General features: G+C 63.5%; 54 protein-coding genes and 1 tRNA gene (1 of these 55 cut by a window edge). 28 read left to right on the top strand and 27 right to left on the bottom strand.

The annotated features are described in order from the left end of the window. Window positions 1-901 carry the 5' portion of a YihY/virulence factor BrkB family protein gene (locus tag QMA15_RS25180; RefSeq protein WP_279164308.1) on the bottom strand. Its footprint begins 347 nt before the window's first position, so the window shows 901 of its 1248 coding nt (coding positions 1-901); its start codon is at window positions 899-901; the stop codon falls past the left edge of the window. A 256-nt stretch (window positions 902-1157) separates the two neighbouring features. On the opposite strand from QMA15_RS25180, the gene QMA15_RS25175 reads away from it, so the two are divergent. Beyond that, a complete protein-coding gene (locus QMA15_RS25175) occupies window positions 1158-2936 on the top strand; it encodes a DEAD/DEAH box helicase (RefSeq protein ID WP_020907558.1) in 1779 nt (592 codons plus the stop codon). 133 nt (window positions 2937-3069) lie between these two features. Here QMA15_RS25175 and QMA15_RS25170 read toward each other — a convergent pair whose 3' ends face one another. Further along, window positions 3070-3261 (bottom strand): hypothetical protein, encoded by a 192-nt coding sequence (locus tag QMA15_RS25170; protein ID WP_003942643.1) that lies wholly within the window; start codon window positions 3259-3261, stop codon window positions 3070-3072. A gap of 234 nt (window positions 3262-3495) precedes the next feature. Here QMA15_RS25170 and QMA15_RS25165 point away from each other — a divergent pair, with 234 nt between their 5' ends. The 4 genes from QMA15_RS25165 to QMA15_RS25150 all read left to right on the top strand — a co-directional run bounded on the left by QMA15_RS25165 (window position 3496) and on the right by QMA15_RS25150 (window position 6453). Continuing rightward, entirely contained in the window at window positions 3496-3873 is a 378-nt protein-coding gene (locus tag QMA15_RS25165) for a DUF952 domain-containing protein (protein ID WP_019748242.1), read from the top strand. Window positions 3874-3959: 86 nt separating this feature from the next. Next, window positions 3960-4442, top strand: a complete 483-nt coding sequence (locus QMA15_RS25160) for a cation:proton antiporter regulatory subunit (protein WP_021344116.1) — start codon at window positions 3960-3962, stop codon at window positions 4440-4442. A gap of 7 nt (window positions 4443-4449) precedes the next feature. Continuing rightward, entirely contained in the window at window positions 4450-5622 is a 1173-nt protein-coding gene (locus QMA15_RS25155; RefSeq protein WP_003943778.1) for a cation:proton antiporter, read from the top strand. A 21-nt stretch (window positions 5623-5643) separates the two neighbouring features. Next, complete coding sequence (locus tag QMA15_RS25150) at window positions 5644-6453, top strand: tyrosine-protein phosphatase (RefSeq protein ID WP_047888402.1); 810 nt, start codon at window positions 5644-5646, stop codon at window positions 6451-6453. A 69-nt stretch (window positions 6454-6522) separates the two neighbouring features. Here the strand turns inward: QMA15_RS25150 and QMA15_RS25145 are convergent, their stop codons facing one another. Further along, window positions 6523-7881: an RNA polymerase sigma factor gene (locus QMA15_RS25145; protein ID WP_019748245.1), complete on the bottom strand. Its 1359-nt coding sequence runs from the start codon at window positions 7879-7881 to the stop codon at window positions 6523-6525. Between the two features lie 178 nt (window positions 7882-8059). Continuing rightward, window positions 8060-8827: a polyphosphate--glucose phosphotransferase gene (gene ppgK / locus QMA15_RS25140; protein WP_037120333.1), complete on the bottom strand. Its 768-nt coding sequence runs from the start codon at window positions 8825-8827 to the stop codon at window positions 8060-8062. Window positions 8828-8983: 156 nt separating this feature from the next. Here ppgK and QMA15_RS25135 point away from each other — a divergent pair, with 156 nt between their 5' ends. Further along, complete coding sequence (locus QMA15_RS25135) at window positions 8984-9862, top strand: inositol monophosphatase family protein (RefSeq protein ID WP_279164309.1); 879 nt, start codon at window positions 8984-8986, stop codon at window positions 9860-9862. 16 nt (window positions 9863-9878) lie between these two features. On the opposite strand, the gene cei is transcribed toward QMA15_RS25135, so the two are convergent. Then, window positions 9879-10562, bottom strand: a complete 684-nt coding sequence (cei, locus tag QMA15_RS25130; protein WP_003942618.1) for an envelope integrity protein Cei — start codon at window positions 10560-10562, stop codon at window positions 9879-9881. 533 nt (window positions 10563-11095) lie between these two features. Between cei and QMA15_RS25125 the strand changes: the two genes are divergently transcribed. Continuing rightward, window positions 11096-11398 (top strand): DUF4193 domain-containing protein, encoded by a 303-nt coding sequence (locus QMA15_RS25125; RefSeq protein ID WP_003942593.1) that lies wholly within the window; start codon window positions 11096-11098, stop codon window positions 11396-11398. An 80-nt stretch (window positions 11399-11478) separates the two neighbouring features. On the opposite strand, the gene QMA15_RS25120 is transcribed toward QMA15_RS25125, so the two are convergent. Then, window positions 11479-11976, bottom strand: coding sequence for a DUF3093 domain-containing protein (locus QMA15_RS25120; RefSeq protein ID WP_019748248.1), 498 nt, complete (start codon window positions 11974-11976; stop codon window positions 11479-11481). Window positions 11977-12017: 41 nt separating this feature from the next. Here QMA15_RS25120 and dut point away from each other — a divergent pair, with 41 nt between their 5' ends. Together dut and QMA15_RS25110 are read left to right on the top strand one after the other, a co-directional pair. After that, the gene (dut, locus tag QMA15_RS25115; protein WP_003942635.1) at window positions 12018-12512 is read left to right on the top strand and encodes a dUTP diphosphatase; all 495 of its coding nucleotides are present in this window, start codon (window positions 12018-12020) and stop codon (window positions 12510-12512) included. Between the two features lie 3 nt (window positions 12513-12515). After that, a complete protein-coding gene (locus QMA15_RS25110) occupies window positions 12516-13355 on the top strand; it encodes a DUF3710 domain-containing protein (protein ID WP_070385148.1) in 840 nt (279 codons plus the stop codon). A gap of 11 nt (window positions 13356-13366) precedes the next feature. Here the strand turns inward: QMA15_RS25110 and QMA15_RS25105 are convergent, their stop codons facing one another. Continuing rightward, entirely contained in the window at window positions 13367-14092 is a 726-nt protein-coding gene (locus tag QMA15_RS25105; protein WP_279164311.1) for an alpha/beta hydrolase, read from the bottom strand. A 138-nt stretch (window positions 14093-14230) separates the two neighbouring features. Between QMA15_RS25105 and QMA15_RS25100 the strand changes: the two genes are divergently transcribed. Both QMA15_RS25100 and QMA15_RS25095 read left to right on the top strand, forming a co-directional pair. Then, window positions 14231-14605: an OB-fold nucleic acid binding domain-containing protein gene (locus QMA15_RS25100; protein ID WP_003942613.1), complete on the top strand. Its 375-nt coding sequence runs from the start codon at window positions 14231-14233 to the stop codon at window positions 14603-14605. A 52-nt stretch (window positions 14606-14657) separates the two neighbouring features. Next, window positions 14658-15371 carry a DUF3159 domain-containing protein gene (locus QMA15_RS25095; RefSeq protein WP_019748252.1) on the top strand — a complete coding sequence of 238 codons (714 nt, stop codon included), beginning with the start codon at window positions 14658-14660 and terminating at the stop codon, window positions 15369-15371. Here QMA15_RS25095 and QMA15_RS25090 read toward each other — a convergent pair. The 3 genes from QMA15_RS25090 to QMA15_RS25080 all read right to left on the bottom strand — a co-directional run bounded on the left by QMA15_RS25090 (window position 15364) and on the right by QMA15_RS25080 (window position 17105). Further along, window positions 15364-15657, bottom strand: coding sequence for a GNAT family N-acetyltransferase (locus QMA15_RS25090; protein ID WP_019748253.1), 294 nt, complete (start codon window positions 15655-15657; stop codon window positions 15364-15366). The two genes, QMA15_RS25095 and QMA15_RS25090, sit on opposite strands and share 8 nt — an antisense overlap. A 33-nt stretch (window positions 15658-15690) precedes the next feature. Then, the gene (locus QMA15_RS25085; RefSeq protein WP_003942632.1) at window positions 15691-16353 is read right to left on the bottom strand and encodes a TrkA family potassium uptake protein; all 663 of its coding nucleotides are present in this window, start codon (window positions 16351-16353) and stop codon (window positions 15691-15693) included. Window positions 16354-16439: 86 nt separating this feature from the next. After that, complete coding sequence (locus QMA15_RS25080) at window positions 16440-17105, bottom strand: TrkA family potassium uptake protein (protein WP_019748254.1); 666 nt, start codon at window positions 17103-17105, stop codon at window positions 16440-16442. A gap of 171 nt (window positions 17106-17276) precedes the next feature. Here QMA15_RS25080 and QMA15_RS25075 point away from each other — a divergent pair, with 171 nt between their 5' ends. The 4 genes from QMA15_RS25075 to QMA15_RS25060 all read left to right on the top strand — a co-directional run bounded on the left by QMA15_RS25075 (window position 17277) and on the right by QMA15_RS25060 (window position 22883). Then, complete coding sequence (locus tag QMA15_RS25075; protein WP_007732857.1) at window positions 17277-19271, top strand: APC family permease; 1995 nt, start codon at window positions 17277-17279, stop codon at window positions 19269-19271. Window positions 19272-19319: 48 nt separating this feature from the next. Next, window positions 19320-20588: a TRAM domain-containing protein gene (locus QMA15_RS25070; RefSeq protein WP_069147242.1), complete on the top strand. Its 1269-nt coding sequence runs from the start codon at window positions 19320-19322 to the stop codon at window positions 20586-20588. 154 nt (window positions 20589-20742) lie between these two features. Further along, window positions 20743-21231 (top strand): MarR family winged helix-turn-helix transcriptional regulator, encoded by a 489-nt coding sequence (locus QMA15_RS25065; protein ID WP_003942624.1) that lies wholly within the window; start codon window positions 20743-20745, stop codon window positions 21229-21231. Between the two features lie 5 nt (window positions 21232-21236). Beyond that, the gene (locus QMA15_RS25060; RefSeq protein ID WP_019748256.1) at window positions 21237-22883 is read left to right on the top strand and encodes an MDR family MFS transporter; all 1647 of its coding nucleotides are present in this window, start codon (window positions 21237-21239) and stop codon (window positions 22881-22883) included. Between the two features lie 50 nt (window positions 22884-22933). Here QMA15_RS25060 and QMA15_RS25055 read toward each other — a convergent pair whose 3' ends face one another. Further along, window positions 22934-23599, bottom strand: coding sequence for an SIMPL domain-containing protein (locus tag QMA15_RS25055; protein WP_042951788.1), 666 nt, complete (start codon window positions 23597-23599; stop codon window positions 22934-22936). A 9-nt stretch (window positions 23600-23608) separates the two neighbouring features. Continuing rightward, window positions 23609-25435: a glutaminase A gene (glsA, locus tag QMA15_RS25050; protein WP_092765569.1), complete on the bottom strand. Its 1827-nt coding sequence runs from the start codon at window positions 25433-25435 to the stop codon at window positions 23609-23611. 252 nt (window positions 25436-25687) lie between these two features. Here glsA and dxs point away from each other — a divergent pair, with 252 nt between their 5' ends. After that, window positions 25688-27634, top strand: a complete 1947-nt coding sequence (gene dxs, locus QMA15_RS25045; protein ID WP_097387405.1) for a 1-deoxy-D-xylulose-5-phosphate synthase — start codon at window positions 25688-25690, stop codon at window positions 27632-27634. An 88-nt stretch (window positions 27635-27722) separates the two neighbouring features. On the opposite strand, the gene QMA15_RS25040 is transcribed toward dxs, so the two are convergent. From QMA15_RS25040 to QMA15_RS25030, 3 genes are all read right to left on the bottom strand, one after another. Continuing rightward, a complete protein-coding gene (locus QMA15_RS25040; protein ID WP_020907569.1) occupies window positions 27723-29165 on the bottom strand; it encodes a sugar porter family MFS transporter in 1443 nt (480 codons plus the stop codon). Window positions 29166-29378: 213 nt separating this feature from the next. Next, complete coding sequence (locus tag QMA15_RS25035; protein ID WP_020969504.1) at window positions 29379-29588, bottom strand: hypothetical protein; 210 nt, start codon at window positions 29586-29588, stop codon at window positions 29379-29381. Window positions 29589-29630: 42 nt separating this feature from the next. Continuing rightward, window positions 29631-30647, bottom strand: coding sequence for an iron-siderophore ABC transporter substrate-binding protein (locus tag QMA15_RS25030; protein ID WP_084325999.1), 1017 nt, complete (start codon window positions 30645-30647; stop codon window positions 29631-29633). A gap of 124 nt (window positions 30648-30771) precedes the next feature. On the opposite strand from QMA15_RS25030, the gene QMA15_RS25025 reads away from it, so the two are divergent. Both QMA15_RS25025 and QMA15_RS25020 read left to right on the top strand, forming a co-directional pair. Further along, on the top strand, window positions 30772-31323 hold the full coding sequence (locus QMA15_RS25025) for a TetR/AcrR family transcriptional regulator (protein ID WP_279164315.1): 552 nt from the start codon (window positions 30772-30774) through the stop codon (window positions 31321-31323). Between the two features lie 102 nt (window positions 31324-31425). Next, complete coding sequence (locus QMA15_RS25020) at window positions 31426-32997, top strand: GMC oxidoreductase (protein WP_082920696.1); 1572 nt, start codon at window positions 31426-31428, stop codon at window positions 32995-32997. Between the two features lie 66 nt (window positions 32998-33063). Here the strand turns inward: QMA15_RS25020 and QMA15_RS25015 are convergent, their stop codons facing one another. The 5 genes from QMA15_RS25015 to QMA15_RS24995 form a co-directional block, all read right to left on the bottom strand. Then, on the bottom strand, window positions 33064-35169 hold the full coding sequence (locus tag QMA15_RS25015) for a 3-hydroxyacyl-CoA dehydrogenase NAD-binding domain-containing protein (protein ID WP_290287066.1): 2106 nt from the start codon (window positions 35167-35169) through the stop codon (window positions 33064-33066). Continuing rightward, on the bottom strand, window positions 35170-36390 hold the full coding sequence (locus QMA15_RS25010) for a thiolase family protein (protein ID WP_003942598.1): 1221 nt from the start codon (window positions 36388-36390) through the stop codon (window positions 35170-35172). Between the two features lie 161 nt (window positions 36391-36551). Then, complete coding sequence (locus QMA15_RS25005) at window positions 36552-37841, bottom strand: ribonuclease D (RefSeq protein ID WP_070796890.1); 1290 nt, start codon at window positions 37839-37841, stop codon at window positions 36552-36554. A gap of 11 nt (window positions 37842-37852) precedes the next feature. Further along, the gene (locus QMA15_RS25000; RefSeq protein ID WP_279164317.1) at window positions 37853-39259 is read right to left on the bottom strand and encodes a wax ester/triacylglycerol synthase family O-acyltransferase; all 1407 of its coding nucleotides are present in this window, start codon (window positions 39257-39259) and stop codon (window positions 37853-37855) included. A gap of 60 nt (window positions 39260-39319) precedes the next feature. Further along, window positions 39320-39910: a DUF3000 domain-containing protein gene (locus QMA15_RS24995; RefSeq protein WP_019748266.1), complete on the bottom strand. Its 591-nt coding sequence runs from the start codon at window positions 39908-39910 to the stop codon at window positions 39320-39322. A gap of 198 nt (window positions 39911-40108) precedes the next feature. On the opposite strand from QMA15_RS24995, the gene hemE reads away from it, so the two are divergent. From hemE to QMA15_RS24960, 7 genes are all read left to right on the top strand, one after another. Further along, window positions 40109-41176, top strand: coding sequence for a uroporphyrinogen decarboxylase (gene hemE / locus QMA15_RS24990; RefSeq protein ID WP_020907577.1), 1068 nt, complete (start codon window positions 40109-40111; stop codon window positions 41174-41176). Next, window positions 41173-42534 carry a protoporphyrinogen oxidase gene (locus tag QMA15_RS24985; RefSeq protein ID WP_279164318.1) on the top strand — a complete coding sequence of 454 codons (1362 nt, stop codon included), beginning with the start codon at window positions 41173-41175 and terminating at the stop codon, window positions 42532-42534. The genes hemE and QMA15_RS24985 overlap by 4 nt, the downstream gene beginning before the upstream one ends. Before the next feature lie 4 nt (window positions 42535-42538). After that, on the top strand, window positions 42539-43234 hold the full coding sequence (gene hemQ / locus QMA15_RS24980; RefSeq protein WP_019748269.1) for a hydrogen peroxide-dependent heme synthase: 696 nt from the start codon (window positions 42539-42541) through the stop codon (window positions 43232-43234). Window positions 43235-43288: 54 nt separating this feature from the next. Further along, window positions 43289-45565: a molybdopterin guanine dinucleotide-containing S/N-oxide reductase gene (locus tag QMA15_RS24975; RefSeq protein ID WP_279164321.1), complete on the top strand. Its 2277-nt coding sequence runs from the start codon at window positions 43289-43291 to the stop codon at window positions 45563-45565. Between the two features lie 106 nt (window positions 45566-45671). Continuing rightward, window positions 45672-46121: a YbaB/EbfC family nucleoid-associated protein gene (locus QMA15_RS24970; RefSeq protein ID WP_290287064.1), complete on the top strand. Its 450-nt coding sequence runs from the start codon at window positions 45672-45674 to the stop codon at window positions 46119-46121. Then, window positions 46114-46425 carry a hypothetical protein gene (locus QMA15_RS24965; RefSeq protein ID WP_019748272.1) on the top strand — a complete coding sequence of 104 codons (312 nt, stop codon included), beginning with the start codon at window positions 46114-46116 and terminating at the stop codon, window positions 46423-46425. The genes QMA15_RS24970 and QMA15_RS24965 overlap by 8 nt, the downstream gene beginning before the upstream one ends. Then, window positions 46425-47345: a hypothetical protein gene (locus QMA15_RS24960; protein WP_019748273.1), complete on the top strand. Its 921-nt coding sequence runs from the start codon at window positions 46425-46427 to the stop codon at window positions 47343-47345. The genes QMA15_RS24965 and QMA15_RS24960 overlap by 1 nt, the downstream gene beginning before the upstream one ends. A gap of 53 nt (window positions 47346-47398) precedes the next feature. On the opposite strand, the gene msrB is transcribed toward QMA15_RS24960, so the two are convergent. Genes msrB through QMA15_RS24940 form a run of 4 tightly spaced genes read right to left on the bottom strand, consistent with a single transcriptional unit; the run spans window position 47399 to window position 51506 of the window. Beyond that, window positions 47399-47830, bottom strand: coding sequence for a peptide-methionine (R)-S-oxide reductase MsrB (gene msrB, locus QMA15_RS24955; protein WP_003942631.1), 432 nt, complete (start codon window positions 47828-47830; stop codon window positions 47399-47401). 9 nt (window positions 47831-47839) lie between these two features. Beyond that, window positions 47840-49123: a glycosyltransferase family 87 protein gene (locus QMA15_RS24950; protein ID WP_211916788.1), complete on the bottom strand. Its 1284-nt coding sequence runs from the start codon at window positions 49121-49123 to the stop codon at window positions 47840-47842. 60 nt (window positions 49124-49183) lie between these two features. Continuing rightward, window positions 49184-50737, bottom strand: a complete 1554-nt coding sequence (locus QMA15_RS24945) for an alpha/beta hydrolase (RefSeq protein ID WP_019748275.1) — start codon at window positions 50735-50737, stop codon at window positions 49184-49186. 19 nt (window positions 50738-50756) lie between these two features. Further along, a complete protein-coding gene (locus QMA15_RS24940) occupies window positions 50757-51506 on the bottom strand; it encodes a pyrimidine reductase family protein (protein ID WP_279164319.1) in 750 nt (249 codons plus the stop codon). A 43-nt stretch (window positions 51507-51549) separates the two neighbouring features. Between QMA15_RS24940 and zapE the strand changes: the two genes are divergently transcribed. Further along, window positions 51550-52566 carry a cell division protein ZapE gene (zapE, locus tag QMA15_RS24935; protein WP_019748277.1) on the top strand — a complete coding sequence of 339 codons (1017 nt, stop codon included), beginning with the start codon at window positions 51550-51552 and terminating at the stop codon, window positions 52564-52566. A 12-nt stretch (window positions 52567-52578) separates the two neighbouring features. Here the strand turns inward: zapE and QMA15_RS24930 are convergent, their stop codons facing one another. Together QMA15_RS24930 and QMA15_RS24925 are read right to left on the bottom strand one after the other, a co-directional pair. Continuing rightward, a complete protein-coding gene (locus tag QMA15_RS24930; RefSeq protein ID WP_060938507.1) occupies window positions 52579-53112 on the bottom strand; it encodes a GNAT family N-acetyltransferase in 534 nt (177 codons plus the stop codon). Between the two features lie 67 nt (window positions 53113-53179). After that, on the bottom strand, window positions 53180-54376 hold the full coding sequence (locus tag QMA15_RS24925) for an MFS transporter (RefSeq protein WP_019748279.1): 1197 nt from the start codon (window positions 54374-54376) through the stop codon (window positions 53180-53182). Between the two features lie 116 nt (window positions 54377-54492). Here QMA15_RS24925 and QMA15_RS24920 point away from each other — a divergent pair, with 116 nt between their 5' ends. Next, a complete protein-coding gene (locus QMA15_RS24920; protein ID WP_279163836.1) occupies window positions 54493-55878 on the top strand; it encodes a GH1 family beta-glucosidase in 1386 nt (461 codons plus the stop codon). 174 nt (window positions 55879-56052) lie between these two features. Continuing rightward, the gene (locus tag QMA15_RS24915; RefSeq protein WP_020907588.1) at window positions 56053-56550 is read left to right on the top strand and encodes an alpha-isopropylmalate synthase regulatory domain-containing protein; all 498 of its coding nucleotides are present in this window, start codon (window positions 56053-56055) and stop codon (window positions 56548-56550) included. Window positions 56551-56696: 146 nt separating this feature from the next. On the opposite strand, the gene QMA15_RS24910 is transcribed toward QMA15_RS24915, so the two are convergent. After that, window positions 56697-56771: transfer RNA gene (locus QMA15_RS24910), tRNA-Val, on the bottom strand. Window positions 56772-56845 lie beyond the last annotated feature (74 nt).

Here is a 56845-nt window from a genome sequence, read left to right as displayed (position 1 = left end):
GCCAGAACTCCTGAACCGTCGCGTTGAACTCGGCGCCGAGGACGACGGCGAAACCGAGGAAGAACGTGAAGAGCAGAAATGCGATCGGCGTTGCCAGTGCGCCGTACGTGTAGCCGGTGCTGGTGACAAATCCCAGATACCAGCGCAATCCGGTACTGGCGGCCATGAAGAACACACCGGCGACCAGCGCGCCCGCGAGCAGCCGATGCCACGGCAGCGACTTCGGTAGAGCGACTTTGTAGAGCGTCGTGAGGCCGATGATCACCAGCAGACCGACAGCGGGGTAGTAGAACGTGTCGACCAGATTCGAGCCGACCACGTACCAGGAGGCCGGCAGTGCTCGCCCGACGAGCGTCGGCCCTAGAGCTACCAGCGGCAGAATGAACACAGCCATCACCAGGAACATCACGTAGAGCAGCAGGGCGAAGATGCGCTGCCAGATGGGATTGCGTGCATCCTGCTGACCGTGTGCTTCCACGATCGAGTCGACGAACGTACTGATCGCCGACGATCCCGCCCACAGGGAGAGCAGGAAGCCCACCGAGATGATCTCCGGTCGTCCGCGCTGAAGGACGTCCGTCACCGTCGGGCGGATGATCTGGTCGACGACGCTTTCGCTGAAGATCGTTCCGCTGAACGTGACGATCTTGGATTCGATTATCTCGACGGTGTTGGGTCCGAACCACCCACCGATGTAGCCGATCATTCCGAGAAGGCCCAGCAGCAGGGGAGCCAGTGACAGCGTTTGCCAGAACGCGGCCGTAGCCGCCTTTCCGAAGATGGAATCGTCCCAGGCCTTGCTCAGTGTGCGACCGATCAACTGCCCGGTGCGGCGTAGCGGATGCCATCTGCGGTGGTGCAGATCACTTCCGCTCGACTTCTCGCCTCGCGCTTCACTCATGATGTCTCCAGCATCCCTGACGACACACCCGGTTGCCCAACCATGGCGCCGACGTGTCGCACATTTCTGAGACAATTCGCGTGCAGGTCGGCAGGATGCGAGAACAGCGAAACCTCGCCGGCCGGAGTGAGAACGGCCATGAGTACGCGCTTCGAGTGCGGCTGTCGTCGGTGGCGGCGGCTAGGCTCGTCGCCGGACATTGATGAAAATTCGAGGAGCGCGAGACAACAGTGCGATTCCAGTGGAGGCGCGGCCTATGACGTCTGAGACCGTGGCAGCCGAGTTCGGCAATTCGCCCGAACCCGCCGGAGCTCAATCCGCGGGAACCCAACCTGGCGCCCCTACCGGTTCCCTTCGTGCATGGCAGCGCCGTGCACTGACCAAGTACCTTTCCAGCAGTCCGCGTGACTTTCTGGCGGTCGCAACGCCGGGAGCAGGTAAGACCACCTTCGCTCTGCGGGTAGCTTCGGAATTGCTCCGTGACCGGACGGTCGACCAGATAACCGTCGTGGCGCCGACCGAGCACCTCAAGCACCAGTGGGCGGAGTCCGCTCAGCGATCCGGCCTGGCATTGGACTCGCGGTTCTCCAACTCGACCGGCCAGACCTCGAGTGACTATCACGGCGTCGTGCTGACCTACGCCCAGGTTGCCTCGCACCCGTCGAAGCACCGTGTGCGCACCGAGGGCCGCAAGACGCTGGTCATCCTCGACGAGATCCACCACGGCGGCGACGCCAAGAGCTGGGGCGACGCCATTCGTGAGGCGTTCGGCGACGCGACCAGGCGTCTCGCACTGACCGGAACTCCGTTCCGCAGTGACGACAGTGCCATTCCTTTTGTCGAGTACGAGCCGGACAAGGAAGGTCTGCTCCGCTCGAAAGCCGATCACTCCTACGGATATTCGGATGCCCTCAAGGACGGCGTGGTTCGCCCCGTCGTGTTTCTCGCCTACTCGGGCGAGGCGCGGTGGCGAAACAACGCCGGCGAGGAATTCACCGCTCGGCTCGGCGAGCCGCTGAGCGCCGAGCAGACGACTCGGGCATGGCGTACGGCCTTGGACCCTGCCGGCGACTGGATTCCTGCCGTGCTGCAAGCAGCAGACACCCGTTTGGCGCAGCTGCGCAGTACGGGTATGCCCGATGCGGGCGGACTTGTCATCGCGACGGATCAGACAGTGGCCCGCGAGTACGCGAAGGCGTTGACAGCGATCACCGGCGAACAGCCGGCCGTCGTGCTGTCCGACGACCCCACCGCGTCCAAGCGAATCGCCGAATTCGGTGCGAGCGACCAGAAATGGATGGTCGCGGTGCGCATGGTGTCCGAGGGCGTCGACGTTCCCCGTCTGGCGGTCGGTGTGTACGCGACCAGCGCGTCGACCCCGCTGTACTTCGCTCAGGCGATCGGGCGCTTCGTGCGTTCGCGTCGTAAGGGCGAAACTGCCAGCGTCTTCCTGCCGTCGGTGCCGGTGCTTCTCGACCTTGCTGCACAGCTCGAGGCTCAGCGTGACCACGTACTCGGCAAGCCGCATCGTGAGAAGGACGGCCTCGAAGACGACCTGCTCGCCGATGCGAACAAGCAGAAGGACGAGCTGGGCGAGGAGGAGAAGGCGTTCACGTCCCTGGGCGCCGATGCCGAACTCGACCAGGTGATCTACGACGGATCGTCCTTCGGTACCGCGACATTCGCCGGAAGTGACGAGGAAGCCGACTACCTCGGTCTGCCAGGCCTACTCGACGCCGATCAGATGCGGGCATTGCTGCGTCAACGCCAGCAGACACAGGTCGAGGCCAACTCGGCCAAGGCCGCCGCACCGCAACCCACGGCGGCAGTGGTATCCGATCGAGCGGCCACGGCAGATCAGCTCGGAGCGCTCCGCAAGGAGCTGAACGGGTTGGTGGCGATGAACGTTCACCGCACCGGCAAACCACACGGCATCATTCACGCGGAACTTCGCCGAGTGTGCGGAGGCCCGCCGACGGCCATCGCGACTGTCGATCAGCTGACCGAGCGCATCGCGATCCTACGCAGCTGGTAGCAGCCGATACCGGTCCCGCACGCTTCGCGTGCTTGCGGCCCCGGAACGGCAGAACGGGCGATCACAGTGAATGTGATCGCCCGTTCTGGCGTTCATGGCGCGCCTCGTGAAGAGGCCACCCCCGGCTGACAGGTCAGATTGCGGGTTCGCTTTCGGAGACGACGGCATTCATCTCGCGAAGTCGATCCGCGTGTTCGGTTGCGTGGTGTCCGCAGAAGAGAAGCTCGCCGCCGGTGGGAAGCACGGCGCGTACGCGTGCTCCGGCACCGCACCGGTCGCACCGGTCGGCAGCGGTCAACTGTGGGCTGGTCAGTGTTCCGGGCATGACTCCTCCGTACTGGCTTTGCGGCATTCGGGCCGCGTGCCTGGGGCCTGGTCCGCCGCGTCGGAATGGCGCGGTAGATCCACTCTTACAGACGTTTGGGGTTTACGGGTTGTTCCCGAAGGCGTTTCTTAGTGTTGTGTCTCACTGGAAATGCGCTGGACAGGCATTCTCGGGTGAAGATTGTTCGCTGACAGCTGATTCGAATCGCCGACCTCAGCCCGATATTCTGGGCGGATGAACCCGGGACGCGAACCACTTGTCGACGAGAGCGTCGAGTTGCTCCACATGTGCACGCGCGAGGAATGGGCGCGGGCACAACAGCACGGCGAACGTATCCCCGACGGATTCGAGGCGGAGGGATTTGTTCACATGTCGACTCCGGCGCAAGTTCATCTCCCGGCGAATCGGATCTTCGCCGGCCGCGAAGACATAGTCCTTCTCGCCATCGATCCGGCCCTGCTCGGTGGTCAGGTCAAGTACGAACCGGGCGTCCCTTCTGACCCGGAATCGATGCGATTCCCGCATCTGTACGCCCCGATTCCGGTCGCAGCCGTCACCGCTGTCGTCGAGTATCTTCCGGACGAGAACGGCGTGTTTTCGCCGGTTCGGTAGGTCGCCGGTTCGCTCGCCGCGAAGTGCTCCCGGCGGATTGTGGCCCTCACGCGATGCAGGTCGCCGATCGGCGCTACCGTTGGTATATGAACGTAGAAGTCACCCCACTACCGGGGATCGGGACGCGCAAGGATTTTGTTCTGTCTTCCGGTCGTCGCGTGGGTGTCGTCACCCATCGGGACGGTCATACCGACCTCATCGTGTCCAAGGCAGACGACCCTGACGCGTGTGCTGCCTCGCTGCCTCTGACCACAGAGGAAGCAGCAGCGCTCAGCAATCTCCTGGGTGCCCCACAGCTCGTTGCGCAGCTCGAAGAAGAGCACCGTGACCTTCCGGGCATTCGAACCAAACAGCTCTACATCAAGGACGGTTCGCGCTACGACGGGCAGACCCTCGGGGACACAGGCATGCGCACGCGTACCGGAGTCTCCATCGTCGCCGTCATGCGTGCCGGACAGGTCAGCCCGTCCCCGAACCCCGACTTCACCTTCACCGGGGGAGATCTTCTCGTAGCAGTCGGAACGCCGGACGGTTTGGCCGCAGCGGCAAAAATCTTGGCCAACGGCTGACTGGCGCGTGGACACAACCACCCTCGCACTGATCGAACTCGGCGCGGTCTTCTTCGCGCTTGGACTGCTCGGACGACTCGCTGCTCGCGTGGGGATGTCGCCGATCCCGTTCTACCTGATCGGCGGCCTGTGCTTCGGACAGGGCGGTTTCATCCAACTCGGAGACATTGGCGAGTTCTCCCATCTGGCAAGTGAGATCGGGATCGTCCTGCTCTTGTTGCTGTTGGGGCTCGAATACACCGCGGCCGAGCTCGTGACCGGTCTCAAACGCTCACGCGTAGCGGGCATCGTCGACATCGTCCTCAACGCGACTCCCGGCGCGGTGGTCGGCTTGATTCTCGGCTGGGGCGTCGTGGGGGCGACGGTCATGGCCGGCGTCACCTACATCTCGTCTTCGGGAATCATCGCCAAGGTGCTCAGCGACCTGGGGCGCCTCGGTAACCGCGAAACACCGGTCGTGCTGTCGATTCTGGTGTTCGAAGACCTGGCGATGGCGCTGTATCTGCCGATTCTGACCGCGATGCTTGCGGGCGTCAGCTTCATGGGCGGGCTCGAAGCGGTCGGGATCTCGTTGTTGGTCATCACCGTGGTTCTTGTTGTGGCCCTGCGATACGGGCGGTACGTCTCCGCGCTCCTCGACAGTCCCGACAGCGAGACGCTCCTGCTCAAGCTGCTCGGTGCCGCACTGTTGGTTGCCGGCATCAGTTCGGCGATGCAGGTGTCGGCGGCTGTGGGCGCGTTCCTCCTCGGGATCGCGATCTCGGGGTCGACGGCGCACAATGCCAGTCGCGTGCTCGAGCCCCTTCGAGATCTGTTCGCTGCAATGTTCTTCGTGGTCTTCGGTCTCAACACCGATCCCAGTTCCATTCCGCCCGTCCTCGGGTGGGCTGCGATCCTGGCCGTCGTCACCGCGATCACGAAGCTGATCACCGGCGCCTGGGCGGCCAGACGTCAGGGTGTCGCGCGAATGGGTCAAGCGCGCGCCGGTGCCGCCCTGATCGCCCGCGGTGAGTTCTCCATCATCATCGCCGGGCTGGCGGTGTCCGCGGGTGCGGTCGACGCCGAACTGGCGGCATTGGCAACGGCTTACGTGCTCCTGATGGCGGTCATCGGTCCAGTGGCGGCAAGAGTTATCGAACCGGTTGCCTCGTTGTACATCAAGGTTCGTACGAAGTCCTGATTGCGGCCCTATTCTGTCCGGATGTCGAACAGAATCGCCCGTCCCGCCGCGACAGTCCTGTGCGCGGTGATCCTCTCGTGCGGTCCGGTGCCGGCGCTCGCCGGGGGAATACCCGCGCTCGAACAAGCCGGACCTGCAGCTGCGCAGGTTGCCGCAGACCGATCGCTGCATCTCGAGGGTGCGTCGAACGCGCGTGACATCGGCGGTTACGTCACCGAGGAGGGGCGGACCGTTCGGTGGGGGAAGGTGTTTCGCTCGAATGCCCTCGACAAGCTGACGCCGTCGGATCTCGCGTCGTTGAGCGAACGCGGAGTGGAATCGGTGGACGACTTCCGCACGGTCGTCGAACGGACGCTCTCGCAGGACCGCATTCCGAACGGGGCACGAACCAACTGGTTCGACGTCATCGGAACCAACCCCGCCAACCTCCCGGCTCTGGTGGACATGCCCACGATGTACGCGTTGATGGCGACCGATCCGGGGGCGAGCCGCGCATTCCACGATGCTCTGGTGAACGTCGCGAACACCGAGGGTGCAGTCCTCTACCACTGCTCGGCGGGCAAGGACCGTACCGGCTGGATGACTGCGGTTCTTCTGACCCTCCTCGGCGTGAGCCGCGCCGACGTGAACGCCGACTACATGCTCAGCAACCAGTACCTCACCGGACCTCGCACCGGGAGTGCGTTCATCGACGGCGTCGAACAGTCGTGGCTGGACACGTCTTTCGCCACGGTGGATCGGGTGTACGGCAACTTCGACAACTACGTCCGGGACGGCCTGCAGTTGAGCGACGGGGACATCGCACAACTCCGGGACACACTCTTGGCCTGAGGCGGCAAACGAAGAAGAGCCGCTCTCCGGAAATCCGGAGAGCGGCTCTTCTTCGTATAGCTGGTGTGACTAGTCGAGGTAGTCGCGCAGAACCTGCGAACGCGACGGGTGGCGCAGCTTCGACATCGTCTTCGATTCGATCTGACGGATACGCTCACGCGTGACGCCGTAGACCTGTCCGATTTCGTCTAAAGTCCTCGGCTGGCCGTCGGTGAGGCCGAAGCGGAGGCGAACCACGCCGGCTTCGCGCTCGGACAGCGTCTCGAGTACCGACTGCAGCTGATCCTGCAGCAAAGTGAACGAGACGGCGTCGACTGCGACAACAGCTTCGGAGTCCTCGATGAAGTCACCGAGTTGGCTGTCGCCCTCGTCGCCGATGGTCTGGTCGAGAGAGATCGGCTCACGCGCGTACTGCTGGATTTCCAGCACCTTCTCCGGCGTGATGTCCATTTCCTTGGCAAGCTCTTCCGGCGTGGGCTCACGGCCCAGGTCCTGGAGCAGCTCACGCTGGATACGGCCGAGCTTGTTGATGACCTCGACCATGTGCACCGGGATGCGGATGGTGCGAGCCTGGTCGGCCATTGCGCGGGTGATGGCCTGACGGATCCACCACGTGGCGTAGGTCGAGAACTTGTAACCCTTGGTGTAGTCGAACTTCTCGACTGCACGGATCAGACCGAGGTTGCCTTCCTGGATGAGGTCCAGGAACGCCATGCCGCGGCCCGTGTAGCGCTTGGCCAGCGAGACGACCAGGCGAAGGTTGGCCTCGAGGAGGTGGTTCTTGGCGCGGTTGCCGTCGCGGCAGATCCAGCTCATGTCGCGTCGCTGAGCTGCAGGCAACTTCTCGCCCTTGTCAGCAAGATCCTGCATGATCTGCACGGCGTAGAGGCCGGCCTCGATGCGCTTGGCCAGTTCGACTTCCTCTTCGGCGTTGAGGAGTGCGACCTTGCCGATCTGCTTGAGGTAAGCGCGAACCGAGTCGGCGGACGCCGTCAGTTCGGCGTCCTTGCGTGCCTGGCGAAGAGCCTCGGACTCTTCCTCGTCCCAGACGAAGTCGCCGGAAGCCTTGTCCTTTTCGGACGGCTCTGCAGCGGTCTCTTCGTCTTCGCCGACTGCTACGACCTCGACGACATCGGACTCGACCTCGGCAAGGTCGCCGTCCGTGATGTCGATGTCTTCCAACTCGACATCGCCGTCTTCGGCATCAGGATCGCCGGCCTTCTTGGGGCTGGCCTTCTTAGCTGCTGCCTTCTTGGCCGGAGCTTTCTTGGCCGGAGCCTTCTTTGCTGCTGCCTTCTTGGCGGGAGCCTTTTTCGCCGGAGCCTTCTTGGCTGCCGGAGCGGTGACGGTGGCCGCCTCCACGGCTGGAGATTGTGGCTCTGACTCTGATGGAGAATCAGCAGTCTGACGTGTATCGGTGGCTGCCACGTACGCCCTTTCGTGACGGTGTCGTGCGGCGTCACGCCAGAGTGGTGATCCGGCGGAGAGGTCAATGGTTGTTGGCCGGCGCGCAGCCGGACTTCACCATTGTAACGACTCTCAGGAAACTCTTACGTCACGGCGGGCCGTAACAGGTAGATTTTCCGCTTTTCACGTGCAGGTTTTCTCATCCGGCGACGGGGGCCGGCCTGGTCAGTCCGACCGACGCGAGCGCAGCTCCGGCGATTCCAGCGGTGTTGAGGAGGGTGGCGGGGACGACCTTCGTGCGGTTGGTCAGGTGCGGAATCCACTTCTCGTGCTTGCGGCTGATTCCGCCTCCGGCGATGAAGAGATCAGGCCACAGCAGGTTCTCGAAGGTGGTTAGAACTCGGGAGACCTCGACCGCCCACTCCTTGTAGCTCCAGTCCTTTTTTTCCTTCACCGACGACGCCGCTCGATGCTCGGCTTCCTTGCCGTCGACCTCGAGGTGGCCGAACTCGGTGTTGGGCAACAGAACTCCGTTGTGCAACACGGCAGATCCGATTCCGGTGCCGAAGGTCAAGAGGATCACGACGCCGGAGGTGTCCTTGCCCGCGCCGAACGAGTCCTCGGCAATTCCGGCGGCGTCGGCGTCGTTGAGGACGGTGACTTCGCGCCCGCCCAGGGCCTTGCCGAAGAGCGAGGCCGCGTCGGTGTCGATCCAGGACTTGTCGATGTTCGCGGCGCTGCGCGCGACGCCGCCGGTCACGACAGCGGGCAACGTGATGCCGACCGGCCCGGTCCACTTTGCCTGCTCGACGATCTCGGCCACAGTGCCCGCGATCGCATCGGGAGTGGACGGCTGCGGGGTCAAGATCTTGATGCGGTCACCGATCATTTCCCCGGTGCTCAGGTCGATCGTGCCGCCCTTGACGCCGCTGCCGCCGACGTCGATCCCGAAACCTGTGGTTGTCATCGTCCTGCGCTCCTGAGTGTCGAATTCGAGGTCACGATCTACCGTTGCAAACACTAACCCGAACAAGGACTCGGGCGCGTGCGACTCCAGGCGTTCGAGTGGTGCCCCTCGGTAGAGATGTGTTGCGATGGTCCGGTGCGCCCTTCAGAAAGAACGTTGCCCGACTTTTCCGCCGATTCTCTGGACCCCGCACAATTGCGGGCAGTTGCCGTAGCCGTCGCCGAACGCGCAGCCGAACACGTCCGCGTGCGTCGGCCCGAGGTATTCGGCCTGGTGGGTTCCGGTGCCTCCGAGGGTGGTTCGGTTGCTGCGAAGAGCACGCCGACCGATCCCGTCACGGTGGTCGATACCGAAACCGAACAGGTGATTCGCGACCTTCTGGCGCAATTGCGCCCTGCAGATTCGATCTTGGGTGAGGAAGGTGGCGGAGACACCGACGATTCCGCGGGAGTTCGATGGGTTGTCGATCCCATCGACGGCACGGTGAATTTTCTCTACGGAATCCCCGCATTCGCCATTTCGGTGGCCGTACAGATCGACGGGATCTCAGTGGCCGGGGCTGTTGTCGACGTGTCGCTGGAAACAACGTATTCCGCGCACCGGGGCGGCGGCGCAACCATGGCCACGGCCGACGGCGTCCTCGGCGAACTGCACGCCAATGAGGTGACCGAACTGTCAATGGCTCTGTTGGCCACCGGTTTCGGCTACGGAGCGGATCGCCGAAAGGTGCAGGGCACCTTGATCGGGCAGATCCTGCCGCAGGTTCGCGACATCCGACGCATAGGTTCGGCTGCTTTGGATCTGTGCATGGTTGCCACCGGCCGGGTCGACGCTCACTTCGAGCACGGGCTGAGTCCGTGGGACTGGGCCGCGGGCTCCCTGATCGCTTCCGAAGCGGGCGCCGTGATCAACGTCCCGGCGCCCAATTCCACGTCGGCCGACGGCGATGTCGTCTATGCGGTGGCTCCGGCGATCGCCGAGCAGTTCGCGCACATGCTCAGTTCGATCGGCGCAGATCAGCCGATTCCGAGCTGAGGCCGAACCGGGTTTGTCAGCAGCGCGCCGTGCGCGCTGCTTTGAGCAGTGCGATGTCCATCGGAGCGACTTCGGCGTTTGCGGGCTGCTCGGCCAGAGCATGCAGGATCGCGGTGGCGTCGGTGTTGGGGGTCAGGGCGCCCTTGTTGTAGGTGCCGAGAGCCAGGTCGACGGTGTCGTCGCCGCGGCCGTCCTGGACCAGTTCGGCGCAGGGGGCGACCAGCCAGACGGAACTGGCGGCGGCGAGGCCGTTCGCTCCGAAGCGGATCTGGCCCTGGCACTCCATGTTCTGGTCGACGTAGACGGGGTCGTTTCCGACCTGGACGTCCGGCGCGCTGGAGAAGCCGAACTCGCTCAGTTGCGCTGCCACCTGGGCGGCCTGACCGTGTTCGCCGTTGGCATTGAACACACGAACCTTGGTGGCCGCCAGGGGAGCGGGATCCACGTCGAGCAGCTTCGAACGGTCGACGACGGTTCCCAGCGGTAGTGGCGCCGCTGCCGAGGGATCGGAGGAAGGCTGCGGGAGGTTGCAGGCGACGGTGTCACTGACTTCTGCCTCGGCGCTCAGGATGCGGACCCACAAGACACTGCCGATCAATGCGAGTACCGCGAACACGGCGATCACCGGCCACGCGCGCCGACGGCGGAACGGACGTCCCTGGTCATCGGTAGAGCTGCCTTCGGTGATCAGAGAAACCACGGTATCCCTCGACTTTCTTGACGAAACTTCTACTTCGCCATCGGGCCGAGCGGCGCCGGCATGACGTTCGGTGCCTACCTTAGAGGGCTTGTGTGACGACACAGCCGAAGCGCGGCTCGACGCGTCGGGCCGCTGGCGATCGCCCAACGGTAGTTGGGCAACTAGCGGGCAGTTTCTACCCGGATCCGGTCTGAAAATGTCGCCGAAAGGTCACAACTTGCTCTTGCCTTGGTGACAATTCGCAGTCGTTTTTCGGAAATTTCCGATTCGGTTACTACTTTCGTGCTCACGTCGGCTACTGTCTGGCGGCCCAGGTCGTTCAACTGGGCATCGGCCGGACGCCGAAATGACAACCAAATGAGGCGCAGATCACGTTCCCGGAAGGAACTTCCGGGCACTAATTCCAGTCCTGCAGCGTTATGCAGCGACAGGGAATGATCTGGATGCCACGGCGGTTTCCATGCGCATCAAGGATCTACCGGATTCTCGGCGCACACGGGACCGGGATACACGAAGAGGATGGGGTAGACGAGATGGCAACTGACTACGACGCACCGAGGCGTACAGAGTCCGACGAGGTTTCGGAGGACTCTCTCGAGGAGCTGAAGGCGCGACGCAACGAAGCGCAGTCAGCCGTCGTCGACATCGACGAGACGGACACCGCGGAGTCCTTCGAGCTGCCGGGTGCCGACCTTTCCGGCGAGGAACTCTCGGTTCGAGTTGTTCCGAAGCAGGCAGACGAGTTCACGTGTTCGAGCTGCTTCCTGGTTCATCACCGCAGCCGCCTGGCCAGTGATGCCAACGGACAGCTCGTATGCATGGACTGCGCTGCCTGATCTCCCTTCCCGGTGGTCGACCCGTCAGCTCGCGGGTCGACCAAGGGTCGGGAAGTACTGCTTTGCTGTGACCGCGCTGGTCAGCGATCCAGCGCAGCCAGCAGATCAGCGGGACGACGTGTGCTCACCAGCCAGTACGGCGTGGGATCCTCCGGGTCGTCGAGCACGATCAACACCATTGTCTTGACCCATGGGCGATGTTGGACGAACGCCGACGGATCGAGTTGGCGCCCCATCGCCGCACTCTTTGCGGAAGCCGGCACTGCTGCCGCCCGCGAAATCAGTTCGACCGGCAGGTGGGCTCGACCCACGTGCAGTTCTTTCACCCCTGCTGTCTCCACCACCTCGACGCGCATCCGGCTGAGCCAGAATGCCGCCCAGATCGGGATGGGGAGCAGCACGACGTACGCCAGGTACGAGAGAAGCCCCGGGCGGCCCATGTGGACCTCGGCCGCGAGGAGTCCGGCTACGGCCAGCCCGGCGATCCACCACCAGATCGGCACCCACAGGCGCTCGGAGAACAGCGTCGTGGACGGGGGCGTTGTGGTGGCGACGTCAGGTCGAGATGTTTCGGGCACCTGTCAAGGATAGTCCGTCGCTACGAGTAGTCTTGGCCCACGTGAGCGACCATCTCTCCATCGCCTTGAAGCGACTGGATCCAGACCTGCCCGTTCCACAGCGTGCACATCCCGGAGATGCGGGTGTGGATCTGTGCTCCACCAGCGATGTCACCATCGAACCCGGCCACCGAACACTGGTCGGAACGGGGATCGCGATCGCTTTGCCGGTGGGCACCGTCGGGTTGATCCATCCGCGTTCCGGGCTTGCCGCAAAATCGGGACTGTCGATCGTGAACGCGCCCGGAACCGTGGACGCGGGATACCGGGGCGAACTCAAGGTCTGCTTGATCAATCTCGATCCGGCCACAGCCATCGACATCCGCCGCGGTGACCGAATCGCTCAGCTCGTGGTTCAACGAGTCGAACTTCCGGTTTTCGAGGAAGTCGAGTCGCTGGACGACACGACCAGAGGAACCGGAGGCTACGGTTCCAGCGGCGGTCACGCGATACTCGATACCGATGCGCCTGGCGCGGTCGTCGGAGAGGGAGTCTGAATCATGTTCGGACGCAAGAAGAAGACAGACGTCGACGAGGAACCCACCAGCTTCTTCGGTGACGAGAACGACGAGTCGGTGGAGATCGACGAGGTCGAAGACGATCTCGACGTCGCCGGCGACGAGTTCGGCGACGAATCGGAAGGCCCTTACGACATCACGGAGATCGATTCCGACGATCCGACGGCAGGCCGTGACGGTCAGCGCCTGGATCTCGGTTCCGTTCTGGTGCCGATGCCGACCGGCGGACAGTTGCAGGTCGAGATGGCACCCAACGGTTCGCCGCAGGCCGTGCACCTGGTCACCGAACATGGCCGCATCACGGTTGCTGCATACGCCGCCCCGAAATCACCCGGTCAGTGGCGTGAGGTCGTTGCCGAGCTCGCGCAGTCGCTTCGCGACGACAATTCTGCGGTGAGCGTCGAGAACGGCCCTTGGGGCCGGGAACTGGCTGCCGTGACGGCCAACATGGACCTGCGGTTCATCGGCGTCGACGGTCCGCGGTGGATGGTGCGCTGCGTGGTTGCGGGTCCGAGCGGATCCACCGCCGCGAACACCCCTTTGGTGGCAATCGCACGCGACATCCTGCGAGACACCGTCGTCAACCGAGGATCGGAGCCGCATCCGGTGCGGACACCGCTGCCCGTCGTGCTCCCGCAGGTACTCGCCGAGCAGTTGGCGGCCGCACACGAGCAGCAGTTGGCGACAGCGCAGCAGCAACAGGTTGCCGCCCAGCAGCAACAGCAGTCAGCTCCGCCCGCTCCGCCGGCACCTCCAGCGCGACCGACCCCGCCGCCGCGTAGCGGCGAATCCGGTTCTGCCATGCAGCAATTGGGTCAGTAGCAGGGTTTCTTTCAGGCGCTCGCGGTGGTATCGGATTCGATCGCCGCGAGCGCTTTGATGCAGGTGGCCCCGAGAACCGCGGGGTCGCGCCCGATCATGTCGAGCGTCGTCGTGGCGACTGCGCCGCGGGGGAGTGTATTCGCCCAGGCCTGCGCCACTGCCGCGGGATGAACCGGATCGTCCACCGCCGAAGCGATGCCGACCGGAATGCCCACCGCCTGTAACGCGCTCTCGCTGAGCGAGTGGTACGACGCCGCCTCGTCGAGCGCGGCCGGGAGATCGGGCCATTGAGAGCGCCAGGAGCGCTCGAGTTCGGCTCCGAGCCACGCCGGACTCGACGCGAGCATCGCTGCGATCACCGCCTCCAATCCTTCGGAGCGCAGTTGTGCTGCGGTGAACCTCGCGCTCGCTGCAGCGGGTGCGTCGTCCGCCGACCCGATCCAGGCCGGAAGCGCTGCCAACACACTCACGGTTCTATCGGGGTTCTCGGCGGCCCACTGGAGCGCCACGGCGGCCCCGATCGAGACGCCTCCGACGATGATTCGGCCGTGCGTGTCCGCGGCTCGGTCCATCGCGTCCAGATAGCCGTCCACGACACGCCGAGGGTCCGGTTCAATTGCGACGATGCGCACACCCAGAGCCGCTAGCGGCGCCCGGAATGCGCGGTCTGCGAAGTGGGCGTCAGAGCCTGTACCTGGGAGAACGACGGCAACGGTCGCCGATTCTGAGTTCTGCATCTTTTGATCTTGCCCGGTGCCCCCGAGACGCGGACTGACCGGTGTGGTTACACGCTCGTAATGGGTCTACAGTGGCGATCACACAGCCCTTCACGTGACGCGAAACCCTTGCGTCACACATGTTCGCAGGAGCGCGCAATGGCACCCGCCGCCGCAGGATATTTTCGTCGACTGACCCAGCGTCTGACCGAGGACGTCGACCAGTTGGACGCCCAGGAGATGGCCGAGTCCAACAAGGCTTCCGGAGGTCAGAAGGCCTGCGATTGTCGTCGCGGTGAAGAAGTCACGATGGTGGGCCGACTCCGCAGCGTCGACGCGTGTCCCAAGTCGGGAAATGCCAGCATCGAGGCCGAGTTCTTCGACGGCACCGAGGTGATCAATCTCGTCTGGATCGGGCGTCGCCGGATCCCGGGAATCGAGACCGGTAAGACCCTGCTGATCCGCGGCCGTGTGGGCGAGCGTGACGGTCGCAAGGCGATCTTCAACCCTTACTACGAACTGCGCGGCGAATAGGCGCGTTTCCCGCATTTACCGTGCAACTCGGTGACTGTGGCACCCTCGACAGGTGACTGAAACACAACAGCGATCGGTAATCGACCAACTCGGCGGGCTGAGTGGTCTGATCTATTCGTCTTTGCCGATTCTGATTTTTGTCCCGGTCAACAGCATCTGGAACCTTACCGCGGCAATCTGGGCCGCATTGGGCGTCGCTGTCGCTATCGCGGCCTGGCGCCTTTTCCGCAAGGATTCCCTCCAACCCGCAATTTCCGGGTTTCTCGGAGTCGGAGTTTCCGCGTTCATCGCCTATCGCACGGGCGATGCCAAAGGATATTTCCTCTTCGGTATCTACACGAGCCTCGCCTACGGTGCGGTCTTCCTGATTTCCATCCTCGTGCGCTGGCCCCTCGTCGGAATCATCTGGGGTTATCTCAACGGGCACGGCAATCTCTGGCGCAAGCACAGCTCCGCCGTCCGGCTCTACGACATCGCGACGGCGGCGTGGGCGCTGGTCTTCGGTGCACGGTATCTCGTTCAGTCACAGCTCTACGACACCGACCACACCGGATGGCTCGCAGTCGCGCGTATCGGCATGGGTTGGCCGTTGACCGGTTTGGTGCTGCTCGTGACGGTCTGGGCTGTGCGGAAGGCCGATCGCATCGTCGAGCCGGAACCGGTTGTGGAGCCCGAAAGCAGCGAGCCCACCGCAACGGACGCAGGGTCCGAAGAGGTGGGCTCGGTGAATCTGACGAAGCCGCGCGAAGACCGCGATCTCAGCTGATCAGGTCCTGGTACTCGGGGTGCTTGTCGAGAAACTTCACGACGTACGGGCAGACCGGGTGAACCTTGAGGCCACGGGCGCGTAGGTCGTCCAGAGCCTGGCGGACCAGAATCGCGGCCAGCCCGAATCCTTCGAAGGCCGGGTAGATCTCGGTGTGGTTGAACGAGACGACGTCACCGGACGTGGTGTAGTCCTCGATGCCGGCGAGGTCGCCGTCTGCATGGATCTCGTACCGGCTCTGGGCTGGATTGTCGGTGACTACGGTGTTTTCGGGTGCTTGTGCCATGTGATTCCCTTTCGTCGTCAGTGTGTTCGTCGGTCAATTCTCCAGGCGGAGTGCAACGCGCAACTGATCCTCGGCGTCAACGGCCGCGACGAACAGGAGTTCGTCTCCACCTTCGATGGGATCGTCCATCTGCGGGACGATCACACGCCCGCCCCGCAGAATGGTGACCAGTGCGCAGTCCCGCGGAAGTTCGAGCTTCTTGACGGCTTTTCCGGCAAGAGGTGTGTTGTCGGGCAACGTGATCTCGACGAGATTGGCCTGCCCCTGCCGCAGTGTCATCAGTTTGACCAGGTCACCGACGGAGACGGCTTCTTCGACGAGCGAAGCGAGCATCCGCGGTGTCGAGACGGCGACGTCGACGCCCCACGACTCGTCGAAGAGCCATTCGTTGCGGGGATCATTGACGCGGGCGACAACTCGGCGAACGCCGAACTCGGTTTTCGCGAGCAGACTGAGGACCAGGTTGGCCTTGTCGTCTCCGGTTGCGGCGATCACGACCTCGTAGGACTCCATCGACGCGTCCTCGAGGCGGCTGAGTTCGCACGCGTCCGCGTGTACCCACTTCGCCTCGGGCACCGACTCCGGTTCGATGTGATCGAGTTTGCGCTCGATCAGCATGACGTCGTGTGAGCTTCGAATCAGCTCTCGCGCAATGGAGCGGCCTACGGCGCCGGCTCCGGCGATGGCGACCTTCATCGAGAACTTCCAATCACGTTGTAGTGCAACACAGTCGCAGGCTTGTTGTGAGGGGCGGCGTTCGGATCAGTCATCTGCGGCCTCCGTCAGTCGTCACTCGGCGGCGGGTTGCCGGCCAGTGCGATCGCTTCGGCGACAGTTCCCGATACCGCGGCGATGTAGACCTGGTCGTCGGCCTGGATGACGGTCTTGCGATCGGGGAGCACGCCGGTTCCGAATCGGATGATGAAGGCGACTCTCGAACTGGTCGCGCTCTCGAGGAGTGCGATCGGCTTGCCGGCCCAATCCTCGTGCAGGGCAAGTTCGGTAATCGCAACAGTGCCCGAAGGATCGCGCCACTTCGCGGTCTGACTTTCCTTGGTCAGCGTGTGAAGGAAGCGATCCGTCGACCACGGCACGGTCGCGACGGTGGGGATGCCGAGGCGCTCGTAAACAGCGGCACGCTTGGCGTCGTAAATACGCGCGACGACGCGTTCGACGCCGAAAGTCTCGCGTGCGACTCGCGCCGCGATGATGTTGGAGTTGTCTCCCGATGACACCGCAGCGAAGGCGTCGGCCCGCTCGATGCCCGCCCGGACCAGCACGTCACGGTCGAACCCCATTCCCAGAACCTTGGTTCCCGGGAAGTCGAGATCGAGACGCAGAAACGCACTCTGATCGCGGTCGATGACGGCGACCTCATGTCCGATCCTGGTCAGAGACGCGGCGAGGGAAGAACCCACTCGACCGCACCCCATGATGACGACATACACGCCCTACTCCGTTCATGGACCCTCATGGCGCGATTGCACGCCGAATCGAACGGTACAGCCCCTCACGGGAAGAGCAAGTACAACGGTCGCCTGCGTGCCGGGTGTCACGACAAAAGGTGAAGTTGGGGCTCTGATGACTCCGAATCGGGCGAGACGGCTTACGCTTTGCACGTGTCTAAGCTCTCGACCGCTACCAAGCGGCTCCTGCTCGGTCGGCCGTTCCGAAGCGACAAACTCGGGCACACGCTGCTACCCAAGCGAATTGCACTACCGGTCTTCGCGTCCGACGCGATGTCGTCCGTCGCGTATGCCCCCGAAGAAATCTTCCTGGTTCTCTCCGTCGCGGGTATTTCCGCGTATGCGTACACGCCCTGGATCGGATTGTCCGTCGCCATCGTCATGGCTGTGGTGGTGGCGAGTTACCGCCAGAACGTCCATGCATACCCGTCCGGTGGCGGCGACTACGAGGTTGCAACGGTCAACCTCGGCCCGACCGCCGGTCTGACCGTCGGTAGTGCGCTGATGGTCGACTACGTGCTGACGGTCGCCGTGTCGATCTCGTCGGCGGCGTCGAACATCGGCTCGGCTCTGCCGTTCGTCGCGCAGCACAAGGTGTTGTTCGCGGTTGCGGCGATCGTGTTGCTGACCGCGGTCAACCTTCGCGGTATCCGTGAATCCGGTACCGCGTTCGCAATTCCGACCTACGCATTCATCGTCGGCATGTTCCTGATGCTCGGGTGGGGATTCTTCCGGATCTACGTTCTTGGTGAAGACGTGCACGCGGAATCGTCGTCGTTCACACTCAACGCCGAGGATTCGCATCTGTACGGAATTGCCTTCGCGTTCCTGATCGCGCGCGCCTTCTCCTCGGGCTGTGCTGCATTGACCGGCGTCGAGGCCATCAGTAACGGCGTACCGGCGTTCCAGAAGCCGAAATCGCGCAACGCGGCCACGACCTTGCTGCTGCTCGGGTCGATCGCCATCGTCCTGTTGATGGGCATCATCATCCTGGCTCAGAAGATCGGCATCGTCTACGCACACAATCCGCAGGAACAGCTGGTCGGTGCGCCGGAGGGTTACCACCAGAAGACCTTGATCGCGCAGATCGCCGAAGCCGTGTTCAGTGGTTTCCCGATCGGATTCTTCTTCATGGCGATCGTCACGGCACTGATCTTGGTTCTGGCCGCGAACACCGCGTTCAACGGATTCCCGGTACTCGGATCGATCCTGGCGCAGGACCGGTACCTACCGCGTCAGCTGCACACGCGCGGCGACCGACTGGCATTCAGCAACGGAATCCTCTTCCTCTCCGGTGCTGCGATCGCATTCGTCGTGGTGTTCGGCGCCGAGGTCACCAAGCTCATCCAGCTGTACATCGTCGGCGTCTTCGTCTCGTTCGTGCTCAGCCAGACGGGCATGATCAAGCACTGGACTCGGCATCTGAAGTCCGAGACCGACAAGGCACAGCGGGCCCGGATGCAGCGCTCGCGAGTGATCAATTCGATCGGTCTCGCAATGACCGCCACCGTCCTGATCATCGTTCTGATCACCAAGTTCGCTGCCGGCGCCTGGATCGCCATCGTCGCGATGGTCGCGATCTTCATCGTGATGAAGATGATCCGCAAGCACTACGACAGCGTCGCAGCCGAGCTCGAGGAGCAGGAGTGGGACGGCGTACTTCCCAGCCGCACACACTCGATCGTGCTCGTCTCGAAGTTGCACATGCCGACCATGCGAGCTCTCGCCTACGCGCGAGCCACGCGACCGGACACCCTCGAAGCCATCACGGTCAACGTCGACGAGCCCGACACCCGTGCACTCGTGCGTGAGTGGGAGAAGAGCGACGTGACGGTTCCGCTCAAGGTGATCGAGTCGCCGTACCGCGAAATCACCAAGCCGGTTCTCGATTACGTCAAGCGTGTACGACGCGATGCTCCGCGTGATGTCGTCACCGTCTTCATTCCCGAGTACGTCGTCGGACACTGGTGGGAGCAGATCCTGCACAATCAGAGCGCGCTTCGTCTGAAGAGTCGTCTGCTCTTCCAGCCCGGCGTGATGGTGACCAGCGTTCCGTGGCAGCTGAGTTCGTCGGCAAAGGCAAAGCCGCTGGACATCGAGAAGACCGCAGGCGCCACGCGTCGCGGTTACGACACCGGCGAGAAATGATCACCGGCGAAAAATGATCGGCAACATCGAAATGGCAGGCGTAGTTCGTTGAGTGAGAATTGGACCGGGCAGACCTTCGAGGTCGATCTGGGCAACCCCGGTCACGGCGGGTTCGTCGTCGCCCGGCACGAGGGACGGGTCGTGTTCGTCCGTCACGGTTTGCCGGGGGAGCGGGCGCTGGTCCGGGTGACGGAGGACAAGGGCGGATCGTTCTGCCGCGCCGACGCGATCACAGTTCTCGACGCATCTGCGCATCGCATCGATCCGACATGCCCGATCTCCGGCCCGGGCGGGGCGGGCTGCTGCGACTACTCGCATGCGGATCTGAGTGTCCAACGTGAGATGAAGACCTCGGTCGTGCGTGAGCAGCTTCTGCGACTCGCTCGTGTCGAATCGGACGTCGCGGTAGAGGAACTACCTGGAACCGGAGACGGAACGGGTTGGCGCACGCGAGTCCGGTTGGCGGTGGACGGGCACGGGGTCGCGGGATACCACGCGTACCGGAGCAACCGGATCGTCACGGACCTGCGCTGCACCCAGATCGATCAGAGCGCGTACGACGGTCTCGGCGGTGCGCAATGGGCGCCAGGGAGCGAGCTGCAGGTCGTTCTCGACGCTGCCGGTCAGCGGCACGTCGTGGAAATTGCCGCACCCGCGGTGTCCAAGACGGGACGGCGGACGCCGGGGCGTCGCGGCGCGATGGCACGCCGAGCGGCGAGCGGCGGCCCGCGAAAGACCCGAGTGGCCATCGGATCGGACACAGTGACCGAGCGCGTCGGCAATCGAGAATGGGCGCTGGCCGCGACCGGTTTCTGGCAGGCCCATCGCGGCGCTGCGAACGCGTACTCACAGGTGGTCGGGGAGTGGGCCGGAGCCGCTACCGCGGACACGGCGTGGGATCTCTACGGCGGAGTCGGGGTTTTCGCATCCGTGCTCGCCGACCTTGTCGGGCCGTCCGGCGTGGTGGAGTCAGTCGAATCTTCGGCGCGCGCAGTTGCGGACGGGCGGGCAGCTCTGTCCGATCTCGGTCAGGTGCGCTTCCACAGCGCCCGCGTCGAGAACGTCATCGCGGATCTGGAGCGTTCGCCTGCCGTCGTCGTGCTCGACCCGCCACGTGCGGGAGCCGGCCGTCCGGTCGTGGAAGCTCTCGCCGCAACGGGCGCCGAACGGATCGTGCACATCGGGTGCGACCCGGCGTCGTTCGGCCGCGATATCGGTCTCTACCTGGAGCAGGGCTTCAGAATCGGCGGCCTCCGGGCGTTCGACGCCTTCCCTCAGACACACCACATGGAGTGCATCGCGCTCCTCGAACGCTGACGCGTCCCGAAATCTTTCCCTGAAACGGTGTGACGCTTCTCGCGTTCAGAACAGTTGCTTGCATTACGCAACTAATCGTATAGTTTCGTTCTGCAAGTAGTTTTCCGTTTTCAAGTCACGGCTCGTTCGGGCCGCTCGAATTCAGGGGTAGGCAATGTCGGTACAGCCGGAGACGGCCCAGGCGCTCGTCGACACGATCTTCATGTTCGGCAGATCGCTGCGAGCCGCGGTCACCACCGGTGCAGACAGCCTGCTGCCGCCTGCGCTGGTCAGTGTGTTGTTCATGCTGGCAGCGCGTGGGGAGTGCCGACAGAACGAATTGGCCGTCGATCTGTGTGTCAGTCAGTCGTCGCTCAGCCGGCAAATGTCGGATCTGGTCGACGCTGGGTATGTCGAGAGAAATCCCGATCCGGCTGACAAGCGGGCGTTCCGCATCCGAGTATCGGAAGAGGGACACGACGTTTTACGGAGAACCACGCAGCGGCGTGCGGCGCGTTTGCGCAACATGCTCGAAGACTGGAGCCAGGAAGAGGCCATGGCCGCAGTGACATCGCTGCAACGTCTCAACGAGACGTTCGGCGCATCGAATCGGCAGGCCTCACCGGCAGTTCCGCACACGGGCGTAGAAAGTATTGGGAGATAAGGCACATGGCAGCAACAGTAGGAGAAACCCGGGCAAGTACCGGAGGTGACGGATCGGCTCGCGAAGCGGGCGCGATGACTCACCGCGAAATTCTCGAAGCACTCACCGGACTGATCGCAGCGCTGTTCACCGCGCTGCTCAGCAGCACCATCGTTTCGACAGCGCTTCCCACGATCATCGGTGAACTGCACGGAACTCAGACGCAGTACGCCTGGATCATCACCACGGCACTGCTCGCCACTGCGGCATCGACGCCGATCTGGGGCAAACTGGCCGACCTTTACAACAAGAAGGTCCTGGTCCAGACCGCGATCGTCATCTTCGTGATCGGCTCGGTTATCGCCGGCGCGGCGCACAATGTTCCGTTGCTGCTGGGTGCACGTGTCATCCAGGGCATCGGCATGGGCGGCCTGACTGCTCTCGTCGTAGCCATCATCGGCACGATCATCCCGCCGCGAGATCGCGGTCGCTACTCCGGATACATGGGTGCGGCAATGGCCGTCTCGATGTCCGGTGGGCCGATCCTCGGCGGCGTCCTCGTGGACACTGCCGGCTGGCGCTGGTGCTTCTACGTGTGTGTTCCGTTGGCAGTCATCGCACTGTTCCTGCTTCAGCGCACACTGCACGTCGAGACCGTGAAGAAGGACAACGTCTCCATCGACTGGATGGGCGCCACCTTGCTCACCGCCGGTGTCAGCGTCCTGCTGATCTGGGTTTCGTTTGCCGGTCAGGACGACTACTACGCCTGGTTCTCGAAGGAGTCGGCCTTCTTCGTCATCGGTGGTCTGGCCCTGCTCGGCCTGACGATGTTCGTCGAATCCAAGGTCAAGGATCCGATCCTGCCGATCAAGATCATCACCGAGCGCACAACTGCTCTCGCGATCATCGCCTCGATCGCAGTCGGTGTCGGCCTCTTCGGCGCGACGACCTTCCTGACGCAGTACTTCCAGACCGCACGCGGATTCGATCCCACCGAAGCCGGATTGCTCACCATTCCGATGGTCGCAGGCATGCTCGTCGCCTCCGTCGGCTCGGGACAGCTGATCACCAAGTTCGGTCAGTGGAAGCCCTTCATCGTCGCCGGCGCGGTACTGCTGCTGGTCGGTTTCGGGCTGCTGTCGACGATCGACCACGCCACCAGCCTCTGGACCATCGGAATCTTCATCGCCATCGTCGGTCTGGGTACCGGCATGTTGATGCAGAACATCGTGCTCGCGGTGCAGAACACGGTCAGCGTCGAGAACATCGGTGCCGCCAGCAGTATCGTGGCGTTCTTCCGCACGTTCGGCGGCGCGATCGGCGTGTCGGTGCTCGGTTCGATTCTTGCGACCCGCGTCAAGACACTGACAGTCGATTCGGTCTCCACCTTGCCGCCCGAGCAGCAGGCAGTAGCTGGAAAGAGCCTCCAGGACGGCCTCGACCTGAGCAATATGCCTGACTTCGTCTCGCAGATCGTTCGGTTCGCCTACGGCGACGCAACAGGACGGATCTTCCTGGTCGCAGCCGTCGTCGCTGTGGTCACGCTCGTGTCGGTCATCTTCATCCCGAACCGTCCGCTGCGCACCACGATCGACATCGCGACTCCTGACGCCGAGCAGAAGTACGAAGAAGAGCGCGAAGAGAAGAACGAAGAGAAGAACCTCACTCGCTGATCCGCATGCCCGGCTGGTCTACCGCCGGCCGCGTCTTCTGAACAGTTCTGTCACGCCATAGCCCATCGAACGCGGACAGAGATCGATTCTTCGATCTCTCCGCGTTCGACGGCTATCGGGGCCGAATCCGCTTTCATCGCCGCGACACGTCCGCGCATCGGCACGATCTGGTCGAAGTCCTCGAGCACCTCGAGAACTTCGACCAGATCTTTGTCTGCCAGGTCTGCGAACTGTCTGGCTTTCGATTCGGCTGCCGTCCATGCCAATTCGCGTGCTTTTGTCGCCAGATCGCTGCGGTCGTCGAGGTCGAACTCGAGCCCGTCGAGCCGAATCGCGTCGCCGCCCACCGATACACACGCCGCGATGACGGCGGCGGGGGAGTTCGCCGCTTCCGGCTCCAGCTCTCGCAGTACGACTCGGAAAGTTGTCGATGCGGTGAATCCTGTTGTCTCCTGGCGGCCTCCGTCACTCCAGTGAGTCTGCGGATGGACGCTCAGCCCGGCGGTGGTGAGGTCCGCTCCGCGCACACCGCGCGCGTGCAGGGTCTCGGTCAGAGCAGTGGACAGACGCGCGACGGCGTCGAATGCGTCGGAAACGGCCGTCTGCGTCACCGATACTCCGATCGTCAGCCGCACGATGTCGGGAACAGTTGTTGCAGTGGCAGTTCCGGTCACCGTGACAGTGGACGGCTCCGAGGTGAGGGCGGTGGTCGGCATGTGTACTTCCTATCCGATTCGTCCGGCGGATATGACACTCCGCAACATCAGGTCCAATTGCTCGTAGGCTCCCGCAGCCAGTCGTTCGAGCAGCGCAAGTTTCAACTCGGGTGCCTGCGCGGTCAGTTCTGCATATCGCTCCGGAGTCAGCACGGCCACGGTGACCGTGGAATCGGCGCGGATGTCGTTGAGGAACGGAGTGTCGAGGAACATCGTCATCTCGCCGAACGTCATTCCGGCGGAGAGCGTCGTGATGCGGTGCTCGACCCCGTGCGCGTCGGTGAACATGGTGCTGACCTGGCCACTGAGAATCAGGTAGAAGCCAGACGCCGATTCACCTCGGCGGGCGATCTTCTCGCCGCGGGCATAGGTACGAGTCTCCAACTCTGCCGAGAATCCCTCGATCTGTGCCGCTGACAGAGCATCGAGAACTGGGTGGTCCTCGATCGAGATCGTCGACGCCTGCCGTTCGGCCTCACAATGCACCGCAAGCAACGTGTCTTCGCACCACTGCATGGCGGAATCGAGATCCGCAAAAACCCGACCACTTCTTCTGGCGGGGTCGATGCTCGAACTTCGTTGTCCCAGCAGTCCTTGCGGATCGACGACGGCCACCGCACAAGCCTGCTCGGCCAGTTGAACCTGCAGCGCAGTGATCATGCGTACTGCGACGTCGCTGGCGTCGTCGACACGGCGGACGTCGATGACGACAACTTCGAGGCCCTCGTCCACCGAGCCGATTTCGCGGACCGCCGATTCGGCACCGGTGAAGAGGAGATCGCCGTGCAGTTCGTAGACCCGGCTGCGCTTGCCGACGTCGTCGAGCACAGCCTGTTCGGTCGGGGTGCGTCGTACTCGCGACGGTGCTTCGATGACGCTGTATCTGGCCCGGATCGACGAGCGTGACGCCCGCGTCACGTGGAGGAAGTGCAGTTCGAGTTCCTTCGACAGTGCGCGGGCAGACGCAACTCCGCGAACGCTGTTTCCGTGAACGTCGAGCCTGGGGGAGTACACCGCGATGCCGATCTGGCCAGGCAGAACCGCCAGGACTCCGCCGCCGACGCCGCTCTTGGCCGGCAATCCGACCTCTACCAGCCACTTGCCGGCGCCGTCGTACATTCCGCACGTAGCCATGACGCTGAGGACCTGTTCGACGCCCGCGGGAGCCAGCGCGCGCTCGTGGGTGAGCGGATTGACACCGTTGTTCGCCATCGTCGCAGCCATCAGACTCAGGTCGCGGCAGGTCACGTCGATCGAGCATTGACGGAAATACAGGTCGACGGCCTCGTCGGGATTGCCGGTGATGACGTCGAAGGATCGCAGCATGTGTCCGATCGCGCGGTTGCGGTGACCGGTGCGCGCCTCGGAGGTGTAGATCGACTCGTTGAATGCCAGTTCGCGGCCCGCGTACCTCGAGTACGCCGAGCGGATGCGCTCGAAGCGGGCCTCGGGATTCGGGCCGGCGACCAGTGATGCAGCGGTGATCGCCCCGGCATTGATCATGGGGTTTCGTGGCCGTTCGGTGAGCGGGTCGAGGCTGATTTCGTTGAACGGCTCGCCGGATGGTTCGACGTCGATTTTCGCGGCAACCGCCTCGCTTCCCCGATCGGCGAGAGCCAAGGCGTAGGTGAAGGGTTTCGAGATCGACTGAATGGTGAACGGGATTCGCGAGTCGCCGATCTCGTAGACGTAACCGTCGACGGTGGCGATGCAGATTCCGAACGAATCGGGGGCGACCGCCGCGAGTTCGGGGATGTAGTCGGCCAACTCGCCCTCGTCGAGTGATCGGACTTCGTCGAACACTCGCGTTATCAGGTCTTCGACCACAGTTCCCATATGTCGACCTTAAGCCGACATGGCGGTCGTTTTGTGGAACAAGAGTTGTCGAGTCGATTGCGACGGATCCCATTTGTCTGTGATTGCGATCACGAGCGATCCGTGGGATTTCGCTGTTACGCGAAGTCACACCGGATTCGGGCCGAGTCCGCGTGTCGGTTCGCCGGAACGCTCCGTAGACTGGCAGCACTGTCGCGAAGACAGCCGCGGCGCGCACCGGTGCAGCTGTGAAGCACGGAGGGAGCGATCTCGTTGGGTGTTCTTGCCCGCATTCAGGGTCCTGACGATCTACGTCAGTTGAGCCACGCCGAGATGACGGAGTTGGCCGACGAGATTCGTGAGTTCCTCGTGCTGAAGGTCGCTGCGACCGGTGGTCACCTCGGGCCCAACTTGGGCGTCGTGGAGTTGACCCTCGCACTGCACCGAATTTTCGACTCGCCGCAGGACGCGATCATCTTCGACACGGGCCATCAGGCCTATGTGCACAAGATCCTCACCGGTCGTCAGGATCAGTTCGACACTCTGCGTAAGCAGGGCGGACTGTCCGGGTATCCGTGCCGCGCCGAGAGCGAACACGACTGGGTCGAGTCCTCTCACGCTTCCGCCGCGTTGTCCTATGCCGACGGCCTCGCGAAGGCCTTCGCGCTCACGGGCCAGAATCGCCACGTTGTCGCCGTCGTCGGTGACGGCGCCCTGACCGGCGGAATGTGTTGGGAAGCCCTCAACAACATCGCAGCCGGAAAAGACCGTTCGGTGGTGATCGTCGTCAACGACAACGGCCGCTCGTACGCGCCGACCATCGGCGGCCTCGCCGACCATCTTTCGGCACTGCGCACCGCGCCGAGTTACGAGCGCGCCCTCGACAGTGGCCGACGCTTGGTCAAGAGACTGCCCTGGGTGGGGCGCACCGCGTACTCCGTCCTGCACGGAATGAAGGCGGGTCTCAAGGACGCGGTCAGCCCTCAGGTCATGTTCACCGATCTGGGTATCAAGTACCTCGGACCGGTCGACGGTCACGACGAAGCCGCCATGGAATCGGCGTTGCGCCGGGCGAAGGCCTACGGCGGACCGGTCATCGTGCATGCCGTCACTCGTAAGGGCAACGGTTACGCACACGCCGAGAACGACGTGGCCGACCAGATGCATGCCACCGGTGTCATCGATCCCGTCACCGGTCGCGGCACCAAGTCGTCCGCGCCGGACTGGACGTCGGTCTTCTCGGCCGCATTAATCGAGCAGGCTTCACGTCGTGAGGACATCGTCGCCATCACCGCGGCAATGGCCGGGCCCACCGGCCTCGCGGCATTCGGTGAGAAGTTCCCCGATCGGATTTTCGACGTCGGTATCGCCGAGCAGCATGCGATGACCTCGGCCGCCGGTCTTGCACTTGGCGGACTTCACCCCGTCGTTGCTATCTACTCGACCTTCCTCAATCGGGCTTTCGACCAATTGTTGATGGACGTCGCGCTACTCAAACAACCGGTGACAGTCGTGCTCGACCGCGCCGGGGTCACCGGAGTCGACGGCGCCAGCCACAACGGCGTCTGGGATCTTTCGCTGCTCGGAATCATCCCGGGGATTCGCGTCGCGGCACCGCGTGACGCAGACACACTGCGGGAAGAACTGGACGAGGCGCTTCTCGTCGACGACGGCCCAACGGTCGTACGGTTCCCGAAGGGTGCTGTACCCGAAGCGATTCCGGCAGTGAAGCGACTCGACGGAATGGTCGACGTCCTCAAGGCCAGCGAGGGTGAGCGCGGCGACGTGCTCCTCGTCGCGGTGGGCCCGTTTGCATCCTTGGCGCTCGAGATTGCCGAGCGGCTCGACAAGCAGGGCATCTCGGTTGCCGTCGTTGATCCGCGATGGGTTCTGCCGGTCGCCGATTCGCTGGTGAAGATGGCGGACAAGTACGCCCTCGTGGTCACCATCGAAGACGGCGGTCTGCACGGCGGCATCGGTTCGACGGTCTCGGCCGCGATGCGTGCCGCCGGAGTGCACACGTCGTGCCGCGACATGGGCGTTCCCCAGCAGTTCCTCGATCACGCCAGCCGCGAAGCCATCCACAAGGAACTCGGACTCACGGCTCAGGACCTCTCCCGCAAGATCACCGGCTGGGTGGCGGGGATGGGCAGCGTCGGCGTCCACGTCCAGGAAGACGCGTCCTCGGCTTCGGCTCAGGGCGAAGTCGCGCAAGGCTGACGGCTCGTCTCACGATAATCTCGAAAAGCGGTGGCCCTCGGATCAATCCGAGGGCCACCGCTTTTCGGTGTGAAACCGTGAGATCTCGCTACTGGACGGATTCGAGTGTGCTGCCTCGCGTTTCCTTCACGAATCGCAGGACGACGAACAGTGACAATGCTGCCATGACGGCGTAGCCGGCGTAGGTGTACGACAGATTCCAATCGGCCAGTGCCGGGAACGTCCAGGAGACCAGGAAGTTCGCGACCCAGTTGGTGGCGGTCGCAATTCCTACTGCTGCAGCACGCACGCGATTGGGGAACATTTCGGAGATCAACACCCAGACCACCGGGCCCCAGGACAGAGCGAAGAAGAACACGAATGCGTTCGCACCGATAAGTGCGATAGTCGCGTTGGCTCCGGTCAGCGTGGCCACAGATTCGCCGATCTCGTTCTTGGTCACTGTTGCCGAATGGAAACAGAATGCCGCGGTGCCCAGTGAGATGGCCATACCGGCGGAACCGACCAACAACAGCGGTTTTCGACCGACCCGGTCGATGACGGCGATGGCGACAAACGTACCGACGATGTTGACCAAGGCGCTCACGACGCTGATCAGAAGGGAGCGGTCGGCGCCGAATCCCACTGCCTGCCACAGGGTGCTGGAGTAGTAGAAGATCACATTGATACCGACCAGCTGCTGCAGTGCGGCCAACGCGATACCGACCCACACGAGGTGGGAGACGCCGAGCCGCTTCGAGAAGAGTTGGCGGACCGTGGTTTTGGCTTGCTTCTCGCTGAGCGAGTCGCGGATCTCGTTCATCCGCTCGGTGACGGCGTCGTGATCGCCGCCTTCCAGGTCGGAGATGATCTTGCGAGCGCGATCGTCCTTGCCCTGCGCTACGAGGAATCGCGGCGACTCGGGAATCGTGGTCGTCATGATCAGATACAGAACTGCGGGAACGGCTTCGAGCATCAACATCCACTGCCAGGCCTCGAGGCCCGCGATCTGATTGCGATCGCCACCGGCCGCGGCCTGGAGTGCGTAGTTGACCAACTGCGACACGGCGATTCCGAGAACGATCGCCAATTGGTACATCGAACCGAGACGGCCGCGAATCGCAGCGGGAGAGATCTCCGCGATGTACGCCGGAGCGATGACCGATGCGAAACCGACGGCCAGGCCGCCGACCACGCGCCAGAACGTGAGGTCGTAGACGCTGAACGGAACTGCGGAACCGACGGCGCCGATTATGAACAACACCGCGGCTATTTGCATGACGCGGATGCGGCCGAGGCGATCTGCGAGTGTGCCTGCGATCCAGGCGCCGAGTGCTGCGCCGAGCAGAGTCAGTGAGACCGTGAGCCCGGTGCCCGAGGCGCCGATGTCGTACTTGTCTCGGATCGCACCGACTGCCCCGTTGATGACAGCGGTGTCGTATCCGAACAGAAAACCGCCGAGCGCGGCGGCGCCGGCGAAGAGCACTGCATGTCCGACGTCGGCGCGAGTAGCGCCGGATCCACCGCCGGAGGCGGTTCCGCTGAATGCCATTCCTGCCCCCTCAAAGGCCCTACGGTCGACACCCCGATGCGTCGATCCATCCGCGAGCACTCTGCACGCTACGCCCACCGGACGAGATTTGGCGGGGACTCACGCGCCGTTATCCAGCTGAGTCCATTCCCAGGTCGAAACAACCGGACGCAGAGACAAGGTATTGATTGCAGTCATTATGCACACAATAATGTCGGTGCAGGTGAGGGCGGGTTACTTACCCGCGAGACTCTCGGCTTTTGCTGCGATGTCCTCGAGATCCTTTGCCATGAATTTCCGGGTCACCCGCGCGCCCAATCGACCGAATACCGCTGTGAAGATCTTCGAGATACGTGAAGTGGATTCGGATTCACCGGAGAAGTACATCTCGAGGATCGTGCCTGTGGCGTCAGGCTTCAGAGTGAACCCGCTCGTGTAGTTCATGCCGTGGGAGTTGGCTTTGAGGGTGTCGTGAAAATCCCGTTTCTAGGCGGTCGCGCGCTTTGCGGCTTCACTTAACGTCGGTGTGATCTGGCCGAGGACCCAAGGCGTGCTCAGGACGTTGACGTTGCTCAGTCCGCCGATGACGCGGGTGTCGCTGAGGAATGCGGTGGATCCGCGTTTGACCGCGTCGAGTCCACCGACTGCGGGTATGCCGGACGGATCACCGGAGCCGTCGGTGAAGCCGACGATCACGTCGGCGTCGATGTCGGCGATGTTCTCGTAGGAGATCGTCTTGAAGAACGATCCACCTGCATTGTCCGCGGCGAGCTTCTCTACGCCCGGCGCGTTGACGAATCCGAGTTCCGTCAGCACCTGGACCCGCGGGTCGGTGGGCAGATAGACGTTGATGTTGCTCGAATCGGTGTCGAAGTTGACCACTGCCAATGTCTTTCCGGCGAACTCCGGGTGGGCTGCGGCGGTATCGGCGAGAGTCGCGTCGAGGCCGTCGACGAGCTTCTCGGCCTCTTCGCTCTTGCCGACTGCCTTGCCGACGATGCGGGTCTGGTCCTGCCAGGACGTCTGCCACGCTGCGCCGGGATAAGCGGCCGTCGGTGCGATCTTGCTCAGTTGGTTGTAGACGGATTCCTCGAAGCCCTCGTACGGCGCCAGGATGACGTCGGGGGTCAACGACGCGATGGACTCGATCGGCGGTTCTCCGCTGGCCGGCATGTCGAAGAGCGTTGTCTTGTCCGCGTCGAAGTAGTCCTGGGCCCAGGGCATGACGCCGTTGTCGTCCGCACCGTAGGTGTACTTGGGCTGTCCGACCGGAGTCAGATCGAGTGCGTACAGGATGTCCTGCGCGTTCCATCCGAGGGTGACGAGGCGCTCGGGCTTCGAGTCGATGGTCGTGGTGCCGAAGGTGTTCTCGATGCTGACGGGGAATCCGTCCGTACCTTGGGATGCCGTGGATGTGCCTGAATCCGAGGAGCACGAGACAAGTGCGGTGACCGCGATTGCAGCCGCACCGAGGGCAGTGAAGCCCCGAACAGAAGTTTTCATGAAGGGCAGCCTAACCTACTGAATTTCGGCAGCCAAACGAAACCGATTGTGCCGTTTATGCAGGTGGGAGTCGGATCTGGACCGCGTTTCTCAGGGCGCCGTTTCGGTGGGCGATACTTTCCTCGTGCGATCACAGCAGAAGATTCTCGGCGCCGCCCTCGGACTGATCGAAGGTGGCGGATTCGAGGCTGTGAACATTGCCGCAGTTGCCACCGCGGCCGGTGTCTCGCGCCAGACGGTGTACTCGATTTTCGGTACACGTGAAGAGGTCGTCTCCCAGGCGATGGGCGGTCTCGCTGTCGAGGTTCTCGGGGAGATCACGGCACAGGTGGAGTCGGTTGACACGGCGTGCGACTACGTCGTCGAATTCATCGTTGCCGCGCGAACTGCCGTGCATGCTCACCCGGTGCTCGCGACTCTGCTCCTCGCCGAGCGGGGAAACCCTGTCTTCGATCTCGAAATGATGAGTCGAGCAATACCTTTCGCTGGTCAGATGCTCGCCCCTATGGTCGAACGTGGCCTCGCCACGGAGGCGGAGTTGGATGAGATAGTGGAAATTGCCGTGCGACTGGGGCTTTCGGTTGTTGCATTCGACAGCGACCTCGTCCATTCCGATGACTCCTTGCGGGCCTTTCTCTCGAGGTGGCTCGGGCCCGCAATCCGGTCGACCTCGTAGTTCCTCGCCTGCTCCGCCAAAACCTTGACACTCGAGCGTCAGAGTGTCTAGTTTTGGCGTGCCCGGAATTCTCTGGCGACATTCTTCGAGGGAGCACCAGTCATGTCCGGAGTGAAACGTAGATCGTTCTTGGCCGGTACGGCCGCCGTGGGAGTCGCGATGATGGCGCCACGCACTGCCAAGGCTGCAACAGGGATTCCGCTGACACGTGAAGTGCACCGTGTCGTGGTTATCGGTTCGGGGTTCGGCGGAGGGGTGACGGCACTTCGCTTGGCCGAGGCCGGGGTTCCGGTCACCCTGCTGGAGAGAGGGATTCGGTGGCAGACCGGGCCGAATGCCGAAACTTTTCCGCATCCCGCCAGTCCGGACAAGCGTATCCTCTGGCATCAGTCCAACCCGACTCTGTTCGGCAGGCCGGCGATCTTCGAGCCATACGCGGGTTTGTTGGAGACGGTGACCGGTGAGAACATGACCGCGATCTGCGCAGCCGGGGTGGGCGGCGGATCGCTTGTGTACCAAGGGATGACGCTGCAACCGGAAGAAGCGGTCTTCAACACGCACTTTCCGGAGGAGCTCGATTACGCACGAATGGACCGCGTCCATTACCCGCGGGTGGCGCGGATGTTGCAAGTGGAAACTGCACCCGACGAACTGATTTCCAGCCCCAACTACGAGGCGGCACGTGTATTCGCGCGTAACGCAACGCGTTCCGGTCTACCCGTGTCGAAGATTCCGATGCCGATCGACTGGAACTACGCGTTGGCCGAACTGAGGGGTGAGATGAAGCCGTCGTACACCAACGGTGACGGCGCGCTCGGTGTCAACAACGGGGGCAAGCATTCGGTGGATGTCACCTACATTGCGGCAGCGGAAGCGACCGGATTGGTGAATGTGGAGACTCTGCACCAGGTCACCGATGTCGAGCGGGCGGCCGACGGACGGTGGCGTGTGTACGTGGACCGGACCGACATTTCCGGCAACATTCTCGAGAACAAGATTTTGACGACGGATGCGCTCGTGATGGCTGCCGGCAGCATGAACACCACCAAACTCCTGGTCCGCGCCGCGGCAACGGGGCGGATCACGGATTTGCCCGACGAACTCGGCGCGGGGTGGGGGACCAATGCCGACCGGATCTACATCTGGTCGGATCTCGCGGAGAATTTCGGCGCGACGCAGGGCGGGCCGGTCGTCTACGGCAGCCGGAACTGGGACGACCCGCATAACGCGTTCACCGTCATTCAGGCGTCGTTCCCGCCGGTGGCGTTCGACGCTCACAGCACGGTGATGGTCGGATTCGGGGTCAGCAGCGACCGGGGTCGGTTCGTGTACGACTCAGCGCGAGGCGAGGCGGTGCTCCGTTGGCCGAGGGATGGCGACTCTGCGATCCAGCAAGGCCACATCGGACCTGCGGCCCAGCAGATCGCGGCAGGAGGACTGCTCACCGACACCAACGCGTTACTGCCGTCCACCTGGCATCCCCTCGGCGGTGCCTGCATGAACTCGGTGTGCGATCTTGATGGTCGGGTTCTGGGCCAGCGGGGGTTGTACGTGCTCGACGGCGCTCTGTTGCCGGGGAACTCCGCTGCGTGCAATCCGTCGATGACTATCGCCGCCGTCGCGGAGCGTGCGCTCGAGAACATCGTGAAAGACGATGTGGGAACCCTATTCTGAACCTGCGCAAACGCCACGGACGGCGTACCCGAAGGCACGCCGTCCGTGACGGGTCGATCGACTGACTCAGACGCTGGCAACACCAGGCGCGAGGAAGCGCTTGCCGTTGACAGCCTCGGAGGTACCGGTCCGGTCCAGGTACGGCGTGATGCCGCCGTTCCAGAATCCGAACCCGCCGCCGAGCAGCAGGCAGAGGTCGATGTCCTCGGCTGCCGCTACGACGCCCTCGTCGAGCATGATCTGAATTTCCTCGGCAAACGCACGACGTGTGCGCTCGAGGACCTCTTCCGAAGTGGACACCTTGTCGCCCTGCGGCCACAGTGCGGCGACCTCGGGATCGACGGCCTGACCGTTCTCGCCCCAGGTCCACACGCCGGGCTTGCGAGCCTCGACGAGTGCTTCGAGTCCAGGTGAGCTCTTGAACCGGTCCGGGTACGACTCCTGCAGGGTCTCACCGGTGTGCAGAGCCACTGCGGGTCCGACGAGGGCCAGCAAGGTGAACGGCGACATGGGCATGCCGAGTTCGGCGATGGCGTTGTCCGCGACGTCGAAGGGGGTGCCTTCGTCGACGGCGGACATGACCTCACCCAAGGTGCGGGTGACGAGGCGGTTGAAGACGAAGCCTGCCTTGTCGCCGCAGAGGACGGCGGACTTCTTCAGCGACTTCGCGGTGGCGAAAGCCGTTGCGAGAGTGGCATCGTCGGTCTTGCTGCCCTTGATGATCTCGAGGAGAGGAAGAACGGCAACCGGGTTGAAGAAGTGGAAGCCGACCACACGCTCGGGATGCTCGAGGCCGGACGCCATCTCCGTGATGGAGAGCGAGGAGGTGTTGGTGGCGAGGATGGTTTCGGGAGCGATGAACTGCTCGAGTTCCGCGAAGACCTTCTTCTTGACGTCCATGTTCTCGAAGACGGCTTCGATGACGAAGTCGGTCTTGGCGAACGCGGCCTTGTCGAGGGAACCGAAGACGAGCGCCTTGAGGCGGTTCGCAGCGTCGGGGGACAGGCGCCCCTTGCCCTGGAGCTTCTCGATTTCGGTGTGGACGTAACCGACACCCTTGTCGATGCGCTCCTGGTCGATGTCGGTCAGGATGACCGGCACCTTGAGCTGGCGGACGAAGAGCAGCGCGAGCTGGCTGGCCATGAGACCGGCACCGACGATGCCGACGCCGCTGACCTTGCGGGCGAGCGAGCGGTCGGGTGCTCCGGCGGGGCGCTTGGCGCGCTTGTTCACCAGATCGAAGGCGTACAGACCTGCACGGAGTTCGTCGGTCAGGAGGAGGTCGGCAAGAGCCTCGTCCTCGGCCGCGAAGCCCTTGTCGAGCGAAGCGGCATCGGTGATGTCGGTACTGCGAGCCAGTTCGAGCAGCTCGACGGCCTTGACGGCGCCGGGAGCGTTGCCCTTGGTCTTGCCGTCGACGATCGCCTTCGCACGAGCGATCGCGTCGTCCCAGCCCTGGCCACGATCGATCTCGGGGCGAGCGGGGGTCACTGTGCCGGCGAGGACCTGCGACGCCCAGGCGAGGGACTGCTCGATGAAGTCGGCAGAATCGAGAACGACGTCGACGACGCCGAGTTCGAGTGCCTTCTTGGGGGAGAGCACCTTGTTCTGGTTCAGCGAGTTCTCGATCACCACGGTGACGGCGTTCGACGGGCCGACGAGGTTGGGGAGCAACTGCGTTCCGCCCCAACCGGGGACCAGACCGAGGAATGCTTCCGGAAGACCCAGTGCGCCCGCATTGGCGGCAACCGTGCGGTAGCGGCTGTGCAGGCCGACCTCGAGGCCGCCGCCCAGAGCGACACCGTTGATGAAGGCGAACGTGGGAACGGACGACTCACGCAGGCGTCGGAACACCTTGTGACCCAAGCGGCCCAGCTCGAGTCCCTGCTCGCGAGAGGTGATCGCGGGAACACCCTTGAGGTCCGCGCCGGCGGCGAAGATGAACGGCTTGCCGGTGACGGCGATGGCAACCGGGTTGGCTGCAAAGGCTTCGTCGAGGGCGGCGTCGAATGCTGCGAGTCCGCCGGGACCGAATGACGACGGCTTGGTGTGGTCGAAGCCGTTGTCGAGGGTGATCAGTGCAAACGGGCCCTCGATGCCGGGGACCGAGATGATCTTCGTGTAGGCGTTCGTCACGACCTCGTCGGCGAATGCTGTTGCAATATCAGACATTTAGTTAACCCCTGCCTGGTAGTCAGCGTGGTTCGGGTTCTCCCAGATTACGGTGCCGCCCATGCCGAGGCCGATGCACATGGTGGTCAAGCCGTAGCGCACGTCGGGACGCGTCGCGAACTGGCGGGAGAGCTGCGTCATCAGGCGAACGCCCGAGGAAGCGAGGGGGTGGCCACACGCGATGGCGCCGCCCCACTGGTTGACGCGCGGGTCGTCGTCGGCGATTCCGTAGTGCTCGAGGAACGCGAGGACCTGAACGGCGAACGCCTCGTTGATCTCGAAGAGTCCGATGTCCTCGATCTTCAGGCCGGTGCGTGCCAGGAGCTTCTCGGTGGCGGGAACCGGACCGATACCCATGACGGCGGGGTCGACGCCCTGGTAGGCGAAGCCCACCATGCGCATGCCGACCGGCAGGCCGAGCTCGGCTGCGGTGTCCTCACCGGCGAGCAGTGCTGCGGTGGCACCGTCGTTGAGCCCGGCGGCGTTACCGGCGGTGATGCGTCCGGCCGGGCGGAACGGCGTCTTGAGCTTCGCGAGATCTTCGACGGTGGTTCCGGGGCGCGGCGGCTCGTCTTCGGTGGCCAGACCCCAGCCCGCAGAACTGCGGGTGGCGACGGGGACCAGGGTGTCGGCGATGAAGCCGGCCTTCTTGGCAGCGTCGTACTTGTTCTGGCTGTTGACGGCGTAGGCGTCCGTGCGGTCCTTGGTGATGGTCGGGAACCGGTCGTGCAGGTTCTCGGCGGTGTTACCCATCACGAGGGCGCTCGGGTCGACCAGGCGGTCGGCGAGGAAGCGCGGGTTGGGGTCTGCGCCCTCACCCATCGGGTGGTGGCCCATGTGCTCGACGCCACCGGCGATCACGACGTCGTACTGGCCGAAGCCGATGCCCGACGCGGTGGTGGTGACGGCGGTCATCGCGCCGGCGCACATGCGGTCGATGGCGAATCCGGGAACGGTTTCGGGGAGACCGGCGAGGATCGCAGCGGTGCGGCCGATGGTCAGGCCCTGGTCACCGGTCTGCGTGGTGGCTGCGACAGCCACTTCGTCGATCCGTGCGGGATCGAGCTGCGGGTTACGGCGAAGCAGCTCACGAATCGCCTTGACGACGAGATCGTCTGCGCGCGTGTCGGCGTACATGCCTTTCGGGCCGGCCTTGCCGAACGGGGTGCGAATGCCGTCGACGAAGACGACGTTGCGTTGGTTGTTTGTGGATGGAGCCACGCGAATTCCTCCTGATGGAGCTGCCCACCACTCCGAAGTGCGGTGAGACGTTGGTTCGGCGATCACGGCCAGGCGTCCGGCCTCGTATCGAGCGTACTACTGCCCATTACTGACCGGTAACTTAACGTGCCGAATTGCTCCAACCTCACACCGGGGTCAGGTCAGGATTCAGGCTCCTCCGCTTCGGGCTCGGCCGGGACCACGGAGTTCAGTGCCTCGGCGAGGACGGGAACCGTCAAAGTGCGTTGCCAGCCACGTGCGCCACCGGAAGTGAGCTTGGTCTCGATTGCGCTCTCGACCTCGGCGATGTCGGAGTCGGGTTCCAACTTCCAGTCCCAGCACAGGCGCCTGACCAGGTCGGGTTGGAGCAGATTCTCCACGGGCACCGACACTTCCTTGCTCAGGTCCGACAGTGCGGCCCGAGCCGCCGTCAGTCGGTCGGCCGCCGCCGGGTCCTGGCGAGCCCAGCGGCCGGCGGCAGGGGGTCCGACGATCGGCGGGGTCTTCGGCGGAAGCTCGCTGTCCGGGAGCCTGCGCGCAGCTTCCAGTGCGTCCATCCACACACGCGAATACCGGCGTTGACGTGGTCCGCCGAACACGGGAAGCGAACGGAGCGCATCCAGCGACTGAGGATCTTTGAGGGCGGCATCGATGATGGCGGAGTCAGGGAGAACCCGGCTCGGCGACACGTCGCGCTTGCGCGCGAGATCCTCACGCGCCTGCCACAGCGCCCGTACTGCCGCCAACTGCCGAGTGGTCTTGAGCGAGGTGATGTGCGATGTACGACGCCAACGGTCGGGCTTGGGCTTGGGCGGGCCGGCCAGACGGATGTACTCGAACTCCTCCTTCGCCCACTCGAGCTTGCCCTGGGATTCGAGTTCGGCTTCCATGGCGTCGCGCAGTTCGAGAAGCACTTCGACGTCGAGGGCGGCGTAGTTCAACCAGGCGTCCGGCAGCGGACGTGTCGACCAGTCCGCGGCCCCGTGACCTTTGCGAAGTTCCACCCGCAGGGTTCGTTCCACTATCGCGGCGAGTCCGACTCGTTCGAACCCGGCCAGTCGACCGGCCAGTTCGGTGTCGAACAGCTCGGCCGGTGTCAGGCCCAGTTCGGCGAGGCCGGGGAGATCCTGATCGGCCGAGTGCAGCACCCATTGCAACGGGTTGATCGCCTCGGCCAACGGCTGCAGGTCCTGCGCTGTCGGGATCGGGTCGAGCAGGAACGATCCCGCTCCTTCGCGTCGGAGCTGGATCAGGTACGCCCGTGCCGAATAACGGAATCCGGATGCCCGCTCGGCGTCCACGGCGAGCGGGCCGTGGCCGGAGGCCAGCGCGGCCGCGGCGTCGGCGACACCGGCGGCAGTGGTGATGACGTCCGGAACTCCGTCACGCGGAACGAGCAGCGGAACTACGTCGGAGGTGGGCTCGGTTGCATCATCGGTGACTTCGGACATGGTCACTGACTCTACGTCGCAGTCGGGGCCGGGGTTGTCACCTCAGCGTCGAACAGTTCGTCGAGTGCGGCTCCGAAACCTTGCGCGAGCTGGTCCAATTCGGGTGCCAGATCGGAGCAACTGACGATGCCGACGTCGAGTTTTCCGTCGAGTGACATCACCGTCACGTTGAGTCCTGCCCCGTGAAAGATCGGGCCGAGCGGGAACATTCCCTTGATCTGGGCGCCGAGGAAGTAGAGCGGGACCGGCGGCCCGGGCACGTTCGAGACGACCAGGTTGGACACGACGGGGTGACGCTCGGCGAGTTTGAGCGACGAGTACACCCGCATGGCGGCGCCGAACACCGCTGGTGATGCGAACTGGGACCAGTCCTGGAGCATGTTCGCACCCAGAGCCTCGTTGTGGTTCTTCGAGGTGGCGTTGTAATCGCTGATCGCGTGCAGACGCTCGACCGGATCGCCGATCTGGGTGCCCAGCTGCGTGAACATGCCCGAGATCTGGTTTGTGCCCGGCCGATCGGATTTACCGTGGACCGATACGGGGACCATCGCGACGAGTGAGTCCTCCGGCAGTTCGTCGCGGTCCTCGAGGAAGGTCCGCAAAGCACCCGCGCACAGCGCGAGAACCACATCGTTGACCTTGACGCCGTGGCGATCTTTGACGGCCTTGACCTTCGCGAGATCGAGCTGGCTGAAGGCGACGTTGCGGTGACCGGTGATAGCGCCGTTGAACGAGGTCCGCGGCGCGGTGAACGGAGCAGGCATCGCTTCACCCTTTCGTGCACGCGTCACCCACTTGGGGAGCATGGCGATTCCGCCGGGGACCAGACGGGCAATTCTTGCGGGTCGGGCGATGACGGCCATGAGTCCGCCGATGGCGATGTCCAGCGTTCCCGCGTCGCCCGCACCCTGTGCGGTGGGATCCACGAGCGCCGGTGAATCCGGTTCGAGACTGCACAGCTGAGCAAGGATGTTCGCGCCGGTGACGCCGTCGGCAGCGCTGTGATGAATCTTCGACATGACGGCGATCTGTCCGTCGGCAAGTCCCTCGATGACCCACATCTCCCATAGTGGGCGGGAACGATCCAGCGGTTGGCTCGCGATGTGTCCGGCGAGTTCTGCCAGTTCCGCGTGTGTGCCCGGAGCAGGTACCGCGGTCCGGTGGCAGTGCCGCTCGATGTCGAAATCGTGATCGTCGACCCACACGGGGTAGTCGAGATTGAGGCGGGAATCCTTGAGTTTGCGCCGGAAGGTCGGCATCGTGGCCATCCGCGAGTCCAACTCGCGAAGCAGCTTCCGGTAGTCGTAACCGCCCGGAATGGTCGAGGGGTCGAGCAGTACGAGTCCACAAACGTGCAATAGCTGGGTCGGTGTTTCCAAGTAGAGGAAGGTCGCGTCGAGTCCGCTGAGACGTTGCATGACTCATTTTAGAACAGGTTCTAGTATTTTTCCGGGGGAATGCGTAAACGAGTAGTGGAGTTAGTCGCCCTGCCGCGACAGCGTGGTTATCCCGGCAGGCGGAAGTCCTGCCGCGTACGCGAGAACTTCACAGAAAGCCTCGACATGGTGAGCCAATTCTGATGACGTTGCAGTCCAGGATGCACGTAACTCGAGTTGGTGGGCTCGCGGCGGACCCGCGATGTCGCCGTATCGCACGGAAGTTGTGGCTGTGACCGTACCGCCCAGGGCCACAAAAGGTTCCGGTCCGGCTTCGAGTGCGTCCACCAGCCAACTCCAGGCTACTTCGGGAAGTAGTGGATCCGCGGCGACGGCTTCGTCGAGATCGGCCTGGATGTAGGCCACCAACCGCATGGTGCCGTTCCATGCCTCGTCGCCGTCCGGATCGAACAACAGGATCAGGCGGCCGAAAGCGTCGCCTTCGGACTGTTCGGCCACGACGTCGGAGTCCGGGTGCAGAACCTCGGCTCCCACTGCGTGGCTGTACGGAGCGAGACGCTGCGGCGGACGGATGGGACCGACCTCTATCTCGGGCCGAACCCGCGCAGCGGTCATCGCCTCCACGGCGGCACGGAACTCGGCCGGGTCGGCTGTCGATCCGGATGTCGTCACAGGTCAGGACGTTAGTCGGGGATAAGGGCGGGTAGGTGGAGGCGCGCCGACCGAGTGTGGTTCGGGTGTGTGGCCGCTCACGAACCGCTCGGGTGTCCGATCCCGAGTGTGGGACATGGCAGCATTGAGTCGATCGAAGACACACGTTGGCGGAGAGCGCGAGGACTGATGAGCGGGTTGGACAACATGAATTCAGGCATGACCGGGTCGGCGGAATACAGCGCTCGGCGAGTTTTGCCCGACGCACCGTTGCTCGCCGCGGCGACCGGACGCACTCCGAGTCGACGGCCGGTGTGGTTCATGCGCCAGGCCGGACGTTCGTTGCCGGAGTATCGCGAGATCCGCGCGGGGATCGGCATGTTGGAGTCGTGTTTCGATCCGGCGCTGGTCTGTGAGATCACGATGCAGCCGGTGCGTCGTCACGATGTGGACGCGGCAATCCTGTTCTCGGACATCGTTGTTCCGCTCAAGGCTGCGGGAATCGATCTCGACATCGTTGCTGGCGTCGGACCGGTGGTTGCCAATCCGATTCGCTCCATCGCCGACGTCGCAGCCCTCCCGCGGTTGGTCCCCGAAGAGGTCGGGGCGATCGCGCAGGCCGTTCGACTTCTCACCACCGAGTTGGGCTCGACTCCGCTGATCGGCTTTGCCGGAGCGCCGTTCACCTTGGCGTCGTATCTGGTCGAGGGTGGTCCGAGCCGGAACCACGAGAAGACCAAGGCGCTCATGCACTCCGATCCGAAGACCTGGCACGCGTTGCTCGGAAGCCTGGCAGACACCACGATCTGCTTCCTGCAGACGCAGCTCAAGGCGGGTGTCGACGCGGTTCAGCTGTTCGACTCGTGGGCCGGCGCGCTCTCGCTGGCCGATTACCGGGAATTTGTTCTCCCACATTCCGAACGGGTGTTTGCCGAGGTAGCCGCTGCCGGCGTTCCGCGTATCCACTTCGGTGTCGGAACCGGTGAACTTCTCGGCGCGATGGGGGAGGCAGGTGCCGACGTCGTGGGTGTCGACTGGCGGATTCCGCTCGACGTCGCGGCCGGTCGTGTCGGTCCGGGCAAGGCGCTGCAAGGCAATCTCGATCCCGCTGTATTGTTCGCGGGCCCCGAGGTGATCGATCGTGAGGTGCGCCGGATCGCCGCTGAAGGTGACCGCGCGATCGAAGCCGGTGCCATCGGCCACATCTTCAACCTCGGCCATGGAGTTCTTCCCGACACCGATCCCACGGCGATCACCTCGGCGGTGGAGCTGGTGCACTCGCTGTGACAACCACTCGGCCGTCGGTCGCGGTGATCGGAGGCGGAATCTCCGGACTGGTTGCCGCGTACCGGCTTCGGCGCAGTCTGGGCTCCGTTGCCGACATCACGGTCGTCGACGACTCTCCGCGACTGGGCGGGAAGCTGCGAACGATTGATCTGGGTGGTGGCCCGATCGACATCGGCGCCGAGGCGTTCATCGCCCGTCGGCCCGAAGTCCCTGCGCTTCTCGCCGAGCTGGGACTGACCGATCAGATCGTTTACCCAGCGGGGTTGAGCCCGTTGATCTGGTCCCAGGGCTCACTGAATCGACTTCCTGCCGGAACCCTGATGGGAATCCCGGCATCGTCCGAGTCGGTGAGAGATCTAGTCGACGAGCAGACACTGTCGCGCATAGCTGCCGAACCAGGCGCTCCGTTCGAGTGGACCCGCGGTTCCGATTGCAGTGTTGCCGAACTGGTTTCACAGCGATTCGGTGATCAGGTGGTCAGCCGATCGGTGGATCCGCTTCTCGGCGGGGTGTACTCGGGCCTGGCAGAGACCATCGGAGTGCGTGCAGCTTTGCCGACACTCGCTGCGGCGCTCGATGCGGGCGCTCAGAGCCTCACGGATGCAGTTGCAGCCGCAGTGCCGACACCTACACCCGGACCAGTGTTCGGAGCGCTCAGGGACGGTTACGGCATCTTGCTCGATGCGCTGCGGCAGGCCGCCGACGCGACGTTCGTCCGCGGCGAGGCTTTCGGGTTACGCAGGGACGGGAAAGGTTGGAACGTCGATCCGCTCGGCAGCGTCGACGCGGTGATTCTGGCTGTTCCGGCGCCGCGCGCAGCGGTGCTGTTGGCCGGCGTCGATGCGGATATTGCGCGTATCGCGTCGCGGATCGAACTGGCGTCGTCCGCGGTGGTGGCGCTCCGCTTGCCCGGTCAGGTCGACCTTCCGCAGAATTCGGGGATCCTGGTTGCCACCGACGCCGACCTGACCGCCAAGGCGTTCACGCTGTCGAGCCGAAAGTGGACGCACCTCGCTGATCGCGGCGAGCATCTCGTTCGGGTGTCGTTCGGTCGATTCGGCGCATCGGAGATCGTCGACCGGCCGGATGGTGAACTGATCGAACTTGCGCGCGCCGATCTCGAGACCGTGACCGGAATCACCGAGGAGCCAGGAGCGAGCTTCGTACAGCGGTGGCACGGCGGTCTTCCCCAGTACTCCCCAGGTCACACGGAAATCGTGGCTGAAATCGAGTCCGGGATGACGCAGTTCGACCGCCTCGAAGTGGCCGGGTCGTGGCTGCACGGCGTCGGGGTTCCGACGTGTGTCGCAGTCGGCACGACGGCGGCTACACGGATATTCGAGCGAGTGGCACGATAGACCCATGGCACGCCTTGATTTCGACAAACTGAACTCTGAAATCCGTTACCTCATGTTCTCCGTGTTCCAGGTGGAACCCGGTGTGCTGGGCGATGATCGGGAAGCTGCGGTCAAGGACGCCCGTTTGTTCTTCGAGGGTCTCGAAGACAAGGGCGTCGTGGTTCGCGGCATCTACGACGTCGCCGGCTTGCGCGCCGACGCGGACTTCATGATCTGGACCCACGCGGCCAGCATCGAGGAACTGCAGGCCGCTTACGCGGATTTCCGCCGCACCACCGTCCTCGGACAGGCCAGTGCTCCCATCTGGAGCAACTCGGCGGTGCATCGCCCCGCGGAGTTCAACAAGAGCCACGTGCCCTCGTTCATCGCGGGTGAGGATCCGGGCGACTACATCTGCGTTTACCCGTTCGTCCGCTCGTACGAGTGGTACCTGCTCCCCGACGAGGAGCGTCGCAAGATGCTCGCCGATCACGGTATGGCTGCTCGTTCGTACAAGGACGTTCGCGCCAACACGGTCCCGGCCTTCGCTCTGGGGGACTACGAGTGGATTCTCGCGTTCGAAGCGCCTGAGCTCATCCGTATCGTCGATCTGATGCGCGATCTGCGTGCCACCGAAGCTCGCTTGCACGTTCGCGAAGAGGTGCCGTTCTTCACCGGGCCGCGCGTGGACATCGAGAAGCTGGTCCTTTCCCTACCCTGATCTACTTCGAAAGTAGTTTCTGTGACAACTGCACCGAACCGGCGTCGTCAACACATGTCCCATTGGGGAATGTTCACCGCCGAATCGGTCGCCGGCGAGGTGACCGCCGTGCATCCGTACGAGGGTGATTCGAATCCCTCGCCGATGCTCGGGAACCTCGCCGGTTCGGTGCGCAGTCGGGCTCGCGTTTCGGGCCCGGCGGTGCGCCGCGGTTGGCTCGAGAACGGGCCTGGTCCCAGCGACCGACGTGGAGCGGACGAGTTCGTCTCGGTCTCGTGGGACGAACTGACCGAACTCCTCTCCCGCGAGTTGCGTCGCGTGGTCGACACGCACGGGAACAACGCGATCTTCGGCGGCTCGTACGGCTGGGCCAGCGCCGGTCGATTCCATCACGCGCAGAGCCAAGTTCACCGATTTCTGAATCAGCTGGGTGGATACACCAAGTCGGTCCACAGCTACTCGCTCGGTGCCACCGGTGTCATCATGCCGCGTGTGGTCGGAACACACTGGAAGTTGTTCGCGCGCTCCACGTCGTGGGACGTCATCGCCAAGCACTCCGATCTTCTCGTCTCGTTCGGGGGAGTACCGATCAAAAACACCGGCGTCAATGCCGGTGGTACGAGCGATCATCCGACGCGCGGGGCGCTCGACGCATTTCGTGCCCGCGGCGGAAAGATCGTCTCCTTCAGTCCGTTGCGCGACGACGTCGATGGCGACTGCGAGTGGATCGCACCCGTTCCGGGAACCGACGTGGCAATCATGCTTGCCCTGGCGTTTGTCCTGGCGTCGGAGGACCTGCACGATCGCGATTTCCTGAACCGCTTCTGCGTCGGCTACGAACGCTTCGAGGATTACCTGCTCGGACGTGCCGACGGTGTACCGAAGGATCCGCGCTGGGCGCAGAAGATCTCCGGGGTGCCGGCGGAGTTCATCACCGACCTGGCTCGGAGAATGGCGTCCGGCCGGACGCTGGTGACCGTCACGTGGTCGTTGCAACGCATCAAACACGGTGAACAGGCACCGTGGATGGGCGTGACACTCGCCGCGATGCTCGGCCAATTCGGGCTTCCGGGTGGCGGTTTCGGCCACGGCTACGGTTCGATGAACGAGCCGGGTCTGGCTCCGGTGCCGTATCCGTTGCCGACCTTCTCACAAGGTGTGAATCCGGTGCCCGATTTCATTCCGGTGGCCGCGATCTCCGATCTCTTGCTCTCGCCCGGCGAGGAGTTCGACTACGACGGCAGGCGCCTGACCTATCCGGATATTCGGTTGGTCTACTGGGCCGGTGGCAATCCGTTTCATCACCACCAGGATCTCCCGAGGCTGCGACGGGCATTTGCGCGTCCGGACACGATCGTCGTTCACGATCCCTACTGGACGCCGATGGCCCGCAACGCCGACATCGTTGTCCCGTCGACAACGTCGCTCGAACGAAATGACCTGAGCTGCACACGAAATGATCCACTTCTGGTCGCGATGCAGCAAGTAGTTCCACCTTTCGCGAACTCGCGAGACGACTACGACACGTTTGCCGCTCTGGCTTCTGCGCTCGGATTCGGGGAGCAGTTCACCGAGGGGAGATCCTCACAGGAGTGGATCGAGCATCTCTACGGTCAATGGCGGCCGTTCGTCGATGCAGACGGCGGCAACACACCGACGTTCGAGGATTTCTGGTCGGATGGGCACTACCGGATGCGAACCGAAGACAACCTCGTGCTCTTCGGTGACTTCCGCGAGGACCCCGAGAAGTATCCGCTCTCGACTCCGAGTGGGAAGATCGAGATCTTCTCCGAGACCATCGAGTCTTTCGGCTACGACGACTGCGCCGGCCATCCGCGCTGGTACGAGCCCGACGAGTGGCTGGGTGGACCACGGGCCACGCAATTCCCGCTTCACTTGATCGCCAACCAGCCCAAGACGCGGCTGCACAGCCAACTCGATCACGGCGCTGCGAGCCAGGCATCGAAGATTCAGGGACGCGAGCCGATTCGTATGCACCCGGATGCAGCGGCCGCGCGCGGCGTGTCGGCAGGGGACGTGGTGCGCGTATTCAACGATCGCGGGGCGTGCCTGGCTGGTGTGATCGTCGATTCGGATTTGCGGAGCGACGTCGTCCAGTTGTCGACCGGGGCGTGGTACGACCCGCTCGATCCTGCCGATCCCGATTCGCTGTGTGTTCACGGAAATCCCAACGTTCTTACGCCGGACGTCGGCACGTCTTCGCTTTCGCACGGGTGCACCGGCCAGCACGTTCTGGTGCAGATCGAGAAATTCGAAGGTGTTCTGCCGCCGGTCAAGGCGTTCGATCCGCCCGTGCTTCGTTTGCGCTGACGGAACCGATCGGCCACCTCCCGCGTCGAACCTCGTGAGCGCCTGAATCAGGTGTCACGATCTATCGGAGGTGGGGGCCATCGTGAGTGGGGCGGATGTTGGTTCGATGAGGGGACAGGTCGAAGTTCTTCGGGCTCAGATCGATTCGATGCAGGTTGATCTGTTGGAGCGAACGCGATCGCTGGCGGATATGCAGGAGAAGATCGCACGAGCAACGGCGAGCGCGCGCTCGAGTGATGGCAGTGTGGAAGTCGTCGTAGACGCTTCGGGGGCGACCGTGGGAGTCACCCTCTCCGGGAGCGCTTACGGCAAGCATTCGCCGGTAGCGTTGGGAAATCTGATCCTGGCCACGGCCACATCTGCGGCGGAGGACATGCGCCGACAGATTGCCGAGATGTCGAGGCCGTTCACCGAAGCGGCCAGGATCGATTTGCCCGACCTCGTTCCCGGTGTGCTCGGATTGCGTGAGATTCTCGCGCCTCGTCCGGCGTCGGTGGCGGTCGGCGGCGACGAGCACTGGGACCGCACCGTTCTGAGGAGCTCCGGCAATGTCTGAACTGGACGTGGACGTGGCCGCGATGGGAAGTGCTGCACCAGCATTCGAGGTGGTCGCTGCCGATCTCGACGAGGCACGGAGTGCTCTGGAAACAGTGGCCGGCGCCGAAGAGGGGTGCTGGGGCGCTGACCAGTTCGGAACCGCATTCTCGGACGCGTATGTTCCCGGTGCGGAGTCAGCAGTCGGCGGGATGACACTGGTCGCGGGCGCGCTCCGCGAATTGACTGCCACGCTGATCGAGATCACCGATCGTTTCGAATCGATCGACACCTCGCTTGCCGACGACATGGCGGGTGGGCTCTGATGGGACTCGAGATTCCAGGCTGGTTACAGGCGGTTGCGTCGGTTGCGGTGGGCAGTGACTGGCCGCAAGGAGACGAAACGGCACTGTGGAGGTTGGGTGATGCCTGGTCAGGCGCGGCTGATCGGATCGAGGCTTCGGCCGCTGCCGGTGGTTACGGATTGCAAACAGTACTGGCATCGATCGACGGTCGAGCCGGCGACTCGTTGTCTCGGTATTGGTCGGAGGCCGGGGGAGTTGCGGAGGTCTTCGAGCGGTTGTCCTCTGCCGCGGCCGAACTGGGTCAGTCATGCACCGATACCGGCACGGACATCGAGTACACCAAACTGTCGATCCTCGCGGCGCTGGGCGCACTGGCGCTCGAGATTGCCGCCATGGTGGCGGCCGCTGTCCCGACACTGGGTGCGAGTACCGCCGGAATCGTGGCGGCGGAGGTGGCAACAACACTCACGGTCCGAATGCTGTTGCAGCAATTGTTGATACGAGTGATCGAGGCTGCAGCAGTGGAAGCTGCCGCTGCCGTCTTCTCCGGCCTCGCCATTCAACTCGGGCAGATGACGATGGATCATCGCCAGTCGATCGACGGTGGCAAGGTCGTGACCGAGGGGCGCGACGGTTTCATCAAGGGACTTGCGAACGGAGGGTTGAAGACGACGCCGGATCGTGTCGGCCCCGACCCGAACCCGCTCCCGACCGGTTCGAGATTGCAGCAGATCGCGCGGGGGGCTTTCGACGATGCGGTGTCGGGAGCGTCCGCTGCGATCGTGACGAAGGAAGTCACGGGCGGCGATGCCTCGTTGACGGACATCACGTCCGGCGCGATCGGTGGTGGGATCGGGTCAGTCAAGGACGGTCTTGTCGCTCGAAACGAGGACCTGAACGCGGCTGGTCTGAGCCCGACTGCGCTGAACTGGGACTTCTGAGTTGAAGTCTCGAATCGTGGGCTACCAGTGACTCGGGGTAGCCCACGACCTGGCTACTGAGCGGGCTTGAGAACCAGCGAGATCGAGTTGATGCAGTACCGCTGATCGGTCGGCGTCGGGTATCCCTCGCCCTCGAAGACGTGACCGAGGTGGCTGTGGCACTTCTTGCAGATGACCTCGACACGGCGCATCCCGAGTGAGCTGTCTTCCTTCAGGATCACGGCATCCGAATCCGCCGGATCGAAGAAGGACGGCCACCCGCAGTGCGATTCGAACTTTTCGGTGCTGCGGAACAGTTCGGCTCCGCACGCACGGCAGGAGTAAACGCCTTCCGTGGTGGTGTCGGTGTACTCGCCGACGAAGGGGCGTTCGGTGCCGGCTTGGCGCAGGACGGCGAACTCCTCCGGAGTCAGCTTTTCGCGCCACTCGCTCTCGGTGTACGTGACCTCAGGTGTGCTGTCGATGCCATCGTGTGAAGAACTCATGCCTCCACGCTAATGCTTTGTCGCCGTTTCGGCTTCGTCGGCAGGTGAGACGGTATCGAGTGGGGGATCGAGGAGGTAGGCGGGATCGATTCCGCGATCCAAGCGGCCCTCGCGACGAGCGACCAGATACCGGTATCCGAGGACACAGAAGATCACGATCAGCAGAAGGCTCCAGCCGAGGGTGCTCTTGGTGTATTCGGCTGCCCGGCCGAAGGTCGGCCAGCGGTTCGACCACCAGCTGTCGAACGTCATGAAGCCGTAGACGGCGAGCCACGCCGGCCAGTTCCGCATGACCGAGTTCTTGAGCACCACGGACATCAACAGCGGAAACAGCATCATCGAGTAGTACATCTGGCCGAGCGATGGCAGCAGGAACGACGCGGTCATGATCACACCGGTCGCGGTGGTGAGGAAGAAGAGTTCGTCGTTGCGGTAATAGCGGTAAAGAAGCCACAGAGAGACGACGACCATGGCGGCCAACACGACGCGCAACAGCAGGATCAACCATTCGGGCAGACCGAAGTAAGCGCCGTTTCCGACAATCGAACTGTTGAAGTAGTCACGAGATTCGAGCAGGTACGGCACGGTGCGGCGGACGAAGTCCATCGGATCCGACGCAAGCGGCCATGCCACGACCGTGAGAATGAACGGGATGCCCAGGGCGGTGACGAGCACCTTCCACTGACCGCGAACGAGCGGCAGCAGGAGCAGTGGCGCGAGAGTGGGTTTCACTGCGATGGTGAGACCGATCGCGGCGCCGGCCCACAGATCCTTCTTGCGCATCAGCAGCAGGAGGAAGGCAACTTCGCCGAGCAGTACGAGGCCGTTGATGTTGGTGAACACCAACGTGTTGGTGACCGTCTCCGACATGAAAGCGCCGAGCACCAGAATCGGGGCCGCGATGGAACTGATCGTCAGGTCGAACAAGCGCAACAGCAGGTAGAGAGCCACGAGAATGGCGACGGCATTGACACCGATGAACAGCCACCGCGAGCGCTCGGGATCGAGGATCGCCAGGGGTGCCATCAACAAGGAACCCGATGGTGGGTACAGGTAATGGGGGTCTACGGAGTTGAAATCTGCGGTGTAGACATCGCGCCCGTTCCAGAACGCCAGCGCGGCGTTGTAGACCGGTCGGAAGTCATCGGTGATGGCGCCGTTGACTGCTGTGACGATGACACGATTGAGCACGGTCATCACGGCGATCGGCCACAAAACGAAGTTGACGACTTGTTGGGTTGTCCGCCCGGTACGCGGCTCGAGCTGTCGAAGGAACACTTCGGCACGGTACACCGGAGCAGGGTGTGATCGGGGGATGCACCCCTTTTCGGTCGTGGTGGACAAGCGCCCGAGTCAGGCCGGGCACACGCTTCCGTTGCTGGGCAGGGAGGCATCGGTGAGGTATGCCCTCATCGCCTGCTGCGCGCAGGTGGATTGTGCCGCGGGGTGACCCGCACCCTGCCAGTCCAGGGTTGCGAAGCGCGACCCCGCGTTGGTCACGACGCCGGTGACGGTCGAGAGTCCGGAGTTCCCGACGGCCGGGTCGCCCTGACCGCTCAGCACGAGGACGGCGGGCTTCAACTGATTCGGCAGGGGCGAGTTGGCGGTCGACGGCCAGCTGGCGCATGCGAGCAAACCGAGCGCGGCTTCTCGACCGAATACCGGATAGTTGGTGCCCCAGGTGTCCGCCAGTTCGCGGACGCGCCCGATCCCCGGCCACTGCATGCCGTCGGTGCATCGTCCGATGAACTGGCCGTCACCGTCCACCTCGTTCTCTGCCCGGGCGGCGCGCTCTCGAATCGGCGAAGCGTTGCCGGTACCGAGCGCGGACAGAGCGTCTGAGAGCGAGCGGGTCTCTTGCTCTCGGTTGGTTCCGGCAGTCCACAGGCTCGCCGAAATCGCGTTCGACACCGCAGCGGCGGACAGCGGCTGGAATTCATCGGCCCGAGCGCGCTCCATCAAGTCCGTGACCGCTTTCTTCGGATCAGGTCCGAGCGAGCACCCCAGCGCCACACATCGCTGAGCGAATGCGGTCAACGCCGCTTCCTCGCCCTGCACGCGGCTCTCCGCCTCGGTGGCAGCGTCGGTGGCCACCGGAGCGGGAGAATCGAGGATCAACCTCGCGAGGTTGTCGGGGTGGGCTGCCGCGTAGCTCAGCGCGATGTCCGAGCCGGACCCTGCCGACCACAGAGCGATGGTCTCGACGCCCCACCGCGTACGTAGAGCGTCGATGTCCTCGGCCGCGGAGTCCGCGCCGAACTTCAGTTCTTGAGGATCGAGATAGTCGGTACAGGCGATGGTTGCATCGTGACCGAGAGCGGCGACCGCGTCGGCGGCGTCGCCGGTGGAGTCCGCGTCGAACTGGCCCAGATCGTGAAGGCCGCGCCGAATCTCCGGCGTCATGCAGTCGATTGCGGTGGACCTGTCGATTCCGCGTCGATCCAGGGCAACGACGGGGTGGTCCGCGAGCACCGTCGTCAAGCCGGACGTAGCGAGCATGGCCAGAGAGTTTCCCGACGAACGGTCGGTGCCGGATGTGAACACGATCGGATACGCGTTGGCAGGCGTCGAGGACGTCCGAGCGCGGGTCAAGCCGGCAGTGAAGTTGCCGTCGATGGCGCCGGTCACGTCGATGGGGGCACTGAATTCCGCGCATTCGAGGATGACGCCGGCGCTCGACGCTGCGAGAGCCTGGTCGGCGAGTGACGTGCCGGTGCAGTCTCGCCACGGTATGTCGTCGGTCGGGACGCCGGGGTCAACCGGCGGCGCATCGGGTGACGGTCCCTCGCTCTGGGCAGGGCTGCCGTCGGTGCGGCCTTCGACCGCGACGGCGGGCCGAAGCGACGGCCCGGCGCCGCACGCACAACACGTCGCGAGGACGACGGCCATCAAAGCAACTCTGCGCATGCCGACCAGAGTGCCAGGTTCACCCACGTGGCTGCTGACGAACCCATCGAGTGAGGATCGTGCCGTCCGAATCGCCGAGAATGTGAGCGGGACGCATCGACGTGGGCATTGCATTGGGGGAGAGCGAGATTCGGCCGACATTGCTCCCCACCAGTTGAGGTGAAGTGGTGATGCAGAGTTCGTCGACGGCATTGTCCTCGATCAACTGCCCGAAAAGTGACGGCCCGCCCTCACACAGCACGCGACGGAGCTTGCGAGCCGACAAGGCCCTGTCGATGTCGCCGCTGCTGACATTCGGTGAGTCCGTCACCTCCACCTGCGCTCCGGCCGACCTCAGCGCTGAAATCGCTGCGCTGTCCGCGGCGCTACCGACAACAAGAATCGGCGGAATTTCGGTATCTCGCAGGAGCCGGCTTTCAGGGTCGATCGACGCGTGCGCCGAGACGACGAGGATCTGTGGGACCGGAGCGAGGCCGCCCGCCTTTCGTCGCGCCCGGGCTGCGTCCGAGATCTGCACACCCCCGTAGTTCTCGGCTCGCGCTGTGCCTGCGCCGACCACGACGACGTCACAAAGTTCGCGCAAGATCCCGAATACCGACTTGTCTGCAGGTGTGCCCAGTCCATGGCTCACTCCGTCGACGGAGACGCACCCGTCGATGCTGGAAACGAAGTTCACGCGCATCCAGGGTTGGGAGAGGTTCTCCGGATAGGCGTACAAGCCGCGGAGTTCGTCTTCGTGGCCTGGTGTGAAGTAGGTCGCAATATCCATACGGTGCACATGAGAGATCACATCACGTAGATACCCTTGATGGATGCATGAACGTCTTGTCGATCGCAGCCCGGTGGTACCCGCCGATCAACTGGTAGCTCAAATGGTGCCTCCCGCAATGTTCGACGAGGTGAGTTTTGCGTCCTACATTCCTGATCCGAAGGAACCGAGCCAGGCAGCTGCTGTCGCCAAGGCCGAGGAATTCTCCAAGCGCGTAACCAAGATCCGTAGTGGTGGACGCCGCGGACTGTTCGGCAAGAAGACCCAGGCGACCGGCGCCGGCCTGTACCTCGACGGCGGGTTCGGTGTTGGTAAGACTCACTTGCTGGCGTCGATCTTCCACAGCGTTCCGTCGCCGAAGGCCTTCGGAACCTTCGTCGAGCTGACACACGTCGTCGGCGCTCTCGGCTTCAACAAAGCGGTCGAAGCGCTCGCCGACCACAGCGTTCTCTGCATCGACGAGTTCGAGCTCGACGATCCGGGCGACACCATGCTCGTCTCTCGCCTCCTTTCGGAGCTTTCCGCGCGCGGCGTGTCCATCGTTGCGACGTCGAACACGCTTCCCGGCCAGCTCGGTGAGGGTCGCTTCGCGGCTCAGGACTTCCTTCGCGAGATCAAGAAGCTCGGCTCGATCTTCGAGACGATTCGCGTCGACGGCCCCGACTACCGTCACCGCGATCTCCCGCCCGCACCAGAGCCCATCTCCTCGGAGGAATTGGTCTCTCGGGCCGAGGCGATCGACGGCGCCACGCTCGACAACTTCGACGAGCTGTGCAAGCACCTCAGCACACTGCACCCGTCGCGCTACAACAAGTTGGTCGAGGGTGTGAAGGCGGTCTTCATCGACGGCGTTCACCCGGCAACGGATCAGTCTGTTGCACTGCGCATCGTGGTTCTTGCCGACCGCTTGTACGACGCGAGCATCCCGGTCACCGTTTCCGGCGCACGCCTCGACGAGATCTTCACCCCCGAGATGCTTGCCGGTGGGTACAAGAAGAAGTACCTGCGCGCGACCTCGCGTCTGCTCGCACTTTCTCGTTTCGAGGTCGCGGCCGGCTGATCAGCAGGCCTGTCAGCTGACGGGGCGCTCCATCACGAAATCGTGGTGGAGTTGTGCCCCCACGAGAAAAGTCTTCGTGCCGACCTGGGTGAAGCCGTGTTTGGCGTAGAACTTCTGGGCGCGCAGATTTTCCTGATTGACACCCAGCCAGATCCCGGCACTTCCGCTGCGTCGTGCATGGTCGACAACCGCGTCCATCAGGGATGCTGCCGCGCCGGTTCCGTGGTTTCCCGGAAGCACGTACAACTTGCTCAGTTCCGTCGTCGGGCGAAGTGTCACAGCAGCTTTGACGTCCGGGTCGGCGGGCTCGTCGTCGACGAGCATCGCGTAGCCGACGATCGAGCCGTCGCGAATGACCTTGAGAACGGTTCGTGTCGGGTCCGTCAGATACTCGGAGAACTTGTCGACCGAGAGAACGTTGTCGATGAAGGCACTGATGTCGTCGTCGGATGCGCCCGGCGGACAAGCCAGCGGAAACGTCACCGCTGCCACGTCGGCGATTGCTTCGGAATCCCAGATTCCGGCCCGGTCAACGGTGATCGTCACGTCAGTTTCTACCTCTCGCGCACATGATTCGGTTGATCAAGTACACCACCTTCGTCGAGCGTGATGCTCAAGCGGCGTTCTCGGCGACCGGCGTCGTGGCTCGTTTCGGTGCGAACGCGGGAGCAAGAACTATCAAGATCGCGCAGAACGCCAGCGGAATCAGGAACCCGATTCGAAGGTCACTGAAGGCAGCGACCGCGCCGACGATGCCGCCGCCGACCACCGTGCCGACGTAGTTGAAGAGGTTGATGCGTGCGATCACCGCGTCGACCTGATCCGGGGGAGCCATCCGTCCGGCCGCGCTGAAGCAAATCGGGGCGATCACCGGTACGCCGAGGCCGACGATCAGGAAGCCGGCGATGGCAACGGCGGGAGATTGCGCGAGGACAACGATCGTCATGCCGACCACGCCGATGAGAGAGCCGATCCGCACGACGGTGGTCTCACCGAACTTGCCGACCCAGTAGTCGCCGGTCAGTCGTGCGACCAGTGCCGCGATTTGGTACGCCGCCACGGAAAGGGCGGCCGTCCCGGCGTCGGCGAGCAGTTCGTCCTTGACGTACAGCGTCGACCAGTTTCCGACGCTGAAGTCGACCGCATAGAACAATGCCATCGCGACGCCGAGCAGGACGAAGGCGCGGGTGGGTACGGTGAATTTCGCGGTGCTCGTGATGTTTGCATCGGCAACCGGAGACTCGGAGCGATCGAGCAGTTGCGGGCCGAAGGCCAGAAGCATCAGTCCGACAACAACTCCCGCGATCACCTGCGTGATGCGGATCGAGATGTCGAGGCTTGCGGTAGCAGAGATGAACAGAGCGCCGACAATCGCTCCGACGCTCCAGGAAGCATGGAACGAGGAGAGGATGAAGCGGCCCTTGGCGTGTTGGATCGAGACTGCCTGCATGTTGGCGGCCGCGTCGACCATGCCGAGTCCGATGCCGTAGATCGCCAGGAAGACGAAGAACATCGCCGCGTTGGGCGCAATTCCGGTTGCCCCGCCGAAGACTGCGATGACGGCGAGTCCGGTTCGCAGAGTCATCTTGCTCGACGTTCTCACGGCCAGAATCTCGGCGAGCACGCTGCCGAGCCCGGCGATGACGGACACGGTGACAACCGCAACCACAACCAGTGTCTCGCTCAGCTCGAACAAGTCCTTGTACTGCGGCAGCTGCGTCAGAATGGCGGCGAGGAGAAATCCTTGAAGTCCGAAGGCCACCGAAGTGGCGATCCGAGCCCTCGTCAGGGTGCGGGTGTTATCCGTCATCAAGCAGGGCCTTTGTCTCGTTCGTTCGGTTAGGCCGAACGGTACTGGATCTTGATACTGGTCGAGTGTCCAACAAAGCTGCGTGTTTTGCACGGTTCTTTGATTAACTGGCCGACATGACTCGGCAGCCGACACCAGAATTTCCGTCTTCCTTCGTCTGGGGAACCGCCACCGCGGCCTACCAAATCGAAGGAGCTGTGGCCGAAGACGGTCGCGGACCGTCGATTTGGGACGAGTTCTGTGACCGCCCCGGTGTAGTCGTCGGGGGCGACACCGGAGCGGTTGCTGCCGATCATTATCACCGCTGGGAATCGGATATCGAGTTGATGAAAGACCTCGGGCTCGACGCTTATCGGCTGTCCCTGTCGTGGTCGCGAATTCTGCCCACCGGATCGGGGGCCGTGAATGCGAAAGGGCTCGACTTCTACGACCGCCTGATCGATCGACTGTGTTCGGTGGGAATTACTCCTGCCGTCACTCTCTTTCACTGGGATCTGCCCCTCGCACTGCAAGAGCAGGGCGGCTGGATGAACCGAGACACGTCGCACCGGCTGGGGGAGTACGCCCAGGTCGTCGGCGAACGGTTGTCCGATCGCGTCGGAATGTGGATGCCGCTCAACGAACCGGTAGTGCACACGCTCTACGGTCATGCCCTGGGAGTTCATGCCCCCGGCCTGGCCTTGGGGTTCGAGGCTTTCCAAGCTGCACATCACCAGCTGCTCGGGCACGGCCTCGCTGTCGAAGCGCTTCGGGCAACCGGATGCACGAACATCGGAATCGCCTCGAACCATGCACCGGTGCGTGCCGCCTCGGATTCCCCGGAAGACGTGATGGCTGCCGACATCTACGACCACGTCGTCAATTGGATGTTCGCCGACCCGGTTCTGGTCGGGAAGTACCCCGCCGACGAATTCGCTCAGCTGCTCAGCGGGCCCGTCGACGAGGACTTGAAAATCATCGGGGTGCCGCTCGACTGGTACGGGATCAACTACTACGAGCCGACGATGATTGCCGCTCCGGTGGAAGGCCAGGGGACCGAAGGTGTGCTCGAGGTCGACCTACCGCCGGGCCTGCCCTTTGCGCCTGTCGCGATTACCGGTTATCCCACAACCGATTTCGGATGGCCGATCGTTCCCGAAGGGCTGGGTGAGATCCTGCGGACGTTCCAGGCTCGGTTCGGTGACGCACTGCCGCCGATCTACATCACGGAAAGCGGATGTTCATTCCACGACGCACCGGACGCCGCAGGCGTCGTCGAGGACGAAGCGCGAATCGACTACCACGACGCGCACCTTCGCGCCCTCCGATCGGCCATGGACGACGGTGTCGACGTCCGTGGCTATTTTGTGTGGTCACTCCTCGACAACTTCGAATGGGCTGCGGGATACAAAGAGCGATTCGGCCTGGTACACGTCGATTTCGACACCCAGAAGCGCACACCGAAGACCTCGTTCGAGTGGTATCGCGCCCTGATCGCCGAGCATAAATCGGCTCAGGTCTGACCTGTGCGGAGGCGGTCCGGGTTGCATTCTCGAACCGGGCCGCCTAGCCTCGTCTCTCATGAAGCGAATTCTCGTAGTAAGCCGCCGTAGCGGGGTCTGAATCGGACCGACCCCTCGCTGCGGGTCGTCTTGCTACCAGTTGGTCCTCCACTTCATTCCAGGAAGACCACGATCATGACTTACAACTTCGCCTTCGCTTCTGATTCCGCCTTCGCTTCTGATTCTTCTTCTACCGCTGCTGATCCTTTCGCGGCGCGTCACGGAAAATCTCTGCCAGCCGGCCTGCGTGCCGAATGCTCAGCGATGTCTTGGACCGAGTTCGAGTCCACGTATGCGGCAATGAGCGGCCCGATCCGTTTGGGCGCGTGGTCCTCCGAGAAGATTGCGCCGGGTCGTTGGACTTTCGAAGCGACTCTCGGTCTGGGGGAGCGCATCCAGAAGGCTTCCGCCACCTCGACTGGCGCGATCTCGGCCATGACGTCGATGCTGCACGACGCGGGAATCTCGCTCGAGATCCTGTCTTTCCATCAGCACCAGATCGGCCACCGCACGGCGACGTTCATCTTCACCGAGTGCGACGGCCGTCGGAGCTGGGCGATGGGGATTGCGGAGTCGTCGACTGAGTCCTCGCTGCGCGCGATGACTTCGGCAGCGAACCGCTTCTCTCACTGATCAGTTACAACAATCTGATCAGCTACATCAACCGCAGTACTGACGTGGATTCCCGAGAGGGCTTGCGTCTGTACTGCGGTTGATGTGTTCGGCGCTCGAACGCAAAAAGCCGGAACCCTGAGGTTCCGGCTTCTTGCAATTTCAAATGGTGCGCGATACTGGGATTGAACCAGTGACCTCTTCCGTGTCAGGGAAGCGCTCTCCCGCTGAGCTAATCGCGCGGGTTCTGGAGAAAAATGGAGCGGACGACGGGATTCGAACCCGCGACCCCAACCTTGGCAAGGTTGTGCGCTAC

It is taken from the genome of Rhodococcus sp. APC 3903 (assembly GCF_030407755.1).
GTDB lineage: Bacteria > Actinomycetota > Actinomycetes > Mycobacteriales > Mycobacteriaceae > Rhodococcus_F > Rhodococcus_F erythropolis.
The sequence above is the reverse complement of the archived record's forward strand: the minus strand, read 5'-3'. Positions and strand labels throughout refer to the sequence as shown.

Excerpts from the sequence above, each read along its gene's own strand:
- QMA15_RS25015 (WP_290287066.1), bottom strand. The coding sequence starts at position 35,169 with ATGTCTGATATTGCAACAGCATTCGCCGACGAGGTCGTGACGAACGCC.
- QMA15_RS25020 (WP_082920696.1), top strand. The coding sequence starts at position 31,426 with ATGTCCGGAGTGAAACGTAGATCGTTCTTGGCCGGTACGGCCGCCGTG.
- QMA15_RS24925 (WP_019748279.1), bottom strand. The coding sequence starts at position 54,376 with ATGACGGATAACACCCGCACCCTGACGAGGGCTCGGATCGCCACTTCG.
- QMA15_RS25000 (WP_279164317.1), bottom strand. The coding sequence starts at position 39,259 with ATGCAACGTCTCAGCGGACTCGACGCGACCTTCCTCTACTTGGAAACA.
- QMA15_RS24915 (WP_020907588.1), top strand. The coding sequence starts at position 56,053 with ATGACTTACAACTTCGCCTTCGCTTCTGATTCCGCCTTCGCTTCTGAT.
- QMA15_RS25175 (WP_020907558.1), top strand. The coding sequence starts at position 1,158 with ATGACGTCTGAGACCGTGGCAGCCGAGTTCGGCAATTCGCCCGAACCC.
- hemE (WP_020907577.1), top strand. The coding sequence starts at position 40,109 with ATGACCGGGTCGGCGGAATACAGCGCTCGGCGAGTTTTGCCCGACGCA.
- QMA15_RS24945 (WP_019748275.1), bottom strand. The coding sequence starts at position 50,737 with ATGCGCAGAGTTGCTTTGATGGCCGTCGTCCTCGCGACGTGTTGTGCG.
- QMA15_RS25060 (WP_019748256.1), top strand. The coding sequence starts at position 21,237 with ATGGCAGCAACAGTAGGAGAAACCCGGGCAAGTACCGGAGGTGACGGA.
- QMA15_RS25100 (WP_003942613.1), top strand. The coding sequence starts at position 14,231 with ATGGCACCCGCCGCCGCAGGATATTTTCGTCGACTGACCCAGCGTCTG.
- hemQ (WP_019748269.1), top strand. The coding sequence starts at position 42,539 with ATGGCACGCCTTGATTTCGACAAACTGAACTCTGAAATCCGTTACCTC.
- QMA15_RS25055 (WP_042951788.1), bottom strand. The coding sequence starts at position 23,599 with ATGCCGACCACCGCCCTCACCTCGGAGCCGTCCACTGTCACGGTGACC.
- QMA15_RS25035 (WP_020969504.1), bottom strand. The coding sequence starts at position 29,588 with ATGAACTACACGAGCGGGTTCACTCTGAAGCCTGACGCCACAGGCACG.
- QMA15_RS25040 (WP_020907569.1), bottom strand. The coding sequence starts at position 29,165 with ATGGCATTCAGCGGAACCGCCTCCGGCGGTGGATCCGGCGCTACTCGC.
- QMA15_RS25105 (WP_279164311.1), bottom strand. The coding sequence starts at position 14,092 with ATGCAGAACTCAGAATCGGCGACCGTTGCCGTCGTTCTCCCAGGTACA.
- ppgK (WP_037120333.1), bottom strand. The coding sequence starts at position 8,827 with ATGACAACCACAGGTTTCGGGATCGACGTCGGCGGCAGCGGCGTCAAG.
- QMA15_RS25165 (WP_019748242.1), top strand. The coding sequence starts at position 3,496 with ATGAACCCGGGACGCGAACCACTTGTCGACGAGAGCGTCGAGTTGCTC.
- QMA15_RS25160 (WP_021344116.1), top strand. The coding sequence starts at position 3,960 with ATGAACGTAGAAGTCACCCCACTACCGGGGATCGGGACGCGCAAGGAT.
- zapE (WP_019748277.1), top strand. The coding sequence starts at position 51,550 with ATGCATGAACGTCTTGTCGATCGCAGCCCGGTGGTACCCGCCGATCAA.
- QMA15_RS25085 (WP_003942632.1), bottom strand. The coding sequence starts at position 16,353 with ATGAAGGTCGCCATCGCCGGAGCCGGCGCCGTAGGCCGCTCCATTGCG.
- QMA15_RS24965 (WP_019748272.1), top strand. The coding sequence starts at position 46,114 with ATGTCTGAACTGGACGTGGACGTGGCCGCGATGGGAAGTGCTGCACCA.
- QMA15_RS24975 (WP_279164321.1), top strand. The coding sequence starts at position 43,289 with ATGTCCCATTGGGGAATGTTCACCGCCGAATCGGTCGCCGGCGAGGTG.
- QMA15_RS25090 (WP_019748253.1), bottom strand. The coding sequence starts at position 15,657 with ATGGCACAAGCACCCGAAAACACCGTAGTCACCGACAATCCAGCCCAG.
- QMA15_RS25150 (WP_047888402.1), top strand. The coding sequence starts at position 5,644 with ATGTCGAACAGAATCGCCCGTCCCGCCGCGACAGTCCTGTGCGCGGTG.
- QMA15_RS25030 (WP_084325999.1), bottom strand. The coding sequence starts at position 30,647 with ATGAAAACTTCTGTTCGGGGCTTCACTGCCCTCGGTGCGGCTGCAATC.
- QMA15_RS24940 (WP_279164319.1), bottom strand. The coding sequence starts at position 51,506 with ATGGATATTGCGACCTACTTCACACCAGGCCACGAAGACGAACTCCGC.
- QMA15_RS25065 (WP_003942624.1), top strand. The coding sequence starts at position 20,743 with ATGTCGGTACAGCCGGAGACGGCCCAGGCGCTCGTCGACACGATCTTC.
- QMA15_RS25170 (WP_003942643.1), bottom strand. The coding sequence starts at position 3,261 with ATGCCCGGAACACTGACCAGCCCACAGTTGACCGCTGCCGACCGGTGC.
- QMA15_RS24970 (WP_290287064.1), top strand. The coding sequence starts at position 45,672 with ATGAGGGGACAGGTCGAAGTTCTTCGGGCTCAGATCGATTCGATGCAG.
- QMA15_RS25005 (WP_070796890.1), bottom strand. The coding sequence starts at position 37,841 with ATGTCCGAAGTCACCGATGATGCAACCGAGCCCACCTCCGACGTAGTT.
- QMA15_RS24920 (WP_279163836.1), top strand. The coding sequence starts at position 54,493 with ATGACTCGGCAGCCGACACCAGAATTTCCGTCTTCCTTCGTCTGGGGA.
- QMA15_RS25125 (WP_003942593.1), top strand. The coding sequence starts at position 11,096 with ATGGCAACTGACTACGACGCACCGAGGCGTACAGAGTCCGACGAGGTT.
- QMA15_RS25110 (WP_070385148.1), top strand. The coding sequence starts at position 12,516 with ATGTTCGGACGCAAGAAGAAGACAGACGTCGACGAGGAACCCACCAGC.
- msrB (WP_003942631.1), bottom strand. The coding sequence starts at position 47,830 with ATGAGTTCTTCACACGATGGCATCGACAGCACACCTGAGGTCACGTAC.
- glsA (WP_092765569.1), bottom strand. The coding sequence starts at position 25,435 with ATGGGAACTGTGGTCGAAGACCTGATAACGCGAGTGTTCGACGAAGTC.
- QMA15_RS24960 (WP_019748273.1), top strand. The coding sequence starts at position 46,425 with ATGGGACTCGAGATTCCAGGCTGGTTACAGGCGGTTGCGTCGGTTGCG.